This is a genomic window from Streptomyces sp. NPDC087300 (genome assembly GCF_044744425.1).
Taxonomy (GTDB): domain Bacteria; phylum Actinomycetota; class Actinomycetes; order Streptomycetales; family Streptomycetaceae; genus Streptomyces.
In genome coordinates, this window is record NZ_JBIUYI010000005.1 from 455,815 (window position 1) to 513,186 (window position 57,372).

The window sequence follows — 57,372 nt, forward strand, 5'->3', positions numbered from 1 at the left end:
CTCCTCGTCAAGACCAGGGACTCGTTCCGCACCGCGGCGGGCGCCTACACGACGTACGCGGACGTCCTGACCGACGCGCAGGACATGCTGGACCGGGCCATCGACCAGGGGCAGGAGGTCGCGGCGACCGCGAAGTCGGACGTTCCCGACCTCGCCGCGGACGCCACGCCCGAACAGACCGAGGCGCGCGACACGCGGCAGGGCGAGGTCGACGCGGCCAAGCAGCAGCTGTCGGCCGCCGAGGCGCTCGGCCGCGAGGCGCACGCCCTGCGGGAGGACGGCTCGCGCAGGGCGTCGGTGACGCTCGACGAGGCAGCCGAACAGGCCATCCCCGAAAGGGACTTCTTCAAGACGTTCGGTGACATCCTCGCCGACAACCCGTTCATCGAGATCGTCGCGGGCATCCTCATCGCCATCGTCGCCGTGTTCCTGCCCGTCGTGGGCGTCATCCTGGGCGCGGTCCTGTTCGCGGCTTCGGTGATCCGCATGGTGGCGCAGGGGAAGATCGACGTCGGCGACATCATCATCGGCCTGCTGACCCTGGTGCCCGGCGGCGTGCTCCTCGGAGGTCTGGGGAAGATCGCCGCGGCGGCGGGCAAGCTCGCCAAGTTCGCGCCGGCCCTCGCCAAGCTGGGCAAGGGCATCGGGACCACGGCCGCGGCGGTCACCGCGGCCCTGAAGAGCTCGACCTTCGTACGCAAGATCATCGATCCGCTCGGCAAGGGGCTCGCGGGGCTCAAGACGGCGCCGGGGCTCGCGCTCGCGGGCAAGGTCGGCATCGACGTGAGCACCGAGTTCTCCCTGGGGTTCCTCGCCGCGGGCCTCACGGCGCTGGCCGACGGCAAGAAGTTCGACGCGGTCGCCGCGGTCAAGAGCGCGGCGCTCGGCGCGGGCACGGCCGGTGTCCTCACGGTGTTCGGCGGCACCAAGTTCGCCAACAGCATCAAGGACGCGTTCACCACCAAGGGCAAGTTCAAGAGCAACATCGACAAGGCGTTCTCGCTGGACAGCCTCGGCGTGACCAACGGCCAGTTCAAGCCGGGCAACGTGCTGTTCGTCGACGCCAAGGGGCTCGGGCAGAAGACCGGGTTCCACGGCATCAACGGCAAGACCGGCACGGACGCGTCGACCGGCGAGCTCAAGACGACGATCACGACGCCGGACGGCACCACGACCGACACGAAGATCACGCCGCCGGGGCCGAAGGCGGACCAGGTCCAGGCCCCCGCGGACGGCGGCCCGCCGCCCGGCCCCGAGACGTCGACCACGACGACGACACCCGACGGATTCAGCTCGGAGACCATCGGCAACACGAACACGATCAAGAGCCCCGACGGGGACGTCATCACCTCGGACGGCAACACGACGAAGTTCGAGACCCCGGTCAAGGGCGACACGGTCAAGGAGAAGTTCGGCGGCACGTTCGGAGGCGAGTTCGCCTCCACGCCCTCGGCCAAGCCCGCGCTCACCACCGAGCTGGGGCCCGGCGGCTTCACGACATCGGGCTCCTTCGGCTCGGTCACCAAGGACGGCACGGGCGCGACGACGTTCAGCACGCCGGGCGACGGCGGCCCCGCGCCGCAGTTCACCGTGAACAACAACAGCGTCGCCACGCCGGGCGGCCTCACCGTGACCGACGGCGGCGGCTTCACGTCGGTGGCGGGCGGCGGCCTCACCGTCGACAACGCCAACGGTCTCACCTCGGTCTTCAACGGCCCGGCGGGCGGCGGCGCCCAGCCGGTGGCCACCCACAACCCCGCCGACGGCAGCATCGACGTCAACGTCGGCAACACCACGCTCAGCGGCAACGCGGGCAACTTCGGCGGCGGCGCCTCCCTGCCGGACGGCACGCAGATCTCCGTCGGCAACAACGGCGGCGTCAACGTCGCCAACGGGGACGGCGGCGGCCAGACCGTCGCCCTGCCCCCGGCCAACGCGGGAGGCCCGGTCACCGTCGCCGACGGCAACGTCACCACCAGCATCCCGCCGGGCGGCGGCGCCACCATCAGCTCGCCCGGCGGGCCCACCACCACGCTGGACGGCACCGGCTTCGCGGTGAACACGGGCGGCCCCAACGCGGAAACGGTGCAGTTCAACGGCCCGAACACGAGCCTGGACATCACCCCGCCCGGCGGCCAGCCGCAGGTGTCGGTCGGCCAGGACGGTGCCGTCACGACCGGCGGGATCAGCACGGACGGAGGCGGCGGCGGTACGGTCACGGGCGGCGCGGGCACCATCGAGTTCTCGCCGCTCGACATCACGCTCAACTCCCCGGAGGGGACCTCGCTGAGCGTCGACCCGCAGGGCCAGTTCGACCTGAGCCCCACGGGCGACCAGCCGCCGCTGACGGTCGCCCCAAACGGTGACATCGCCGTGGGCGCGCCGGGCGCGGCGGACGTCACCTTCACCACCCCCGACGGCTCATCCGTCATCGCCAAGCCGGGCGGCGGTGTCGACGTGGCGCCCACGGGCGGCCAGCCGCAGATCTCGATCGGCAAGGACGGGGCCGTCACGACCGGCGGGATCACGACCGACGGGAGCGGCGGCGGTACGGTCACCGGCGGCGGAGGGAAGATCGAGTTCTCGCCCCTGGACATCAAGTTCAGTGGCCCGGACGGCGGTTCGCTGACCCTCAACCCCAACGGCCGGTTCAACGTCGACGGGATCAGCAAGGGCGCGGACGGCGTCGTCATCGCGGGCTCGACCACGGTGCACAACGACGGCTCGGCGGACATCGCGTACGGCGGGCAGGACATCCACGTCGACGCCGACGGCACCATCACCGCCACCGACGGCCAGGGCAACACGGTCGCCCCCGCGGTGCCCCAGCCGACCCCCGGCGCGTCCGTCGACGTGGGCAACACCACCATCTCCGTGACCAACGGCGGCGGCCACACGGTCACCGTGCACGGCACGGGCGGCACCACCGTGACGGTCGGCGGCGGCACCACGACGGTCAACTCGGGCTCGATCCAGGCCAGTCAGGGACCGGGCGGGACCAAGGGAACGGTGGGAGGACCGAACCCGATCCAGGTCGACCAGACCCCGGACGGGACCACGACGGTCAGCCAGGGCGGCACGTCCGTCAGTACGGGCCCGAACGCGCCGACCACCGCCGGGCCGCAGGGGCAGCAGCCCGCGGTCACCGTCACCCCGCCCACCGGCGGGGACGGTGCCCAAGTCACCACCGCCGACGGCAGCACCACCACCGTGCACGGCGACGGCACCGTCACGAAGTCGGCGCCCGCTGGCCCCGGCGGCCAGACGGTCACGGTCGGCGGCGGAGGCGGTACCACGGTGACGGTCGGCAACGGCGGGACGACCGTCAACTCCGGCCCGCTCCAGGCCAGTCACGGCCCCGGCGGGACCAGCGGCACCCTGGCAGGCGCGAATCCGGCGCAGGTCGACCAGGCACCGGGCGGGGGTACGACGGTGAGCCAGGGCGGCACGTCCGTCAGCACCGGCGCCGACATGCCGACCACGGTGGGACCGCAGGGCCAGCCCGCGTCCGTCACCGTCAATCCGGCCGCCGACGGCGCACCGACGCAGGTCACCACGCCCGGCGGCACCACCTCCACGCTGACCGGGGGCGGCGCGCAGACCGACGTCAACGGCGCCAACGTCGCGGGCGGCACCGTGCACAACGACGGCACCGTCACCACCAACGCCCCTGCGGGAACCCACACCACGGTCACCCACGGGCCGAACGGCACCACGGCGGCCGACAACGGCGGCAACTTCGGCGTGGACAACACCGGCACCGTCTCCGACGGCCCGGTCACCGTCACGGCCGGCGTGGACGGTGCCAACAACCCGGTCGCCACCGTCACCGACACCGGCGGCGGAGCCCAGGCCACCATCGGCAACGGCGGCATCGACAGCCAGGGCGTCAGTACCTCGGCCGCCCCGGGCGGCGCCGTCACCTTCACCCACCAGCCCGTGCCCGGCGGCCCGCCCACGACCGTCACGTCGGGACCCGACGGCACGGTCACCAGCCAGGTGCCCGACGGCTCGTCCGCCCAGGTGCCGCCGCCCCAGGCCGCGGCCAACCCGCAGGGCGGCGGCCAGGCGGCGCCCGCGGCCACCGTCACCAACGGCAACGGCGCCACCCTCACCACGAACGGGCCGACCATCACGCACTCGTCCGAGGGCTTCACGACCACCGTCACCCACGACGGGACGGGAGCGACCACCACCACCGTCCACGACAAGTCGGGCGTGACCCACACCGTCGGCGCCGACGGGCAGGCCACCGTCACCAACTCGCCGAGCGGCGCGACCATCACCGGCACCAACACCCAGGTGACGGTGAACACCCCGCAGCAGGAGGGGTGGGGCCTGTTCGGCTCGCCCGACATGACGGGAGGCCAGAACACCCTGTCCAACGGCCCGGGGGGACCCACGATCATCACCCACGGCGCCGACCCGATCTCCGAGCCGGGCAGCACCGTCGTACACGGACCCAACCCCCTCGGTCCGCAGGGCGAGGTGTCCGTCACCTACGGGCCCGCGTCGGGCACCTTCGCCCCCGGCGGCGTCACCGGGCTCGGCCCTTCCGGCACCCACCTCGATCCGACGACCAACGCCCCCATCGACACGGCGGGCAACCCCATCGGCAACGGCGCGGGCCAGACGCCGATCAGCACCGTCACCGGCGACGGTCACAGCGGCATCACCGTGCCCACGCCGAACGGCGGCCCCACCGTGCACCACGAGGGCTTCTTCGGCGGCGCCACCTCCGTGGACACCCCCAACACCTCGCTCGGCAAGAGCCAGGGGAACGTGGAGAACGCGGGCACCGCGGGGCAGAAGGCGGGCGTGGTCGACGGGCCGCACAACCCGCTCGCCCCCGCCCCCGCGCCGGGCCCCGAGACCTTCAAGGCCGGCGGCAACGGCGGGATCAGCGTGGACGTGCCCGCCGGCGGCAAGGGCGGCGCCACCGTGCACGGCGGCCCGTTCGAGGTCAAGTCCACCGGCGGGGGCGGCTTCGACGTCTCCGTGACCGGCGGCGGCAACGGCCCCGGCGACAAGGTCAGCGTCGGCGCCGACGGCACGCTCAACGGTCCCGGCGTGACCGCGCCGGCGCCCGTCGGCGCCGGACAGCAGGGGCCCGCGGCCCTGCCGCAGGTCACCTTCAGCGACGGCACCACCGTCACCGGCGGCCCCGGCGCGCCGACCGTCGTCACCCCGCCGGGCGGTGGCGGCGCGACCACCACCATCAACAACGGCACCGCCACCACCACCGACGCGGGCAACGGCGTGACCATCACCCAGAACCCCGACGGGACCGCCACCTTCACGAGCAACGCCGGGGGCGAGACGACCACGGCCACCGTCACCAACGACGGCGTCGAGGGCACCGTCGTCACGACCGACCACAACGGCAACCAGAGCACGTTCCACGTCGACATCAAGAACAACGGCGCCGTGCAGGTCAAGGACGCCAACGGCAAGACCGTCGCCGAACTGAACGCGGCGGGCTCCTTCAACGAGCAGCACACGCCGATCCACGACTACCACGCCACCGCGGGCGGACCCACCTCGGTCACCGAGCTCCAGGAGTACGGGTACGCGGCCGTCACCAGCATCCTCAAGGGCGCCGTGGGCCAGGCCGTCGGACTCGGCTACGAGGTCGGTGCCAACGGCGCCGACCTCCAGACCACCCTGGAGAACGCGGGCATCAAACTCGGCAACGGCGTGGGCAGTTCCCTGGCCGGCAAGAAGGTCGAGGACGCCTACGGGTTGAAGACCAAGGGCCCGGAAGTCCCCCTCTCGTCGATTCCCACGAAAACCCTCGGCGGCCTCAACGCGAGCGCGGACACCGAGTTGGCCAATCCGGCGGAAGAAGCCCCCATCAAGGTGTGAACCGATCCGGCACCCGCCACGTGTGTAAGGCGCGCGGGTGCACGGCGGCGAATCCACGAGGCGCCCGCCCGAGCCATCCGCTCAGAGAAATCAGTTCCATGAATTCCACCTCCGCGACAACCCATTGCGAACGGGAGACTTTCCGATGGCCGACTACATCGTCAACGACGAGAAGACCACCGCCACCGCCGCGACGACCATGAACGAGTACGACATCGCCGTCGCGCAGCTCAACAAGATCAAGGCCGACCTGGACGCGCTCACCGCCGACGGCTACAACACCCCTTCCGCGCAGCGGGACTTCAAGCCCTTCGTCGACGAGTACACCGCCAACTACTCCAAGGTCACGGAGGGGCTGACGGGCATCTCCACCTACATCAAGAAGTACGGCGAGGGCATGAACCAGTTCGACACCGACATGGGCGCCAGCCTCAGGGGCTGACCCCGCCGTCGTACGGGCCGGGCCGGACCTGCCACCGGCCCGGCCCGACCGGCCCCCGTACGCCCCTCTCCGCCGCGCCCCTCTTGCCGCGCGCCACCGTGCCACAAGGAGCACCGAGATGCGTCTGACCGTCACCGCCGTCGACCCGGAGCAGGGGCAGACCGCGGACATCATGATCGAGGCCGACCCCGAATCGCCCGCGGGCGAGCTCGCCGACCAGCTGCACCGCAGGCTGCGCGGCGGCACACCGCAGGAGCCGCCGGTCCTCTACCACGGGGCCACCCCGCTCCCCGCCGACCAGCCGGTCGCCGCCGCGGCGCTGCGCTCGGGCAGCCTGCTGTCCCTGGACGCGCCCGCGCCGGAGGCCGGCCCCGAGCCGGACGGCGTCGTGGAGCTGCGGGGCGTCGGCGGCGCCGACGCCGGAGTCGTGTTCCGGCTGCCGCCAGGCGACTACGAGATCGGCTCCACGGCGTCCTGCCGCATCCGCCTTTCCGCCGAAGGTCTCGCGAAGACGGCCGCCCGGCTGAAGGTCCTCGCCGACGGCACCGCGACCGTGCGCCCGGTGGACCAGGACGACCTCACGCGGGACGGCACGGCGGTGCGGGACTGGACGTCCTGGCCGACCGGCGGCGTCCTCGCCATCGGCCCGAGCCTGCTCGAACTGGCCGCACCCTCCGTCCCCGACGCGGCCCTGCAGCCCTCCGACGACGGCGTCGGCCTGGACTACAACCGTCCGCCGCGACTCCTTCCGCCGCCCGTCAACAATCGCTTCCAACTGCCCCTCGCGCCGGGCAAGCCCGCCCGTCACAAGCTCCAACTGACGCTCATATTCGCCCCGTTGCTCATGGCGGTCGTCGCCGTACTGATCTTCAACAACCCCCGGTTCCTGGTCTTCGGCCTGCTGTCCCCGGTCATCGCCCTCGTCTCACAGATCTCCAACAAGCGCAGGGGCAAGGAGAGTCACGAGGAACAGGTCAAGGAGTACGAGCTGAAGAAGGCCGCGCTCGAACAGGACGTGGACGAGGCGGTCCTCGCCGAACAGCGCGTGCGCAGACTCGCCTGCCCCGACCCGGCGACGGCGCTCCTGATCGCCACAGGACCGCGCCAGCGACTGTGGGAACGCCGCTGGCGGGACGACGACTTCCTGCTGATGCGGCTCGGCGTGGCCGACCGGCCCGCGCTCCTCGAACTCCAGGACCCGGCCGAACCGGAACACCGCCGCAGGATCGACCGCACCACCCACGCCGTGCCGGTGACCGTGCCCCTGCGCACGTCGGGCGTCATGGGCGTGGCCGGAGGCGCCGCGGCCGAACCCCTCGTGCGCTGGCTCATCGCCCAGGCCGCCGTCCTGCACAGCCCCTCCGACCTGCGGATCTGCGTTCTGTCCGGCACGGGCGGCGCGGACCGCTGGTCCTGGGTGCACTGGCTCCCGCACTGCGCGCCGCTCGGCGAGGACACGGTCACCCTGGTCGGCGCAAGCGCCGAGTCGGTGGGCCGCCGCATCGCCGAACTGACGGCCGTCATCGCCGCCCGTCAGCAGGCGGGCGAACGGGCGCCGCGCGGCGGGGCCGCGGGCGAGCCCGACGTCCTGGCCGTCCTCGACGGCGCCCGCAGGCTCCGCTCGCTGCCCGGCGTCATCCAGATCCTGCGCGAAGGACCCGCCGTCGGCGTGTACGCGCTCTGCGTGGACGACGAGGCACGGCTGCTGCCCGAGGAGTGCCAGGCCGTCGCCGTGGCGGGAACGCGCTGGCTGCGGGCCGAGCAGGCGCACGCCGACCCGGTCGACGAGGTGCGCATGGACGCGCCGGGCCGGTCCTGGGCCATCGGCGTGGCCCGCGCGCTCGCGCCGATCCGCGACGTGGGCGACGAGGCCGACGAGAACCTGCTGCCCGCCGCCGCCCGCCTCCTCGACGTACTCGGCCTGGAGCCGCCCACCCCCGACGCCGTCGCGGCGCGCTGGGTCATCGGCGGCCGCAGCACCCGCGCCGTCGTCGGCGAGGGCGTGGACGGCCCCTTCGCCGTCGACCTGGCGACCGACGGACCGCACGGCCTGATCGCGGGCACCACCGGATCGGGCAAGTCCGAACTGCTCCAGTCCCTGGTGGCGAGCCTCGCGGTCGCCAACAGGCCCGACGAGCTCAACTTCGTCCTCGTCGACTACAAGGGCGGCAGCGCGTTCGCCGAGTGCGAGGAACTGCCGCACACCGTCGGCATGGTCACCGACCTGGACACCCACCTCGTGGAACGGGCCCTGGTGTCGCTCGGCGCCGAACTCCGCAGGCGCGAGCACATCCTCGCCGCCGCCGGGGCCAAGGACATCGACGACTACACCGACAAGCGCACCCGGCGCCCCGAACTCGCACCGATGGCCCGGCTCGTGCTCGTCATCGACGAGTTCGCCTCGATGGTGCGGGAGCTGCCCGACTTCGTCTCCGGCCTCGTCAACATCGCCCAGCGGGGCCGCTCCCTCGGCATCCATCTGATCCTGGCCACCCAGCGCCCCTCCGGCGCGGTCACCGCCGACATCCGGGCCAACACCAACCTGCGGATCGCGCTGCGCACCACCGACACCAGCGAGAGCAGGGACATCATCGACGCCCCCGACTCGGGACAGCTCTCGCCCCGCACCCCGGGACGGGCCCACGCCCGGCTCGGACACGCGGCGCTGCTCCCGTTCCAGACGGGCCGCATCGGCGGACGCCGCCTCGACCCCGCGGCCGCCGCCGCGGACCGTCCGGCGCCCGTGCTCACCGAACTGCACTGGGAGGACCTGGGCGATCCGCTGCCCCGCCCGCCGGCCCAGGAGGACGCCTTCCAGCCGGTGACGGACCTGTCGGTCCTCGTCGACGCGGTGCGTGGCGCGGCCGCGCAGCTCTCCGTGCCGCCCGCGCGCCGGCCGTGGCTGCCGCCGCTGCCCGCCACCCTGACCCTCGGCGACCTGCCGTCGCCCTGGACGTCCGGCGACCCGTCCTCGGCCAACGACGAGCAGTCGGACGCCCCGGAGGAGCAGTCCTCGGCCGCGCCGTGGGACACCGCGGAGAGCGGACGGCTCGCCCCCGTGGCGTACGGACTGGTGGACCTGCCCACCGAACAGCGGCAGCGCGCACTCACCTTCGACCTGGACGAGATGGGCCATCTGTACGTCATCGGCTCGCCGCGCAGCGGCCGTTCGCAGACGCTGCGCACGCTGGCCGCGGCCCTCGCGGGCGCGCACGGCTGCGCCGACGTCCACCTGTACGGCCTGGACTGCGGCAACGGCGCACTCCAGGCCCTCACCGCCCTGCCGCACTGCGGAGCGGTGGTCGACCGCGGCCAGATCGAGCGGGTCGCGCGGCTGCTCTCCCGCCTCGTCGCGGAGGTCGGGCGGCGGCGTGAACTCCTCGGCAGGCGTGGCGTCGCCGACCTCACCGAGCTGCGCCGCACCCTGCCCGAGGGCGAACGGCCCCCGCACATCGTGCTGTTCGTCGACCGCTTCGAGGCCTTCGAGCGGGACTTCGCGGGCTACGACCAGGGCAGCGTCATGGACGCGATGGCGCTCCTGATGCGCGAGGGCGCGGGCGTCGGCGTCCATCTGGTGCCCGCGGGCGACCGGGTGCTCAGCCAGAACAGGTTCGCCTCCAGCACGGAGGACAAGCTGGTCCTGCGCCTCAACGACCGCACCGACTACGCCATGGTGGGCCTGAACGCCCGCGCCGTCCCCGAGGAACTCCCCGCGGGACGCGGCGTGCTCCTCAAGGACACCAGCAGTGCGCAGATCGCCCTCCTCGCCACGGCCGACGCCGGGGGCGCGGGCCAGGCCAGGGCGCTGGGCGAGCTCGCCGAGCGGGTCCTGGAGCGCGATGCCCTGGTGCCCGCCGCGCGCAGACCGTTCCGCGTGGACGTGCTGCCCGAGAAGCTGGACTTCGCGGAGGCCCTGGAACGCAGGCCCGCGGGGACCTCCCCGCTGTGGGCGATGGTGGGGGTCGGCGGCGACGAACTGGCCGCCATCGGCACGGACTTGTCGGTGGTGCCGTCCTTCGTGATCGCGGGTCCGCCGAGGTCGGGCAGGAGCACGGTGCTGCTCACCATGGCGAGGTCGCTCACCGAACTGGGCACGAAGATCGTCGTGATCGCGCCGCGGCACTCGCCGCTGCGGCGACTGGCGGGGGATCCGGGGGTCGTCGCGGTCTTCACCGACGCTGACGTCGCGGTGGCCGACTTCCGGGCGGCGCTCGGCGCGGTGGACACCCCTGCGGGGGCCATCCTGGTCGACGACGCGGAGATGATGATCAACTCGGAGCTGGACAACGACTTCGTAGCCCTCGCCCGCGGCAGCGCGGGAGACGGCTGGGGTCTCGTGGTGGCCGGCAACAACGAGGCGCTGCTCGGCGGCGTGGCGGGCTGGCAGACCGTGGTCCGGCGCAACCGGTGCGGCGCGCTGCTCGCCCCGCGCCTGCTGAGCGACGGCGAGGTGGTCGGCGCCCGGCTGCCACGGGGCCTGATGGGCCAGGACAGCGAGCCGGGCCGGGCCCATCTCCAGGTCGGGGACGGGCGGTTCGTCACGGTCAGGGTCCCGGAGACGACCGTCGGCTGACCCGGGCGGCACGACCGAGAGGGCCCCGCCGTCCCCAGGGACGGCGGGGCCCTCTCGGTGGGCCGAGGTCCGCTCAGCGCGCGGCGCCGACGGCCACGGGCTCGTCCGCGCCGAAGGCGAACGTCGACGTGATGGCGTCGAACAGGTCGTGCAGCGGCTCGGCGAGCGGGATGTTCGGGCTGAAGCAGGTGATGACGAGGATCCGCTCGCCGCCGGGGACCGGCACGAACGTGTGGGTGACCACCAGGCGGTACGAGACGCCGTCGGCGATCCCGGCCTCCTCGATGCCCGCGATCCGGCCCACCGGGCCCACATGGGGCAGCGTCTCCGTCGTCATGGTGCGCGTGGTGCCCTCCGTGCGGCGCTCGCCGGTCGCGGAGAAGTGCTTGGCCAGACCCCGAGTGGAGAAGTCCTCACCGGGCGGCGGCTGCACGCTGAACACCATGAGACCGGCCATCAGCAGCCCGTCCTCGTACATCGTGGTGGTGCCCGCGGCGTAGACGGCGCCGCGCCTGCGGGCGCCGTCCATGATGCGCCGCGCGTTGCGGAAGGCCTGGTTGACGGCCTTGCGGGTGTCCGGCTCCGGGGCCTGCCTGAGCATCTCGGCCCGGCGCGCGGCGAGCGAGTCGCCGCTGAGGTCGTACTCCGTCCAGTTCTCCGGGATGCCGATCCCGAAGGTGTGCGCACTGCTGGTCATGGGACCGCGCTCCTTGATTCGTCGGAGGTTCGTCGAGAAATGCGTCGAGAAATGCGGCGAGGGATTCGCCGCGGTTCGCCGGGCGAAACGGGGCCGGTCAGGCGAGCCCGATCGGCGGCAGGATCACGTCGTCCTTCTTCTGCACGGGTGGACCGCCCGCCGGCTGCTGCTGGCCTTCGCCCCCGCCGCCACCCTCCTTGAGCGAGGCGCCCATCTGGTCGTCGAAGTCGGCGAAGGCCTTCACGATGGATTCGCAGGCGTCCCTGAGTTCCTTGCTGTTCCGCTTGACCTGCACCCGCCCGTCCTTCCACTCGTCGTCGAAGTTGGTGCCCGAGCTCTCCAGCGGCGGGCCGACGTCGGCCGCGCTGAAGCCCGTCGGCTTGGTGTCGATGAGGTCCATCACCTGCCGCAGGAGCGCACCGAGGCGTTCCACCTCGTCCCCCGGCATCTCGATCTCGGCCATGGCCCCTCCCTGGGTACGTCGTGCCGTGGCGGGCATGCCCCGCCCCGCTCCAGGCACGACCGGGGGAGCGGGACGGTTCAACGGCGGGCGCCCCGGCGTCAGGCGTCCCGGTGTCAGGCGGACTTGCGGACGAGCTTGCCGTCGGCCGCGACGGCGAACCATTCGCCGTCCAGGCCCTGGCCGTTGACGTCGCCGGGCGCCGCGTCACCGACGTAGTAGTAGAGCGGCCAGTCCCCGTACGTGACGTGCACGGCGCCCCCGGACCGCTTCGCCTCGCGCAGCAGGGAGGCCTTGGCACCCCGGCCCGCCGCGGCGGGGGAGGGGCTGGTCAGCGCGGGCCACACGGCGATGCACTCCGCGTCGCAGTTGCTCGCCGCGTCCTTGTCCTTGGTGAAGGCGTAGAGCGTGCGGCCCTTGCCGTCGACGAGGATGTCGCCGAGGCCGGAGTCCGCCACGGACACGGTGGTACCGGTGGCGCTCCGGCCGCCGCCCCCGGCCTTCCCGGCGCCCGCGCCGTCGTCGGCGTCGCCCTTGCCTCCGCCGCCGCAGGCGGCCAGCGCCAGGGCCAGCGGTATCGCGAGCAGAGCCTTGTGTGCGCGCATGGTGGTGACCTCTCTCGTCCTCGTACGTCGTGAATGCGGCGGGGTGCGTCCCCCGCGGCCCACACGTGCCGACCGCCGCCCGGGTTCAGTCCCGCCCCCGTCCCGTACGCGAGGAGCGCGAACACGGCCGATCCGGGCGGGCGTTGAACCGGCCGGGGCTCCCGTCCGTGCGTCGACCGGAAGGGTCCGACTCCCGGAAGGACGAAAGACATGCGCAGGTTCACCGTCGCGGTCGCCGCCGCCCTGCTCACCGCCTCTCTCGCAGGGGCACCTCCGGTGCTCGCCGGCGAAAAGCCCGGACCGGCCGTCTCGCTGATCGCCCGGCTCTCCGGTGACCAGGGGCTGCCGGGGAAGGGCGGGACGGCCCCCGGTGACAAGGACGGCAAGGCCGTCGCCCTGATCAAGGTCAAGGGCGACCGCGTCACCTTCGCGCTGAGCTGGAACGGCATCGAACGCCCCGTCAAGGCCCACCTCCACCAGGGTCAGGTCGGGGCCAGCGGTCCGGTCAGGGCACGCCTCTTCGGCACGCGGATGCCGGCCACGGTGCGGTCCGCCGCGGGCCAGACCTCGGTCACCGGCGGCGAGGTGGCCGAAAAGTTGCGCACCGACCCCGGCGGCTTCTACGTCGATCTGCACTCGGCGGAGTTCCCCGGCGGCGCCGTACGCGGCCAACTGCGCGTCCTGGCCAAGCCCGTGAACCCGTTGAGCATCATCCGGGGCGGCAAGCTGCGCGCGCTCGCCGACGGCGGGCAGGAGGTACCGGGCGGCGACCCCGCGAAGTCCGGTGACCCCGACGGCCACAGCACCACGTTCCTCTACCCGGAGGGGAGCCGTGTCGGCTACTCCCTGGCCTGGGTGAACACCGGGGCGCCACTGGCCGCGCACCTCTACGAAGGCGTGCTGGGGCAGAACGGCGACGTACGACTGCCGCTGTTCGTCTCGCCCGTGCCGAAGAACATCTTCGCGGTCTCCGGCAGCGTCGACGCACCGGACGCCGCGCTGCTCGCGCGGCTCAAGAAGAACCCGACGGGCTTCTACGCGAACCTGCACACCGCGAAGTTCCCGGACGGCGCCGTCCGCGGACAGCTGTTCCGCTGAAATCCCCGGTGCTCAGCCGATATTGGCTTCGGCATTTCATGGTGTTCCGGGGACGCTCACACCCCCATGCATTGACTGTGGCCCCATTTGTGGCCGAAGGGCAATCTTGCCTGGTCGTGCCACTGGTGGAACTCTGCATCCGTGCGGATCACATTCCCCTTCCCGAAGTCCCGTCTGTTGTGGGGCTTCGTGCCCATCGGTGTCGGTCTGACCCTGTTCCTGGGGGCGGCGACCTTCGGGGCGGACGGCGGCACCCCCGCGCACAATGCGCCCGCGGCCGACCAGTATGTGGACGTCGGCTCCGTCCCGCGGACCACGGTCCCCGCCGCCGGTCCCGACGCGGCCACCGGATCGATGACCGTCGACTGCGGCCGCAACGAGGAGGGGCACTACAACGCGGACAACCTCGTCGTCTCGCCGGGTGTGGTGAACGGCGCCCACCATGTGCACGACTACGTGGGCAACCTGTCGACCAACGCCCTCTCCACCAACAGGAGTCTGGCCGGCGCGGAGACGACCTGCGCGGGCGGCGACCGGTCCACCTATTACTGGCCGGTCCTGCGCCGCCTGGACCGCACCGGTTCCGACGCGGACGAGGCGGGCGGCGGCATCCACGGCAACACCGGCGAGATCGTGAAGGCCGAGTCGGTACGCGTGGAGTTCCGCGGCAACCGGGCGAGCGCCGTCGTCGGCATGCCCCGCTTCCTGCGCCTGGTGACCGGCAACCCGGTGGCGGCCACCGCGGGCGGCGCCGACGTCCGCGCGCAGTGGGGCTGCTCCGGCTACCCGGACCGGTTCACCACGAAGTACGCGCGATGCCCGGACGGCAGCGGCCCCACCCGCACGCTGGACTTCCCCAGCTGCTGGAACGGCCTGGCCACGGACAGCCCGAACCACCGGGCGCACGTGCGGTTCCCGGCCGCCGACGGCACCTGCCCACGCGCCACGTTCCCCGTGCCACAACTGCGGGTCACCCTCGCCTACGACGTTCCCGACGGCACCCCGTTCGCCGTGGACTCCTTCCCGGAACAGGAACGGGACCCCATGACGGACCACGCGATGTTCGTGAACGTGATGACCAAGGAGCGGATGGCGGAGCTGGTGCGCTGCGTCAACACCGGCCGCCGTTGCACGGCCGGATGACCGCCACCGCGCTCTCGGTGTGAAGTGATTCAGGTCACATCGGGCTTTCGTTGAACCGACCCGGCGCACCGTCCGTGTTCAGCGCGTCGGCCCAGGAGAGGACGGAGTGGATGGATGGCGGCGTTGTGGTCCCGCAATCGGCAGAGACAGGGCAGTGGTGACGAGGCACTGATCAGGTCCCTCTACGAAGAACACGGCAGGGCCCTGCTCGCGTACGCGCAGCGGCTGACCGGAGATCGGAGCGCCGCGGAGGACGTGGTCCAGGAGACCTTGATACGGGCCTGGAAACACCCCGACTCGCTGGTGAACGGCAAGGGCTCGGTGCGTGGGTGGCTGCTCACCGTGGCCCGCAACATCATCACCGACCGGTACCGTGCCAAGGCCGCGCGTCCCACCGAGGTCGCCGAGTCGACGACCACTCAGCCCGTCGAGCAGGACCACGCGGACGCCGTGGTGAACTCGATGGTCGTCATGGAGGCACTCGACCAGCTCTCACCGGACCACCGGGACGTGCTGATGGAGATCTACTTCCAGGGCAGGAGCGTCGCCGAGGCGGCGAAGAACCTCGGGATACCGCCCGGGACCGTCAAGTCCCGGTCACACTATGCGTTGAAGGCGCTGCGGGACATGTACACGGACAGACCGAAGGCAGTGAAGCTCGTCGCGCTGAAGGAGGTGGCGGTGTGAGCATCAAGGAACACGACAGCGAACTGCTCGGCGCCTACGTCCTCGGCGTGCTCGATGAGCGGGAGGTGCGGGCCGTCGACGAACACATGGTGACGTGCCAGAGGTGCCGTGACGAACTGGACGGACTGCGGGAGATGGAGACCGCACTCGGCGAAGTCCCCCCGGAAGCCTTCATCGAAGGCCCGCCGGAAGGCGGTGACCTGCTGCTCCAGCGCACGCTGCGGCAGGCACGAGATGAACGCGCCGGTCAGCTCGTGCGGCGCCGCGTGGGCCTGGCCGCGGTCGCGGCGGTCGCCGCGGCTGCGGTGCTGGGCGGCGGCGTACTGATCGGCAGGTCCACCGACGACGGCGGCACGGCGCAGGCGCACCCCCCGGTGCCCACGGCCACCGCCACCGCACCGGCCTCACCACCGGGCGACGTGAAGGTCGCCGAGGCCACCAGCGCGAGCACCGGCAGCGAGATGCGGCTGCGCATGACCCCGGCCGTCGACTGGGTGCGCCTCAACGCCTCGGTCGCCGGCATCCCCGCGGGCGAGCGCTGCCGCCTGGTGGTGGTGTCCAAGGACGGCCACCGCGAGATCGCGGGCAGCTGGCTCGTCGCCGACGAGGAGAAGGGCGCCAACCTCGACGGCTCGGCGGCCGTCCCGGCCGACGACGTCGCCAAGGTCGTGATCGAGAACGACAAGGGCAAGGAGTACGTGTCCGTCAAGATCTGACCGTACGGAGCGCTGGCGGCGCCCCGCCGGACCGATGAGGTTCGGCGGGGCGCACACGTGTGGGACACAGGTGTGGGACACACGTGCGGGATCGGTACGGGATAAATCGGTCGCCCGCGCCCGGACTTTCCGGTGAACTGAACGGTGCGACGAGTCATGGACCTGGAACCCGGGACCTAGAATCCGGGACCCGGGACCGATCGATGGCCTTCTTCCCACAGGGAGCCGTGATGCCCGGTACCGCTCCGCAGCAGCAGCCATCCCCTTCTCCGACCGGTCCAGTGGTCCGCGCCGCGGCCGGCGCGCTGCGCGGCAGCCGAGAGGGCGGCGTGGCTGTCTTCAGGGGGATCCCGTACGCCGAACCGCCGGTCGGCGCGCTGAGGTTCGCCGCGCCGAGGGCCGTGCGCGGCTGGGAAGGGACGCGCGACGCGGTCGCCTACGGGCCGCCTCCGCCGCAGGCCGGGGTGTTCGGGATGGACGCGTTGGCGGAGGCGTCGGCGGGCCACGGCTGGCTGACGGTCAACGTCTGGACGCCCGATCCTGCGCCGGGCGCGGGGCTGCCCGTGATGGTGTGGATCCAGGGCGGCGCGTATGTGATCGGCATGTCCGGGCTGCCGGAGTACGACGGCGCCCGGCTCGCGCGCGAGGGCTGCGTCGTCCTGGTGACGTTCAACTACCGCGTCGGCATAGAGGGGTTCGCTCGTGTCGAGGGAGCGCCGGACAACCGCGGTCTGCTCGATCAGGTCACCGCGCTGGAGTGGGTCCGCGACAACATCAGGGCGTTCGGGGGAGATCCGGACCGGGTGACAGTCTTCGGGCAGTCGGCGGGCGGCGGTTCGATCGCCGCGCTGCTCGCGATCGGGCACGGAGGTGGGCTCTTCCACGGGGCCGTCGCCCAGAGCGTGCCCGGCACGTTCTTCACGCCGGAGCTCGCCGCCGAGGTGGCCACCGCCTGCGCGTCCGAGCTGGGCCTGCGGCCCACGACCGGTGATCTGGCGGCGGTGGATCCGGTGCTGCTCGCCGCCGCGGGCGATGCGCTCACGGCCAAGCTCGGCCATTGGGTGGGGCGTTGGGGCCGTCCGGCGTACCGGACGATCCCCTTCGCACCCGTCGTCGACGGCGCTGTCCTGCCCGCCACGCCGTGGCAGGCGCTGTCCGCGGGCGCCGCCAGGGACGTCCCCCTCGTCGTCGGCCACACGCGCGCCGAGCAGCGGCTGTTCACCGTGGTGGAGGGACTGCTCGGCGAGGTGACGCAGGAGCAGGCGTCGACGGCTCTCGACGTCCTGGCCCCGGGGCCGGACGGTGCGCGCCGCTACCGCGACGCGTTCCCGGCCGCGAGCCCGGAGGAGCTGTACGAACTGGTCAACTCCGACTGGCTGTTCCGCATGCCCTCCCTCCACCTGGCCCGCGCCCAGACCGAGGGCGGCGGCCGCGCCCACCTCTACGAACTGACCTGGCCCGCACCGGGCATGAACGGCATCTTCGACGCCTGCCACGGCCTCGACGTCCCCCTGGTCTTCGGCAACCTCTCCCACGGCCAGCCCGCCGCCCTGCTCGGCGAGACCCCCTCCCCGGCGGCGGAACACCTCTCGGCACACCTGCGAGAAGCGTGGACGGCCTTCGCCGCACACGGCGACCCGGGCTGGCCCGCGTACGACACGACACGGCAGCTGACCCGGATCTTCGACGAACGACCGACCGTCGGTCCCTATCCGGAGGAGGCGGCGCGGCTGCTGTGGCAGGACCACGACTTCGCGGCGCTGGCCCCGACGGATCGCTGACCGGCGACCGCCGACCGTTGGCCGTTGGCCGTTGGGCGTTGGGCGTTGGGCGTTGGGCGCAGGAGTCCCATCCTCCTCACGCACCACACCTATCCCTCCCGCATCCCCGCCCAGTAGCGTGCTCTTCCGCCGCGAACCGTCGTGCTTGGGAGGCTGAGGGCCAGTGATCGTGCTCGGTTACAACGGGTTCACCAGGGGTGCCGAGCTCTTCGGGCGGCTCTACGGGGCGACCGGGGTCGCGCGGAACCTGCTGGTGGGGCATGACGCGGCGGCGGCCCTCGTGATCGACGGGGAGGTGGTCGCCGCGGTCGAGGAGGAGCGGCTCAGCCGGGTCAAGAAGACCTCGGACTTTCCGGCGCAGGCGATCCGGTGGTGCCTGGACTCCGCCGGTGTCGAGCTCGACCAGGTGGACGTCTTCGCCTTCCCGTGGCGCTTCTCGCCGGCCGTCGCCGAGGAGATGATCGCGAAGATATGCGACGCCGAACTGCCGGTCGCGGCGAAGTTCGACTCGCTGCGGCGCACGGGCGAGCTGTACACCGGCATGCTCAGCCGCGAGGCGGTGTACAGCGACTTCGTCGCACGCACCGGCCATGCGCTGGACCCCAACAAGCTCACCCTGGTGCCCCATCACCTGGCCCATCTGATGTGCGGCGCCTATCTGGCGGGCGGGGGCGACGCCGCGTTCCTGGTGAGCGACGGTCGGGCGGAGACCCTCTCCGCCGTCATGGGCGAGCTGCGCGACGGCGTGGTCCGGCGCTTCGACGAGGGCACCGTCGACATGGCGAGCTCGCTCGGCGTGGTCTACGGCCGGATCACCCGCTACCTGGGTTTCGTGCCCAACAACGACGAGTACAAGGTGATGGGCCTCGCCGCGTACGGCCCGTCTCCCCAGCACAACCCCCTGCTCGAACGCGTCGTGCGGCTCCACGAGGACGGCTCGTACACGCTCTCCGTGCCCGCGGACGTCCAGGAGTACTGCGCGCTGTTCGACGACATCTTCGGCGGCGACAGCGAGAAGCGCGAGGAGTTCGACTTCCGGGTCAAGGTGGCGGGCCTCGCCCAGCACATGGTGGAGGCCGTCACCGCCCACCAGCTGCGGGCGCTGACCGCCGCGTCCGGTTTGGACACCCTGCTCTTCGAAGGCGGACTCGCGCTCAACTGCGTCGCCAACACGAAGATGCTGGAGCGGTCGTCGTTCACCGGCATGGAGGTCAGCTTCGGGGCCAGCGACCCGGGCGTCGCCATCGGCGCGGCCGTGTACACCGCGGGCCTCAGGAACCGCCCCGCCGACGCGGTCACCACGCCCTACCTGGGGCCCTCGTACGACGAAGGCCGCATCCGCGACGCCCTGGAGGCGTACGCCGACCGTGTCGAGTGGCACCAGGAGCCCGACGCCGCGTCCGTCGCCGAGCGGACGGCGGGGCTGCTCGCGGAGAAGAACGTCGTCGGCTGGTTCCAGGGCCGCGCCGAGTTCGGCCCGCGCGCCCTGGGCAGCCGCAGCATCCTCGCCAACCCCGCCTTCCCCGACATCAAGGACATCATCAACATCCGGGTCAAGCACCGGGAGCCGTTCCGCCCCTTCGCCCCCGTCGTCCTGGAGTCCGAGGCCCCGCGCGTCTTCGAGATGGGCAAGAAGACCTCGTCCCCGTACATGACGTTCGTCTTCCCGGTGCGCAAGGAGTTCCAGGAGCGCATCCCCGGCGCCTGCCACGTCGACGGCACGGCACGGGTCCAGACCGTCGACGAGCGCCAGAACCCCGAACTCGCCGCCCTGCTGGGGGCCTTCACGGCGCTGACGGACGTGCCCTGTCTCCTCAACACCTCCTTCAACGTGGCGGGCGAGCCCATCGTCTGCTCCCCGCGCGACGCGCTGGAGTGCTTCCTCGCGACCGAGATCGACTACTTGGTCATCGACCGGTTCGTGGTCACCAAACGGGGCGGCGGCGCCTGAGCGATCAGGGCGGTGCCCCGGGCGCCCGGGGCGCCACCGTAGGATTAGTTGATCATGAAGACGAGCGCGCAGAACGAGATGACCGCCGTGCCCGCCGGACAGGTCACGCTGTCCGACCGGCGCACCGAGCGCCGGTGGCAGGTCGACCTGACCGCCTACGAGATCGGTACGTTTCCGGTCACCCGGGCGCTGTACGCCCAGGCCGGTGACGCCCAGGCCGCTTACGCGCCGCCCGGCGTCGCGACGGAGGCCGAGCGGCCGGTCGACGGCGTCTCCTGATGGGACGCGGTCCGCTTCTGCAACGCCCTCTCCCTGCGCGACGGGCTCCGGCCCGCCTACGACTTCGGCGGCGAGGACGCCGACATCGTGTGGGACGTTGTCGCCGACGGCTACCGCCTGCCGACCGAGGCCGAGTGGGAGCACGCCTGCCGCGCGGGGACGAGCGGGCCGCGCTACGGCCCGCTCGACGACATCGCCTGGTACCGCGGCAACTCGGGGGAGCGGTCCCACGCCGTGGGCGGCAGAAGGCCCAACCCGTGGGGCCTGCACGACATGCTCGGCAACGTCTGGGAGTGGTGCTGGGACGTCTACGACGCCGAGGTCTACGGCTCCTACCGGGTGCTGCGCGGCGGCGGCTGGTTCGACGAGCAGTGGAGCTGCCGCGCCTCCGTGCGCCGCCGCAGCCACCCCACCTTCCAGGTCGACGACGTGGGATTCCGGCTCGCCCGCTCCACCGGCTGACCCGAGCGCTCAGTCCGCGGGCACGCCCGCCCCTCTCCGCCGGCCCGCGAGATGCCCCTTGAGCGTGAAGCCGGGCTCCGACGCCTCGCCCGGCCCCAACGGCACGCGCCGTTCCAGGAGTCGGCGCGCCGCGAGGTGATCACCGGGACGGTTCACCGACTCGACCGCGCACAGTTCATCGCCGTTGAAGAGAAGCACAGAGAACGCGCCGGACTCCTCACTCAGCACCACCTCACCGTCGTGCCCCTCGTCAAGTCCCGCTATCTGCAGGGTCGTCGAGAACTGATCGCTCCAGAACCAGGGCAGTTCGTCGTACGTCAAGGACGGCGGCCCACCGGTCAGCCGCTCGGCGACGAGCCGGGCATGGCCGACGGCGTTCTGCACCGATTCGAGCCGCAGCCGACTCCCGGAGCGCACCTGGGGGAACGTCGCGCAGTCGCCGACGGCAGAGATGTGCGGATCGCCGGTCAGCAGACGGGAGTTGACGGTGATGCCACCATCTACCGCGAGCCCCGCCGCCGCTGCGAGTTCCGTGCGCGGGGCGGCACCGATGCCGGTCAGGACCAGATCGGCGGGGAGCGCGCTGCCGTCGGTGAGCTCCACCTCCGCCACGCCGCCGCGACCGTTGCCGCGCAGCGCCGCGACCTCGTGACCACAGAGCAGCCGGGTGCCCGCCGCGCGGTGCAGCCGGGCGAAGTGCTCGGAGGTGTGCGCGCAGACGACGCGCGCGAGCGGCCGCTCGGCCGCCTCCACGAGCGTCACCTCGCATCCCGACTCCCTTGCCACGGCGGCGAATTCGAGCCCGATGAACCCGGCGCCCACCACCACCGCGCGCCGTGCGGCGGCGAGTGACTGCCGCAGCGCGGTGGCGTCCTGCGCGGTACGCAGCGTGTGCACGCCGCGCAGCCGAGCCCCCGGTACGTCGAGGGTGCGCGCGCCGGCGCCGGTGGCCAGCACGAGGTGGCCGTAGTCGTACGCGGAGCCGTCGGCCAGGCGGACCGTGCGCGCGGCCCGGTCGATGTCCGTCACGGTGCCCGCGACCAGGTCGATGTCCTGGCGCACGTAGTAGGTCGCGGGCCGCAGCCACAGTTGGGCGCCGCCCTCCAGATAGGCGTCGTCCTTGAGGAACGCCTTGGACAGGGGCGGGCGTTCGTACGGCAGCGCGTCCTCGGCGCTGATGAGGGTGATACGCCCCGTGTAGCCGCGATCGCGGAGTGACGCCGCCGTCTGGAAGCCGCCCTGCCCCGCGCCCACGACGACGACGGACGCGGGCGGTGTGCCGGGCGCCATCAGTTCTGCCGTTCCGGGAGGTGGACGATCAGGCCGTCCAGGTCATCGGTCACCAGGAGCTGACAGCTCAGGCGGCTGGTGTCGTGGCGCGGCGCCGCGGTGAAGTCGAGCAGGTCGTCCTCGTCGGGCCCGGCGACCGCCAGCCGGTCGACGGTCGTGGCGTCCACGTAGACGTGGCAGGTGGCGCACTGCGCGTTGCCGCCGCACTGGGCGACGATGCCGTCCACGTCGTTGAAGACGGCACCGCGCATGACGCTCGTACCGACGGGGACTTCGATCGTCCGCGCGGTCTCGTCCGCGGAGACGTAGGTGATTTTGGGCATGACGGAACTCCTCGATGGCGTCCGGGGTGTCCTGGGGCGCGCGGGAACGCGGGGATGCGGGTGCGCGGGCAGGGACACGTGTGCCGGGCGGTGGAAGGGAACGGGGGAGCCGGTGCCGGGCGGCTGTGGAGAGCGCCGCCGGAGGCCGTCGGGGGACGCGACACCCCTGCCGACTCGCGGCCGCACACCGGCCGTCGGGACACGCGACGTCCTGGCCGGGGATGGGGCAGCGCGATGGAACGTACCAGAAGAGGTTCCCGCGGGCCAGGGCGGCCCCAGCGTGCAGCGGCGGATTCCGCGCGCTACGGCGAGCCCGCCGTCAGGACGGGCCGACCGTCAGGACGGGTCCTGGACGCTCTCGTGGCGCGGTGGGGGCAGACGATGCGTCATCAGCGGCCTGCTGGTGATGAACTCCCGCAGGTGCAGGGCCGCTTCGGACAGATACGTGTCGCGGTTCCACACCAGGGTGAGGACCCGGTAGCAGTCGGGCGCGTCGAGGTGCACCCAGGCGACCGGCACGCGCGTCTCGGAACCGGCCTTGCGGGAGATCGCCGGGATCAGGCCGATGCCGAGGCCCGCGCTGATCATGTCCTGGCTCGCGGCCGGTTCGTCGCCCTCGCAGGACAGTCGGGGTGTGAGCCCCTCGGCCTCGAAAAGCCGGTCGAGGAGGGCGCGTTGCCAGTGGCCTCGGCGCGTGGTCACGAAGGGCTCGTCGGCGATCTCGCGGACCGTCACGCTCTCCCGCCCGTCCAGCCAGTGCCCGTACGGCACCGCGAGCAGCACCTCCTCGCGGGCGAGCTCGACCGAGTCCAGGTTCGTGCCGGTCAGGGGCTGTGACGCCACGCAGAAGTCGACCTCGCCCGCGCGCAGCTGACGGTCCATCTCCGTGGCGTCCGACTGGTAGAGACGCACGTCGGCCCGGGGGAAGGAGGACCGGAAACTGCCGAGCAGGGGGCTGATGGTCAGGAGGGTCTCGGAGGCGACGCTGACCCGGCCGAGTCCCGTGTCCCGCGCGTCGGCCAGGGCCCTGCGCCCGTCGTCGAGTTCGCTCAGGGCGCGCTCGACGTGGCGCAGGAAGATCGTGCCGTACTGGTTCAGCCGGATGCGGCGGCCCCGCCGGTCGAAGAGCGGGGTGCCGAGGTCGGCCTCGAGACGGGCGATGGTGCGGCTCAACGAGGGCTGGGCGACGCGCAGTTCCTCGGCGGCACGGCTGATGTGCTCGTAACGGGCCACTGCCTGGAAGTAGCGCAACTGCAGAAGATCCACGGTCCACCTTCACTTATGCCTTCCAGAGCATATTCACATGGCCAAACCGGTCTTGGAAATGCATAAGCGATTTTCCCTACGGTCGTCATCGAGGCCACCGCACAGGTGACGGGCGACGGCCGCGCCCAGCACCTGCACACGCGATGCGGCGGCCTCGCTCTTTGCCCCCCTGACTTCCCCACCGACCCCTCTGATCCCTCTGATTCCTGTGATTCCTCCGACCTCGCCCTTGCCCCCGACCTCGCCCTTGCCCCCGACCTCGACGCCGCCCCCGACCTCGACGCCGCCCCCGACCCCCAGGAAGGCCGCACCATGAGCGCTGCGGATCTGGCCCGACTCCAGTTCGCGGCCACGACCGGCATCCACTGGCTGTTCGTGATCCTCACGATGGGGCTCGTGCCCCTCGTGGCGATCATGCACACCAGGGCCGCGGTCACCCGTGATCCCGCCAAGAGAGCGGTCCGGGAGCGCATGACCCGCTTCTGGGGCCAGCTCTACGTCATCAACTACGCGGTCGGCATCGTCACCGGCCTGGTCATGGAGTTCCAGTTCGGGCTCAGCTGGAGTGGGCTGAGCAAGTTCGCGGGCAACGTCTTCGGCGCGCCGCTGGCCCTCGAAACGCTCATCGCCTTCTTCGCCGAGTCCACCTTCCTCGGCATGTGGATCTTCGGCTGGGGCCGGCTGCGCAGCGGCGTGCACGTCACGCTCATCTGGCTGGTCGCCCTGACCGCGTACGCGTCCGGGTACTGGATCATGATCGCCAACGGCTTCATGCAGCACCCTGTTGGCTACGAAGTGCGCGACGGAGCCGCCTACTTGACGGACTTCGGTGCTCTCCTCACCAACTCCAGCGCCCTGGTCGCGCTCGGCCACGTCGCCCTCGCCGCACTGACGACCGGCGGCGTCTTCGTGGCGGGCATCAGCGCCTGGCACTTCCTGAAGGGCACCGAGGAGACCGAGCTGTTCCGGGGGTCCCTGCGCCTCGGGCTCTGGATGTCCACGGTCGCCTCCTTCTTCGTCGTCATCGTCGGCGAGATGCAGCGCCCGGTCATCGAGCGGACCCAGCCGATGAAGCACGCGGTCCTGGAGGACAGCGGTGTCGCCGAGCTCCAGGCGCGGCTCGTCGCGGAACACGGGCCCGGCGACTACGTGCCCTGGCAGGAGACCGTCCGGTTCGCCATGGACTCCATGACGCTCATCGGCAACACCGTCTCCACCATCACGTTCCTCGCCCTCGTCCTGCTGTGGAAGGACCGCCTCATGCGCTGGCGCTGGGCCTCCTGGATCCTGGTGGCGACGATCCCGTTCCCCTTCATCGCCTCCGCGGGCGGCTGGGTCGTGCGTGAGGTCGGGCGGCAACCCTGGCTCGTGTACGGCGAGTTGACCGTGCGGGACGCGCTCTCCCAGGTCGGCACGGCGGCCCTCGCCGTCTCCTGTGCCGTGTTCATCGCCGTCTTCCTCGCGCTGGCCGTGACGAACTGGACCCTGATCGCGCGCTTCGCCCGGCGTGGCCCCGACGCGACACAGCTCGGCGCCACGGAACCGCTGCCGCCCGACGCCGAGAAGCAGCCGCTCCCGGCCTTCTGAACCGTCGCGGGCCCGGCCCGTGCGGATGAACTCCCCCCCTGTCACGCGTCACGGAAAGTTGAACGAGATGAGTCTGGAGACCCTCTGGCTGGCCCTCCTCGGCCTGCTCCTCGCCGGGTACTTCGTGCTCGGCGGATACGACTACGGCGTACAGATGCTGCACCCCTACCTGGGCGACGACCGCCCCGATGGCGACATCGGCGACGGCGGGAGCGGCGGCCGGGGCGGCGGCAGGAACGCCGCCCTCGACGCCATCGCGCCCTTCTTCCTGGGCAACGAGGTCTGGCTCGTCGCCTTCGCCGGCGTCCTGTTCGGGGCCTTCCCTCACCTGGAAGGCGCGCTCCTGTCGGGCCTGTACCCGCTGATCGTGGCGATCCTCGTCGGCCTGGTCCTCGGCAACGCCGCTATCCAACTGCGCGGCCGCGCACGCGGCCCACGCGGCCGCCGGTACTGGGACGCGCTGATCGTGTTCGGCGGCGCGCTGCCCGCACTGTGCTGGGGCCTCGTCATCGGGCTGCTCCTGCACGGTGTGCCGCGGCGCCCCGACGGGAGCTTCCACATCGGCTTCGACGAGGTGTCCTCGCCGTTCGTGCTGGCCTGCGGAGTGACCACCGCACTGCTCTTCGCGGCGCACGGGGCGGGGTTCGTCGCGTTGCGCTCGATGCCAGAACTCGCCGCGAGAGCCCGCCACTTGGCGCGGAGCCTGCTGGCCGGTGTCGCCGCCGTGGGATCCCTCGCGCTGCTCCTCACCCTGTTCGGCGCGGGCGCCTCGATGACGAACCGCGCCACATCGGCGGCCGTCGCCGCGCTGCTCGTGACGGCGCTCGCCACCGCCTGGCGGGCCTTCGCGCACGGGCACCGGATCAGGGCGTTCGCGTCCACCTGCTGCGCGACCGCGCTGCCGGTCCTGCTCGTGGGCGCGGGCCACCACCCGTACCTCCTGATCAGCTCGGCGGGCTCCGGTCTGACCGTCGACCACGCCGTAACGGACGAAGCCACGTTGAAGATCCTGAGCGTCTTCGGGGTCCTGGTCGTCCCGATGATCCTCGTGTACCAGTCGTGGAGCTGGTGGGCCTTCCGGGGGCGGACCGGCCGACGTCACCCCAGCTACTTCTGAGCCCGCGAAGCGACGAGAAGGGACCCGGCGTGAAACCCGTCGAACGCCGCCTGCTGCATGAACTCCCGCTGCTGCGCCGCCACATGACGTACTCCACGCTGCTCGCCCTGACCGGCGCGGGACTCGTCGTCGCCCAGGCGGTCCCCCTCGCGACGGTGCTCGCGGACGGCTTCGTGGGGCGCCCGCCCCGGCTCGCGCCGCTCGCCGCACTGGGGGCGGTCCTGGCTCTGCGCGCGCTCGTCGCCTGGGCCCGTGGCGGGCTCGCGCAGCGCGCCGCGGCCGACGCCAAGCGCGGACTCCGCGACAAGGTCACCGGCCGCCTCCAGGACACGGGCCCCCTGCGCCTCGCGGCCCGCCGCCACGGCGAGACGGCGACGCTGCTCACCCGTGGCATCGACGCCGTCGACCCGTACGTCACCGGCTATCTGCCCACGAAGGCGGCCGTGGGCGTGGTGCCCCTGACCGTCGTCGGCTGGCTGCTGTGGACCGACTGGACCTCGGCGCTGATCGTCGTCGTGACGCTGCCGCTGATCCCCGTGTTCGGCGCGCTCGTCGGCCTGCACACCGCGCGGCGCACCGCCCGGCAGTGGCAGTTGCTCGCCCGGCTCGGCGGCCACTTCCTCGACGTGGTGGCCGGACTGCCGACCCTGCGCGCGTTCGGCCGCGAGCGGCACCAGAGCCGGGTGGTGGGCGAGATGGCGGACGCCCACCGGCGGGCCACCATGCGGACGCTGCGCGTGGCGTTCCTCTCCTCCTTCGTCCTGGAGACGGTCGCCACGCTGTCGGTCGCCCTGGTCGCCGTCCCCGTCGGGCTGCGGCTGCTGCACGGCGACATGGATCTGCGGACGGCGCTCGTCGCCCTGTTCCTCGCGCCCGAGGCGTATCTGCCGCTGCGCGCGGCGGGCGCGGCCTTCCACGACAGCGCGGAGGGCATCGCGGTCGCCGAACGGGTCTTCGCGATCCTCGACGATGGGCGCGACGCGGACGGCAACTCCGAGACACGTGCCCACGCCCCGGTCCCCGCCCCCGGAACGTCCGCCCTGTGCCTGGACGACGTGACGGTCCACCACCCCGGCCGCACCGACCCCGCCCTGCACCGCGTCACCCTCTCGGTGGGTCCCGGCGAACACGTGGCCCTGGTCGGGCCGAGCGGCGCGGGCAAGTCCACGCTGCTCGCCCTGCTCCTCGGCTTCACGCGCCCCGACCGCGGCCGGGTCACCGTCGGCGGCGCGGACCTCGGAGACCTCGACCCCGACGCATGGCGCGCCCAGGTGGCGTGGGTGCCGCAGCGCCCGCACCTGTTCGCGGCCTCCGTCGCCGACAACATTCGCCTCGGGCGCCCCGACGCGAGCGACGCCGAGGTGCGGCGGGCGGCCCGCGCCGCCTGCGCCGACCGGTTCGTGGCGGAGCTGCCCCACGCGTACGACACGGTCCTCGGCGAACACGGCGCGGGACTCTCGGCGGGCCAGCGCCAACGGATCGCCCTGGCCCGCGCGTTCCTCAAGGACGCGCCCGTGCTCCTCCTCGACGAACCGACCGCCCACCTCGACCCCGAGAGCGAGGCCGCCGTCACACGCGCCACCGTCGCCCTGTTGCGCGGACGCACCGCGGTCGTGGTCGCCCACCGCACGAATCTGCTGCCCCACGCGGACCGGATCGTCACCGTACGCGGAGGCCGCCTCGTAGCCATGGACCCCACGGAACTCACGGCCCTCGCGGACGACCCGGCACCCGCACCCGAACCGCCGCCCACGGAAAGCCTGGTGACCTCATGACCTCCTCCGCGCAGGCCGCCCCCACGGCCCCGTCGGCCCGGCCGCACACGCCCCGGACACCCCACCCCACCCTCCGCCTCCTGCTCCACCTCCTCCCGTACCGGCGCGGGCTGCTGCCCGCCGCCCTCGCCGCCGCGGGCAGTGACCTCGCGGGCGCCGCGCTGATGGCCACCGCGTCCTGGCTGATCACGCGCGCCGCCGAGCAGCCCCCGCTCGCCTCGGTGAGCCTCGCGATCGTCGCCGTACGCGCCCTGGCGCTCGGGCGCGGGGCGCTCCGCTACACCGACCGGCTGCTCGGCCACGACGGCGTGCTGCGGGCCGTCGCCGGGTTCCGCACCCGCGTCTACGAGGGGCTCGTGCCGCTCGCCCCGGCCGGTATCCCCGCCTTCCGCGGCGGCGATCTGCTGACCCGGCTCGTCGACGACGTCGACGCGGCCCAGGACCTGCTCCTGCGGGTCCTGATCCCGGCGGTCGCCGCCTGCGCGGTCGCCGCGGCCGCCACCGGCACGGCCATGGCGCTGCTGCCCTCGGCGGGCCTGCTGCTCGGACTGCTCCTCGCCGTGGCCGGACTCCTGGTGCCCGCGCTGGTGCTCGCGCTCTCCCGTCGTACGGGCCGTACGGAGAAGGAGGCGCGGGCCGAACTGGCCGCGCTCGCCGTCGACTTGACGCGCGGCGCGGCGGACCTCGCCGCGTACGGCGCCCGGGGCCGCACCCACGGCCGGGCGCGCCGCGTCACCCGCCGCATCGCCGCGCTGGAACGCCGCGGCGCCCTGACCACCTCGCTCGCGTCCGCCGTGATCCTGCTCCTCCAGGGCGCGGCGACGGCCGGTGTCACCTGGCTGGCGCTGCGCGCGCACGCGGACGGCGCGCTGCCCGCCGTGCGCCTCACCGTCCTCGCCGTGCTCGCCCTCGTCTCCTTCGAGGCCCTCACGCCGCTGCCCGCCGCCGCCCGCCGACTGGCCGAAGTGCGCGCGTCCGCACGCCGGTTGGCCGACGTCCTCGACACCCCGCCGCCGGTCACCGAACCCGCGGCCCCCGCGCCGCTGCCCACCGAGGGTCCGATCGGCGTGGAGGTCACGGGCCTGCGAGTGCGCCACCACCCCGACGCGCCCCCCGCCCTCGACGGGGTGGACCTGCGGGTCCCGCCGGGGCACCGGGTCGTGCTGCTCGGCGCCAGCGGCTCAGGGAAGTCGACGCTGATCGCGGCGCTGATGCGCTTCGTCCCGTACGAGGCGGGCAGCATCCGGGTCGGCGGGCGCGAACTGCGCGACTGCGCGGGCGCCGACGTCCGGCGCCTGATCACCGGCATGACGCAGGACGCGCACGTCTTCCACACCACGATCCGCGCCAACCTGCTCCTCGCCCGCCCCGACGCCACGGAGGCCGAGCTGCGTGAAGCGGCGCGCGCGGCCAGGCTCCTGGCCTGGATCGAGGCGCTGCCCGACCGCTGGGACACCGTCGTCGGCGGGGACGGCGCCACGATGTCGGGCGGCCAGCGCCAACGGCTGCTCCTGGCAAGGGCGTTGCTCGCCGACCCACCCGTCCTGGTCCTCGACGAACCCACCGAGGGACTCGACCCCGACACGGCGGCCGACGTCCTCGCCGACATCCTCGACGCCACCCGCGGCCGTACCACGCTCCTGATCGCCCACGACCGCGCGGGCCTCGCGGCCGCCGACGCGATCGCGACGCTCGACCGCGCCGGTCACTGACCGGTGACTCCGGCAGCGGCCCGGACCAGGTACCGGAAACCGTCTTCCTCGTCGAGGCAGTACTCCCGCACCATGGCGGAGAGATTGGTGAGGACGACGGGGTGCTCGCACTCACGGGCGACGGCGGCGAAACGCTCGTACGGCAGCCGCTGGTAGGCGTACCCGAACCGGTTGAGGGTGGCGAGCAGCACCAGATGGACCGCTATCAGCCGGTCGAAGCGGTAGCGGGCCGACTCCTGGCGGCACGCCCCGTCCAGGAAGGTGAAGACGGTCAGGTACTCCTCGTCGTCCGCCGCGAGCCGCTGCCCGAACTCCTTGAGGGAGAGCAGCCGGCCGTCCTCGTAGAGCGTGTCTGCCATGTCGGCTAGATGGTCGCGGAAGAAGTGGTCGTCGTTGGCGCCGCCGTCGTAGGGAAGGCCCTCGAACAGGTCCGCTCTGGTCCATACGGCGATGTTGAGTTTCATGGCCTCCAGGAACCTGCGGTCCGAGCGGGCCGCGACGACGCTGTCCACATAGAGCGCCTGGCGTTCGATGAGGCGGCAGGTGGCCACCAGGCACAGGATGCGGTAGGCGAAGGAGCGCAGGTAGTAGCCGGACTCGCCGCAGGTGCCCCGGCCGCGCAGCCAGCCGTCCGCCTCGTGCGTGAGGAAGTTGGCGAGCCGGTTGCGCAGCGCGCCGCCGGTCTCCAGGAGCAGGCCCTTGTAGAGGGCGATGCGGTTGCGCAGTTCCTTCTGCTGCTCGTAGGTGTACTCGATGTCGAGCTTGCGCCGGTGGAACCGTTTGTCCAGGCCGTACTTGAGCGACGGCGTGACGAAGGCGACGACGAGGGCGACGGCCGCGGAGATCACGGCGGTGGCGAGGGGCGTGGTCAGCGAGGGCCAGGCGGCTTCCATGCGTCGAGGAAATGACCCCGGGCCGTTTCTGTAAAGAGGTCGTCCGTGCGCGGTGCTCAGGGTCCGTCTTCGTAGTGGGCGGCGAGCGTGCGGGCGCGGTCGCGCAGGGCGGAGCGCAGCGACCGCGGGGCCAGGGCCTCGGCGTCCGTGCCGAGCTGCCACAGCGCCCATTCGGCGTGCCGCGCGTCCTGGAAGGTCACGTCGAGGCGCAGCCGCCCGTCCGCTTCCGGCTCGTGCGCGCGCACGGCCAGCGCGGTGTCGAACAGTTCCTCGCGCCGCGCCGGGTTCACCCGGACCAGCACGGTGAGGTGGTCGCCGCCGGAGAGGAAGCGGGCGGAGCGCTCCCGCCAGATCCGGTCCAGGTCGACCCGGCTCGGGCGCTGCGCCGGTTCGGGGAGTTCCTCGGCGGCGAGCAGCCGCGACAGCCGGTAGGTGCGGTCGTCGCCGGACCTCGTGGCCAGCAGATAGCCCTTGTCCCGCACGGTCACCAGGCCCACCGGATCGACCGTGCGCCACTGCGCGGACTGGCCCGAAGCCGCGTAGTGGATGCGGAGCTTGTGCCCCGTCAGCACCGCGCGCCGGACCTCGGACATGACCCTTTCCGGCACCTCCTCGGTGCCGGTGCGGCGGGAGAGGAGGTCGGTCTCCGGGTCGACGAGGAAGCGCCGGGCCGCGTCGCTCGCGGTGGCCCGGTGGTCGTCGGGCAGCGCATCGGCCACCTTGCGCACGGCCGAGGCGAGCGCGGAACCGAGGCCGAACGCCTGCTCGCCCCGGCCCGCTCCCGCGGTCAGTACGGCGAGCGCCTCGTCGTGGTTGAGGCCGGTCAGCTCGGTGCGGAAACCGGGCAACAGCGCGAAGCCGCCGTGCCTGCCGCGCTCGGAGTGGACAGGGACCCCGGCCGAGGAGAGCGCCTCGATGTCGCGCAGCACGGTGCGAGTGGACACCTCTAGCTCGCGGGCCAGCGTGTCCGCGGTCAGCCGACCTCGCTGGCGCAACAGCAACACGAGCGAAACCAGCCGGTCGGCGCGCATGCCGGAAGTCTAGGCAGATACATGACGAAGGGTGTCGTGATTTGTTGGCAGGCTCTGCCGCACGACGTCGAAGCAGGTGGCCACCGAGTCGATGGACGTACGAACTCCGCATGGAACGAAGGGAATTGATGTGGCGATGGAGCGAACGGCGGTCAACCCGGTGACGTGGTCGACGGAGCTGGGGTTCAACCAGGGCGAGGTCGTCTCCGGGCACACCCGGACCCTGTACTGCTCGGGGCAGACCGCGATGAACGACGAGGGGAAGCCGCAGCACGACGGGGACATGGCGGCGCAGCTGGCGCTCAGCATCGACAACGTGGAGGCCGTGCTCGAAGAGGCGGGCATGACGCTCGCCAACCTCGTCAGACTCAACGTCTACACCACCGACGTCGACCAGCTCTTCCCGCACTACGGCGTGCTCGCGGCGCGGCTGGGCGCCGCCGGGGTGGCGCCGACCACCACGATGCTCGGCGTGACACGGCTCGCGGTCCCCGGGCAGCTGGTCGAACTGGAGGCGACCGCCGTGGCGTGAGCCCCACCGCGACCCCACCGCGATCCCACCGGATGTCCGCCGCCTCCGCGCGGGAGGCGGCGGGCCTCATCCCCGGTCCGGCCCGCCGAGCAGGAACCGGTCGATCCCGGCCGGGGTGTCGGAGGTGAGGTGGGCCGGAGCGAGGGCGAGGATGTCACGCCGGTGGTTGCGGATCTCCAGGGTGCTGTCGGCGGTCGCCGCCGACAGCAGCCGCAGCGCGCGTTCCAGCATCGGACGTGAATAGACCTTGAACGTCTTCTCGCGGACGGACGACCGGCCGCCGAGCTCCGCGAAGCCGCCGCTCCCGCTCCGCAGGTCGAACTTGAGGTCGAGCACGGGGCAGGGGACGCGGTCCCAGGTCGTCGAGGGCAGCGCGTCGCGCCCCTTGATGCGGGCCTCCACCAGCGTCTCGGTGTCCTCGTCGGCGATCTCGCAGCCGTGGATCGGGAACGCGCCCGCGAGCCGCCCGCCGTAGCGCGCCCCGTGCAGCGAGGGCGCGCAGAACAGCACGTGGTCGAGGCGGCCGACGGGGGAGGGCAGCGCCACCTTGTGGTGCGAGCGGCCGTCGAAGGCGAGGGCGACGCGGGGCCTGACGAAGTCGAGGAAGGCCGACACCGTCCCGGCGCTGTGCCCCGGCTCCTTCACGACGAAGGACAGGCCGCGCATCCCGTCATCGGCCAGGACCAGATAGTCGTGGAAGGGTCCGGGGCCCGCCCGGAAGTCGTGGAACTTCACGAACGTGCCCGGGTGCCCCGCCACCTCCTCGTACCCCTTCCAGAAGAACTCCCAGGCGCCCGCGTACCGCTTCGATTCGGCGGCCCGCATCACGTCGAGGAGCGGTGCTTCCGCGAGCGGTTCTGGCGCGGTGCCGTCCGCGTCGACGGACGGGTCGGGGACCGCCTCGACGTACCCCTGACGCAGCTTCTCGGCGACCTTCTTCTCGAAGTGACGTACGGCGTGCGCCTCGTCGTCGAGCGTCATGCTCGACCCCAGGGTGCGTCCGCCGACCCGCCCCCAGGCCATGTGACAGCGGATGCCCGACCGGCTGATCCGCCAGTGCCGCGCCACCGCGCCCTCGCGCTTCTCGAAATACCGCGTCTCGGACATTCCCCCGCCACTCTCCTGTCACATGGGCGCTCCGTACCGCCTCGACGACTGACGATAAGCTGTCGCTCTTTCGCTTCTGGAGGTGCAGGTTCGTGGAGTTCCGGCTGCTCGGATCGGTGTCCGTGGCCACCGAGGCCGGTGATCTCGCGCTCGGCCCCGTCAAGCGGCGCAGCCTGCTCGCCGCGCTGCTGCTGCGGCCCAACTTCCCGGTCCCCGTCGACCAGCTCACCGCCGCCCTGTGGGACGACGAGCCGCCGCCGCGCGCCAGGAGCGTCATCCAGGGCCATGTCTCGCGCCTACGGACGCTCCTGGAGTCGACCGACGCCCGGATGTACGGCGTGGAGCTCGCCACCCAGGGCGCGGCCTACGCGCTGCGGATGCCCGAGAGCCTCCTCGACGCCCACCGCTTCGAGGAGCTCGTCGCGCTCGCGCGCGGGCAGCGCTCGGCGGGCGACGCCGTCGTCATGTACCAGGAGGCCCTCGCGCTGTGGCAGGGGCCCGCGCTGAGCGGCGTCTTCCCGAGCGCGCCGTTGCAGGCCGCCGCGCACGCCCTGGAGGAGCTCAGGCTCTCCGCCGTCGAACAACTCGCCCTGGGATACGGCAAGTTGGGCGAGCACGCCAGGGCCGCCGCGGTGCTGCACGCCGAGGCGGGCGCCCATCCGCTGCGCGAGTCGCTCTCCGCCGCGCTGGTCACCGCCCTGCGGCGGGCGGGCCGACGCTCCGAGGCGCTCGACTGTTTCCACCGCACCCGGCGCCTGCTCGCCGACGAACTGGGCGTCGACCCGGGGCGCGAACTCGCCGAGGCCTACGCGCTGGCCCTGCGCGGACAGTACGACGACGAGGACGCGCGAGCGGCCGGGGCCCCGGTGGACGAGCGGGGCGGGCCCGCGGCGCGCCCCGTGCCCGCCGACGCGACGGCGCCCCTCGTCTCCGGCGCCCCCGTCGACCTGCTGCCGCGCGCGCCGCGCGGCTTCCACGGGCGCGCCGCCGAACTCGCCGCGCTGTCCAGGGCAGCCTCCGGCGAGGCGCCCGTCTGCCTGGTCACCGGGCCCGCCGGAGTCGGCAAGAGCGCCCTGGTGGTGCACTGGGCCCACCGCGAACGCGAGCGTTTCCCCGACGGCAGGCTCCACGTCGACCTGCGCGGCTTCAGCGAGACGGGCGAGCCCGAACTCCTCGACGTCCTGCGGGAGTTCCTGCTCGCCCTCGGTGTCGCGCCGCGCCGGATACCCGAGTCGCTGAACAGCGCCGCCGCCCTGTTCCGCTCGCTGACCGCCGAGCGCAGGATCCTCGTCGTACTCGACAACGTGCGCTCCTCCGAGCAGGCCAGGCCCCTGCTCCCCGGCGGGGCCGACTGCGTCACCGTCGTCACCAGCAGGCACCGGCTGAGCGGCCTCGTCGCCTCCGACGCCGCCCGGCCCGTGCCGCTCGACGTGCTGGGGGACGACGACAGCGCGGCGCTGCTCGCCGCGGTGCTCGGCCCCGAGCGGGTGCACGCCGAACCGATCGCCGCGCGCCGGCTCGCCAGGCTCTGCGACGGACTGCCGCTCGCCCTGCGGGTCGCCGCGGCCCGCCTCGCCGACCAGCCGCACTGGACGCTCGCCGCCATGGCCGAAGAGCTGTCGGACGCGACGCGCAGGCTCAGCCTCCTGGACGCGGAGGACACCGGGGTGCGCGCGGCCCTCCAGCTCTCCGTGCGCCGCCTCCCGCCCGGCGCGGCCCACCACTTGGCCCACCTGGGCCGTCACCCCGGCACCCGTTTCGGCCGCCGCACGGCCGCGGCCCTCGCGGGCAGCACACCGGCGGCCGCCGAGACGGCGCTCGACCAGCTGGCCGCGGCGCACCTCCTCACGCACGGCGCCCCGGGTCGCTGGACGATGCACGACCTCGTCCGTCTCTACGCGCGCGCCATGGACGCCGAACCCGATGCCCTGCCCCGCGTGCTCGATCACTACATCGCCACCGGGCTCGCCGCCGCACAGGCCGCCGAGCAGGACGGCGAACCCTGCTTCGAACTGCCCGCCGCGTTCCATCCGCCCGTGGAGGTGAGGGAGTTCGACGACCGGGACGCCGCGATGGCCTGGTACGCGGCCGAACGCGAGGACGTCGTCCTCGCGGCGGGCGCGGCGGACGCCGCCGGGCTGCACGACAGGACGTGGCGGCTCGTCCTCGCCCTGTGGCCGCTCATGGTGTGGCGCGTCCACGACGGCTGGTCCCCGCTCCTCTACACGGCGCTGGCCGCGGCGCGGGCCGACGCCGACGCGTACGCCCAGTCGAGGGTCCTCTCGCTGCTCGGCTGGGTCCTCACCGAGGAGGGCCGCACCGCCGAGGCGCTGCCCCACCTGGAGCAGGCGCCCCGGCTGGCCGCGCGGGCGGGCGACGCGGGCGGCGAGGCCACCGCGCTGATCAACCTCTCGCTGGCGCAGGCCGCGCTCGGCGACCTGGAGGAGGCTGCCGACGGCTGTCTGCGCGCCGTGGACATCGCCCGTGCGACGGGGGAGCGGAACACCGAACGTCTCGCCCTCTACCACCTGACGAGGCATCAACTCGACGCTGGGCAATGGAAGTCGGCACTCGGCACCGCGACCGCGGCCAGCTCCCTGCAGGCTCCGGACGCCCCCGCGCCGTCCCGTGTACTGCTGCTCGCGGCGGCCGGTGAGGCGCTGGTCGGCCTCGGCGACGAGATCGAGGGGGTCCGCTGCCTCGACGAGGCGGCGCGGGAGGCGGAGGCGGCCGGGTACGACGACGGCGCGGTGCGGGCGCTCGGCGCGCTGCTCCGGGTGACGGACGACGAGGCGTACCGCGTGCGGCGGGACGCGGCACGGGCGCGGCTGGCCGTCGGGGCGTGAGGGGCGGGGTGCGCGCTGCGGGTGTGCGTTCAGGGGTGCGCGCTTCGGGTGTGCGTTGAGGGGTGCGCGCTGCGGGGCGTGCGCATGAGGCTCGCGTGTAGGGCGTACGGCGTGTGGCGGCGGCCCGCGCGACCCGTTCGTGGACGTCAGCGGAACGTCAGCGGTGCGTGATCATGACGGCAGCAGATCCTGCCAAGGTGGTCACACCGCGACAAACCGTCGCGTCGACCGCACGACCACACAATCGGGGAGTACCACCATGCGCACGCACCGGATCCGCACCGCGGTCCTGGCCGCCACCACCGCCACCCTCGCCCTGACCGTCTACGGCGGTTCGGCCGGCGCCTCCGCCGCCGACCTCGCCACGGCCGGCAAGGCGGACACGATGCGGAGCGCGGCGACGACCACCGCCACCCGTGCGTGCCACGGCGATGAGCTGTCGTACTCCGTGGTGCACCGCTTCGCGAAGCAGCAGGGCGAGCACCTGCTCATCACCGCGACGAACGCCGACTCCAAGCCGTGCTGGGTGACCTCCTACCCCTCGGTGATGCTCGGTGACACGACCAAGGTGCTGCCCCACTCCGCCAAGGACGCCCCGGGCGGCGGCACCCGCGTGACGCTGCGGCCCGGAGCCAAGGTGTACTCGGCGGTGAACCTCTTCACCGACTCCGGGAGGCCCCACACCTCCGGCGACCTGAGCATCGCGCTGCGCGACCGTACGGGCGACACGGGCCCCGCCACCGAGCAGGCGGCCTTCGACGGCAGGGGCGTCCCCTCGAAGTTCAGCTGGACCAGCGCGGACGTCACCCACTGGAACAAGAAGAAGCCGTACGACTTCTAGTCCTCGGGTGCCTGCGCCCGCGGCTGCCCCGGTGGCAGGTGCCGTTGGCGCGGGCGGGCGCGGAGGCCGTCGAGGACGATCGTCAGATAGCGGCGCCAGGGCTCGGCGCCGGGTTCGCCGGGCAGCGGCATGACGGCGTCGATCATCGCGGCGATGGGGGTGATGTCGGCCGCCGTCACCCCGGCGCGCAGCGCGCCCTGGCGGCGCGCCCGCTCCACGAGCGCCGCGCAGTGCGCGGTGATCTCCGCCCGGGTCCTGGCGAGGTCGGTGTCCTCGGCGGTGCCCTGGCGCATCAGCTCCCGCAGGCCGCGGTTGACCGAGGCCTTGGCCAGGGCCCTTTCCAGGAAGTCGGCGAGGGCGGCGAAGGCGTCGGCGTCGTCCTGTGCCTGCCGTGCCAGCGCCGCGATCTCGTCGAGTTCCTCGCCGAAGACGGCCGCCGCGAGCGCCTGCTTGTCGGCGAACTTCCGGTAGACGGTGCCGACGCCGAGCCCGGCGTGATGGGCGACGTCGTTGAGCGTGGCTTGCAGCCCCCGCGCGGCGAAGACCTCCCGGCCCGCCTGGAGGACACGTCGGCGATTTTCCTCGGCGTCCCTCCTCAGCGGGCGTTTTCCCGCGACGGCCGGCCGCCCGGCCGCCCTCGCGCCTTCGTCACCCATGCGGGTCCCTTCGCGTGCCGTGATCGGTTCGGTGCCGTGATCGGTTCGGCCAAACAAACGGATAGAGCATATCCGCTTCGTGCTACGGTCCTGACGTAAGCGGATAAGGCCTATCCGCATGTGGGTTCCGGGCCGTCCTGCCGCGCCGCGGCCGCACCGCCCGGAGGGGAGGAGGCAGTCGTGCGGACCGTGGTCATCACCGGAGGAACGGACGGAATCGGCAAGGGACTTGCCCTGCACTACCTACGGGAGGGCGCCCGGGTGCTCGCCGTCGGCAGCACACCGGCCAAGGGCGATGCGTGGCTTGCGGAGGCGGCGGCCCTCTCGGCGGGAGATCGCGCACGCTTCGTGCGCGCCGACCTCACCTCCGTCGAGGCGGCGGGCGCGCTGGTCTCGGCAGTCCGGAGCGAGTGCTCCACGGTGGACCAACTCGTCCTATGCGCCCAGCGCTACCGGCTTTTCGGTCCGCGCACCGTCACGCCCGAAGGGTTCGAGCACAGTTTCGCGCTCGCCTACCTGAGCCGGTACGTGCTCGGCCACGGCCTGCGCGAGACGCTGGAGGCGGCGCCGCGCCCCGTCATCATGAACGTCGGAACGCCCGGCGTCCCGCTGGGCCGCGTGCACTGGGACGACCTCCAACTGACGCGCCGCCACAGCGGGATCAAGGCCACCCTGCAATCCTTCCGCGCCAACGACCTGCTCGGCGTGGCCTTCCCCCTCGTGCACGCCGGCACGCGGATCCGCTACGTCGGCTACCACCCCGGCGTCGTGGCGACCGGCATGCCCGACCATCTGCCCCAGCCGCCGCGCGCCCTCACCAAGGCGTGTTTCGCGCTCCTCGCCACCCCGGTCCCCAAGGCCGTCGCCCCGATGACACGCCTCCTCGACGAACCGCCGGGGCCACCCTTCACCGCCTACCGCGGCAGCCGTCAACTCGCCCTGAGGGGCGAGGCGTTCGACCCGGAGGCGGCACTTCGGCTGCATCACCTCACCGAAGATCTGGTGCCCTGCCTGTAGCGGCAGCGGCCGGAGTGGCGGTGTCGCCATCGTCCGCGGGCGGAGCGAGTTCCGTGAGGACGGTCAGGGCCTCGCTCAGCAGCAGAGGACGGCGCGTTCCCTTCACCGCCTGGCCCGGCCAGCCGGGACCCGCGAGGAGCACCGCCGGTCGGCCGCGCGCACCCTGCACGCCCCAGCGGGCACCCACCACGTGCTGGGCGAGCGGAACGCTCGCGGTGGAGCGGGCCTGCGACCAGAGCACCACGGCGCTCGGACCGATCCGGCGCACGGCCGCGGTCAGCGCGGGCACCGGCACGGCCGGGCCGAACATGCGCAGGGGGCGGCCGCATTCGTACAGCGCCGCGGCGAGCGATTCGAGCGCCAGGGAGTGCTGCTCGCCGGGCACGCAGGCCAGGAGTACGGGAGGGGCGGGGACCGGCGCGGCCGTCCTCGGCGCGACCCGGCGCAGAGCCGTCGATATGTGCCACGAAAGGAGGTGCTCCACCTCGACGTAACGGTCGCCTGACGACTCCCACCTGCGGCCCACCGCGTGCAGCGCGGGCACCATCAGCTCCTCCCACGCGACGACGAGCCCGTGCCGGGCGATCGTCGCGGACAACTGCTGCTCCACGGTGGGGGAGTCGAGGCGGATCGCGGCCCTGATCAGGCCGCGCCTGGCCCGCCGGATGTCCGCGGGCGCCGGGTCCGCCGACGTGGGGCGCGCGGCTGCCTGGCCCGCCGCGTTCGGCCGCGTGGCGTGCGGACGTGCCGTGGCGGGTGGTCGCGCGCCCGGCGGCAGGGTCGCGGCGGCCTTGGCGGAGCGGGCCGCCTCGGCGGGTGCGACGCCCGACGAGGTGAGGCGGCACATCTCCTCCAGGACGGCGATGTCCTCCGGTGCCCACCTGCGGTGCGTGCCGTCCGCCCGCGTCGCGGGACCCACCCCGTAGCGGCGGTCCCACGAGCGGAGCGTGGTGGGCGAGACGCCGAGGCGCCTCGCCAGCGCCCCCGTCGTCACACCCGCCACGGCCGTCGGCGGCGCCCCGCCCGCGGTGCGGTCGCTCTTCATCCGCACACCATACGATGCGAGAACGATGCAACTTGCCGCCTTTGCAAGGGAGTTCGGAGCATAGACGGATCCGCGGTGTCCGGCCCGACGGGTGTTCGCACCCGGGCCGCCTCAGAGGAGTCGGCGCCCCTGAGGCGTGGCTGCGTTCGCTCCCCCCCACGCAGCCACGGACGCGGCGGTGCACCCGGGCCGCGGGCCCCTCGACGGGCCCGCCGGTGCCGGATGCCAGACTGCCCGTATGTTCGCGCAGATCATGACGGCGGCCGGAGTGCTCGCCCTGCTCACGGTGGTACCGGGCCCCGACATGGCCGTCGTCACGAAACGGGCCGTCGGCGCGGGCTGGCGCGACGGCCTCCGCACGGTCGGCGGGATCACGACGGGCCTGCTCGTCTGGGGCGTCCTCACCGTGGCGGGACTCGCCGCCGTCCTCGCCGCGTCGGCCGCGGCGTACACGGCCGTGAAGCTGCTCGGCGCGGCGTACCTAGTCGTACTCGGCGTCCAGGCCTTGGTGCGGAGCCGTCGCGCCGGACGCGCGACAACGTGTCCGCCGAGCCTTGCCGCGCCCGCCGGGAACGCGTGGCGGACCGGCCTCGTCAGCAACGTGCTCAACCCGAAGATCGCCGTCTTCTACACGGGCCTGCTCCCCACCCTCGCGCCCCCGTCTTTCCCCTCGCACCTCGGCATGGCGCTGCTAGTCCTCCTCCACGCGACGCTGACGCTGCTCTGGCTCGGCGGCTACGTCATGGTCCTCGCCAAGGCCCGCGGCTTCTTCGAACGGCCCACCGTGCGCCGGGCCCTCGACCGGGTCACGGGGGTCGTACTGATCGGCTTCGGGCTGAAGGTCGCGACGGCCGACAGCCACTAAGGCCGGGGGCGGCGGGGCCGGGTTCGCCGGTCCCTCCTCGGCCATCCAGGTCCAGCTGCCGCCGTCCCGGGCTCCAGGTCGTGGAGAACTGGAACAGCGCGAACACCGTGCTCCGCTACGGCAAGGAGGGCGCCCTGACCGGCCCGGACAGGGAGCACGCCGAGACGTCGATGCTCGCGCTGCACCTGCTCCAGTCCGCGCTCGTGCACGTCAACACCCTGCTGGTGCAGCAGATCCTGGCCCAACCGGCGTGGGTGAAGAAGCTCAGCGACGAGGACCGGCGCGGCCTGACCGTGCTGTTCTGGTCGAACGTCAACCCGTACGGCACCTTCCGCCTGGATATGGACGCCCGGCTCGACCTAGGACCGGTTGCCGCCGTGCCCCGCCCCCGCGCATCTGCCGGCGCCGCCGACCGGTCACGCACGCAGCCACGATGAGGGACTTCCGGGGGGCATCGACCGGGCCGCCCGCCCCTCGAGCCCGCCTCGAATCCGAGCGGACTCATCTCGACCGGGTAGGTGGTCAAAAGCCAGCACCTGAGCAGCTCACTGCGTGGGCTCGCGGTTGTAGAGCTTCTTGGCCCACATATAGCCACCCAGGGCGATGAGAGCGCACCAGCCGAGGGCGAGATTCGCGTTGTTGCCGATCGGAGTGCCCATCAGCAGGCCGCGCAGGGTCTCGATGAACGGGGTGAACGGCTGGTAGTCGGCGAACCATTGGAGCCCGGCAGGCATTGAGTCGGTGGGGACGAATCCGCTGCCCATCATGGGGAGGATCATCAGTGGCGTCAGCATGTTGCTTGCGGCGGCGACGCTCTTGGCCTTGAGGGCCAGCGCGACGGCCAGCCAGGTGAGCGCGAAGATAATCAGAACGAGCAGGCCGATCACGCCGAGCCATTCCGCGAAGCCTGCGGTGGGCTCGAAGCCCACCAGCAGGGCGACGCCGGTGACGATGGTGATGCTCAGCAGGGTCTGGGTCAGGCTGCCGAGCACGTGGCCGGTGAGCACCGAGACCCGGGCGATGGCCATGGTGCGGAACCGGGCGACGATCCCTTCGGTCATGTCCATCGCCACCGAGATCGCGGTGCCCTGGGCCGCGGTGGCCGCGGTCATCAGGATGACTCCGGGGACGACGTAGTTCACGTAGGTGTCGCGCCCGCCCGACGGCCCGCCGAGGCCACTGCCGAGAATGCCGCCGAGGACGTAGACGAACAGCAGCAGAAAAACCACCGGTACCCCGGCGGCGGTGAGAGTGAGCGTCGGGTAGCGCAGCATGTGCCGCAGCTGGCGGCGCAGCATGGTCGCCGAGTCGGTGAAGGCGTGGGTGGCGGCGCTCATCGGGCGGGCGCCTGTTCGTCGACGGGGGCGCCCGTCAGGGCGAAGAAGACATCGTCGAGATCGGGGGTGTGGACCTGGAGTTCGTCCACGGTCAGCGAGGCGTGGTCGAGCCGGTCGAGGAGTGCGCGCAGCGACTGGACGTCGCCGCGGCCGGCCACCTGCAGCGTGAGTGCCTCATCGTCGCGGGACAGCACGTCCAGGGCACGGGCCGCACTGTCGTGGTCGTGCGCGTCGGCGAATCGCAGGGTGATGTGGCCGCCGCCGACCTGCCGCTTGAGCTCGTCCGGTGTGCCCTGGGCGACGAGCCTTGCGTGGTGCAACACCGCGATCCGGTCGGCGAGTCGGTCGGCCTCCTCCAGATACTGGGTGGTGAGGAAGACCGTGATCCCTTCGTTGGCCACCAGACGGCGGATGATCTCCCACATGGTCCGCCTGCTGCGCGGGTCGAGCCCGGTGGTCGGCTCGTCCAGGAAGATCACCCGGGGCCGGCCGACCAGCGTCATCGCGAGATCCAGGCGGCGCCGCATCCCGCCGGAGTACGTCATCGCGGGCTTGCGGGCTGCGTCCGCCAGGTCGAACCGCGCCAGAAGGTCGGTGGCGCACCGTCGCCGTTCCCGGCGGGGCAGGTGGTGCAGGTCGGCCATCAGAAGCAGGTTCTCCTCGCCGGTGAGAAATCCGTCAACCGCGGAGAACTGGCCGGTGACGCCGATCGCCGCACGGACCCCGTCCGGATCACGGACCACGTCGTGGCCGGCGACCCGCATCTCCCCGGCGTCGGCGCGGATGAGCGTGGACAGGATCTGCACCATCGTGGTCTTGCCCGCGCCGTTCGGGCCGAGTAGGGCGAAGACCGATCCTGCGGGGATGTCGAGGTCGATGCCGTTCAGCACCACGTGGTCGCCGTACGCCTTGCGGACAGCAGTCGCCGAGAGGGCGGGGGGACCGAGGTCGGTGTTCATGGGGTTCGCTTCCGTCGATGAGCATTCAGCCAGCCTTCATGGTTCAGTAATAGTTGCGTTGCATACATTGGTTCGTCAATCATGTTCAAGTGAAGCAACGACATACATGCAGGTAAATAAGGTAAATCGTTGCACGATGAGTTCCAGATAATGCAACGGAAAGAGCGTTGCATTAAGCTTGTCCTGACGTCGAACAGTGGAGGACGCCCGATGCCCGGCGACCGACTCACACTCCAGGACCGGCAGCAGATCGCCGCGGGGCTGCGCGAGGAGCTGACCTACGCCGCCATCGGCCGCCGTATCGGGCGGCCGACTTCGACTGTCACCCGCGAGGTGATGCGCAATGGCGGGCCGCGCGGCTACCGCGCCGAGGCGGCGCACCGAGTGGGCGCAGGGCACATGCGTCAGCGCAGGACCCCCGCGCCGCCGACCTCACCAGGAGAGGGCGACCTCGGCGGGCGCAATCCGCGGATCGTGGACGAGGTGGGCGCACAGAGCGAGGAGCTGATGATTCAGGCCGGGCTCCCGCAGATGATGGCCAAGGTGCTCGCCGCGCTGTTCATCACCGACAGCGGCGGCCTCACCTCTGCGGACCTCGTGCGACGCCTGCGGGTCAGTCCGGCCTCCGTCTCCAAGGCCATCGGCTACCTGGAGAACCAGGCACTCGTCAAGCGCGAGCGCGACCCCCGCAGCCGCGCCGAGCGCTACGTCATCGAAGAGGACGCGGTGTTCACATCCATCATGGCCGGCGCGCGCAACCAGACCCGGATCGCCGAAGCCTGCGCGGCCGGAGCTCGGAAGCTTGGCATCACCACCCCTGCCGGTGCCCGGCTGGAGAACACAAGCCAGTTCCTCCGCCACGTCATCGACGACCTGGTCCGCTCGGCCGAGCACTGGCACCAGGTCTACTCCACCCACTCTCGACAGACATCCGAAACCGCCTGAGCGGGGCACAACGGCCGCAGGTGTTGCCGCATCGCTTCCGTCACGATGTCCACCGTCACGCCTGACGGCACTGCTCCCTTATTGCTCTGGCCAGGTGGCGCGTAGCGCTGCATGATTCCCAGGGCCGCGATCCTCCGAGGGGTCGACATCTTGACAGTTCCCCAACGGCATTCGATCGTGCAAGCCGGGCTCGGCATGGACCGAACTGTCCCGGCCCGTGCGCGCCGGCGCCGAACCGGTCGGACACGTCCGCCTCGGCTACGCCCGCGCATCGACCACCCGACAGTCCCTCGACGCACAGCGCGACTCACTCGGCGGGGCCGGGGTCACCCGGGTCTTCTCGGAGAAGATCTCCACCCGCGCCACCAAGCGCCCCGAGTTGGAGGCCGCCGTGAAGCTCGCCGGGGAGATCCGCTCCTCCGGCGTCGCCGTCACCCTCGTGGTGCACGAGCACAAGCGGCTCGGTCGCGGCATCGAACTCGCCATGCTCGCCGAGGAGCTGAAGGCGAGCGACGTCGGCCTGGAGTTCCTCACCGGAGAACTGAAGGGCTCGCACGACCCGTCAGGCATCGTGTTCACCGTGCTCGCCGCCATGTCCGGGATGGAGCGCGAGTACATCCGCGACCGCACCCTCGAAGGCCACGAGAGCGCGCGGAATCGTGGCAAGACCATCGGCGGCGCCGGGGTCACCGACAACGACATGCTGTCCATGGCTCTCCACCTGCGGGACCAGGAGATGAGTCTGCGCGACATCGCCAAGCGCCTCGTCCTCACCACCGGAGCGAAGAGGGGCCAGCACCCCTCACCCGCCACCGTCATGTGGATGCTGCGGGAGCACGACGAACAGGCCTCCACGGCGGCAGGCGCGTGATCATCCGGCTAGTTTGCGGCTGGTGTCTGAGCTAGGACTCCAGGGCCTCATCGCCACGATGACCGATCCATGGCCCGTCGCGTACGGTTCGGCGGAGTTCCTCCGGGCTTGGGCTCGACAGCCCGGCTTCCGGCTGTCGAAGTAGGCGGCCGGGCCCGCCGCGATCGGCTCCGGAACGTGGAGGCGATCGCGGGAACGCCGAGCTGAACCCGTCCGGAGGCACCGGAGTGTCCTGGTGGGGCGTTCGGGCGTTGTGCGGGCGTGAACAAACTCGTGGTTCGATCTCTTGGCGCCCTCACACCCGTCCTCGCCTTCGGCCTCGCGTCACCGGCGGTGGCTGCCGCCGATTCGGCGCCGCCCCTCTCCGAGTTGTGCGACACCGCCGTGCCTGATGGCGCGGGCACGGTCCGCTGTGGAGACGTGAAGCTCAACGTGCCCGATGACGCCCCTTGCGCGCTTTCGGTATGGACGGACACGCTCGCGGGGCGGGCCTACCGCGGCACGTGTTTGTCGGAGGAGTCCTAGGTAACTGGGCGGTGCTCCGGCATTCGTCGAAGAAATTCCTCCGCCACCGGTCACACTCTTCCGCCGGGATCCGTCAGGGCAGTGAAAGCGATACCGAAAGCCTTGAAGGACCCTGAAGGAGATGACCATGGGAACGCATACGATCACGGCAGAAATCCCGATGGCCCCGCGGATGACCGAGGACCCGGCCAAGCTGGTCCCCGAGCTCGCCGATGTGTCGGCGGCACTGTTCAAGGTCACGGGCAACGGCTCCGTGCCGCGCGCCACGATCAGCCTGGTGCAACTGCGGGCGGGGCAGATCGCGGGCAGCACCTATCTGACCGTTCTGCACGCCGGCTTCCTGCGCGCGGCGGGGGAGTCGGAGGAGCGCATCGCCTCGGTGTCCTCCTGGCAGGATTCGCCGTACTTCACCTCCGCCGAGCGCGCCGCGCTCGCTCTCGTGGAAGCGGTGCTCCAGCCCTCCGTGGACGGCGAGCGGGTCTCCGACGCGCTGTACGCGGAGGTGGCCGAGCTCTTCGAGCCCAGGGCGCTCGCCACCCTGATGTTCGCCATCGGGCAGGTCAATTTCTTCACGGCCGTGGCACTCATCGCCAAGCCGGTCCCCGGCCGGTCGTTCTCCGAGCCGTGGAACTGATTTCTCCCACAAGGACGGCCCCTTCTCGATTTCTCGAGCTGATGCGCTGATGGCGACACCGGCATGAGAAGGGGCTGTTCCCCAATTCGCGGTCAGCGCCGCTCCGGACCCCAGGTGACGGGCAGCCGGTGCACCCCGAAGATGTTCATGCCGGTGCGCAGCGGCACCTCGTCGGCGGGTACGGCGAGCCGCAGCGTCGGGAACCGGGAGACCAGGGCGGGGAATGCGGCCCGCATCTCGACGCGGGCCAGCTGCTGGCCCAGGCACTGGTGGATGCCGTGCCCGAAGCCGAGGTGGCCGGTCGCCTTGCGGCGCAGGTCGAGTACGTCGGGGTCGGGATACCTCTCCGGATCGCGGTTCGCGGCTTCCGTCGAGACGATGACCGTCTCCCCGGCCCGGACTACCTGACCCGCGAGTTCCACGTCCTCCAGGGCGGACCGCGCGCCGAGCTGGGCGATCGTCAGATAGCGCATGAGTTCCTCGACGGCCTGGTCGGCGATGCCCGGATCGGCGCGCAGGGCGGCGAACTGGGACGGGTTGCTCAGCAGCGCGAAGGTGCCGAACGAGATCATGTTGGCCGTGGTGTCGAGACCGGCGCCGAGCAGGAAGACGGCGAGGCCGGTGAGTTCCTCGTCGGTGAGGTCGCTGCGCGTCAGGTCGCTGAGCAGATCGTCGGTCGGCGCGGCACGCTTGGCGAGGACCAGCTGACGCAGATACTCGTGCATCGCCGTCAGCGCCACGGCCAGCTCCTCCTGGGTGGAGCCGTGGGACATGACCGTCGCGGTGCTCTCCTGGAAGAAGTCGTGCTCGTCGTAGGGCACCCCGAGGAGTTCGCAGATGGTGAGGGCGGGGATCGGCTGGGCGAACGCCTTCACCAGGTCCACGGTCGGCCCCTGCCGTTCCATGCCGTCGAGGTGCTCCGCGGTGATCCGCTCGATGCGTTCGCCCAGGAAGGCCATCCTGCGGACGGTGAACTTCCCGGCCAGCAGCCGCCGGTAGCGCGTGTGCTCGGGCGCGTCCATCCCGGTCATGTCGCCGACCGGCGCCACCGGCAGCTCCCCGCTGTAGCCGGTCTCGAACGGCAGGTGCAGGTACTCGTACCGGGAGCTGAAGCGTGCGTCGGAGAAGACCGCGCGCGCCAGCGAGTGACTGGTTGCCAGCCAGCCGACGTGGCCGTCGGGGAAACTCAGCCGGGCGAGCGGCTGTTCGGCGCGCAGCCGCGCCATCTCGGCGGGCGGATCGAAGGGGCATCCGGAGGACCGCTCGACGGGAAGCCGGATCGGTTCGGCGCCGGCGACGGGGGTGTCGTCCTGAAATCCCGTGGTGGATAAGGGAGTTGCTGATTCGTGCGGCATGTGTCCTCCGGTGGGGGGTGACGTGCCCTGAGTGACGCGGCGGCGGATGGGGTGGCAGGTGGGCGGCGAGGGCAGCGCAAACTGCCCGCGCGTCGATGAGTCGTGCGCTGCGCACCTCGCGGCATCAGCATGACACATGAATGACGCCATGGGGAGCCAACTTGGCTCCTCATGGCGTCACTTGGGTCCTCCTGAGGTCACCGCCGCGACGGCCAGGCCGGTCAGGCCGCCGCGCGCCCCACGAGCAGATCGGCGAGCCTGCTGAGACGCTTCACGGTGCGGTCCTCGGTGGCGGCGGGCGCGGGGGCGACGCGTTCGGCACGGTCGTAGTAGGCGCCGTTGACGATCTCGAAGGCCGGATCGCACAGCCGCACCACATGGGCGGCGCCCTCGGCGGGCGTGACGCCTTCGTCGGCGTACAGCGGGAGCAGCGCCGTGCCGCACACGCCGGGGTGCACGGAGACCGCGGTGACGCGCGGATCCGCGGCGAACACCGTGAGGGCGAGCTGGGACTGCGCGTACGCGGCGAGCCGCGAGTAGCGGCGGGTGCGCTGCGGATCGCTCCACCGGATGGACGCGCTGCGGTGCAGCGACGAGGAGACGTTGACGACGCGGCCGCCCGGACCGGCGGTGAGGGCGGGCTCCAGGAGGCAGGTCAGCAGGTAGTGCGCGAGGAAGTTCACCTGGAAGGCGATCTCGTTCCCGTCGGCGGTGACGGTGTGCCGCTCGGGGGCCGCCATACCGGCGTTGTTGACCAGGGCGTCCAGGCGCGGATGTGCGCGGACTACCGTTTCCGCCAGTCGCTCGACCTCGTCGAGGTGTGCGAAGTCGGCGCCGTAGGAGTGCAGTTGTGCCGCGTCGATACCAGCCGTGGCGATCAGCCGGTCGGCGGCGGCGCGGGCCTCGTCGTCGGTGCGTCCGTGCAGCAGCACGGTGGCACCGCGCTCGGCGAGCTGTCGCGCCGTCTCGTGGCCGATGCCGGAGGTGGCGCCGGTGACGAGGACCGTACGGGTGGACAGGGTGGAACCAGACGTATACATGGGACATCCATGGGTGCGGGGTACGCCGCGTCGCCGACCGCGCAGCGCACGGCTGGGCAGGCAGGTGAAAGGGCGTACGGAACAGGTGTGTCGAGGCGAGTAAAGAGGGGTGTGAAGAAGGGGCGCCGTGTCAGGTCACGGCGCCCCACGGCTCTTCGGGAGGACGCGTCAGCGGCGGGCGGACGCCTCCGTCAGAGGGCAGCGGGGCATGCGACGGGACGCCCGATGAGGGGGCCGGTCGAGGAGGAGCCACGCGCTGTTCACATCACTCATCGAAGCCGGGCGGCCGCCGCCGGACAAGCGCCGCCGCCGCTTCCATACGCCGCTCTGACGATCCGCGAGGAGAACCGCCAGGAGGCTGACGAAGGGCACGCCACGTGAGCTCCGCGACCCGCGACGAACGAAACCTCCCCGTCACGCCCGAGGAACCCCGCGCAACCCCCGCCTCCCACGCAGCAGCCCCACGTAGACGGCCGACGCGACGACCATGCCGGCCGGCAGCGCCAGGTCCGCGCCGCCCAGGGCGTGTGACACCGGGCCGGTGTAGAGCGTGTTGACGCAGAGCGCGGCCGCGACGACGCCCGATACGAGGGCCAGGGCGCCGGCCCGGTGGATGCCGCCCGTGTACCAGAACGGGCTGCTCGGCGACTCGTCGCTGAGCGCGAGCCCGTCGTAGCGGTTGCGGCGCAGCACGATGTCGGTGGCGTAGAGGGCCATCGCGGGACCGAGCAGTACGACGGTGAGCTGGAGGACGTCGCTGACGGTGTCGAGGAAGTTGGACACGAGCAGTGCGTACAGGGTCAGGGCGACCGCCGCCGTGCCGTCGAAGAGGACGCTGACCGAGCGCCGGATGCGCAGGCCCACGGCTTGGAGCGCGAGCCCGGCGCTGTAGGCGGTCATCGCGTTGATGGCGATCGTGCCGAGCACCAGGGCCAGCAGGAAGACGGGGGTGAACCAGCCGGGAAGGAGTCCCTGTAGCGCGTTCTGAGGATCCGTCATGTCGACCGAGGTCGCGGCGAAGGCGCCCAGGGAGCAGACCGAGACGCTCGGCAGGAAGCCGCCGAGCGCGGTCCAGCCCGCGACCGCCTTCCGGGACGTGGTGCGCGGCAGATAGCGGGAGAAGTCCGCGCTCGTGGTGTACGACAGCGGGCCCGCGGCGATGAGCGTGACACCGGAGACCAGGGTCACCCAGAGCTGGGTGCCGCTCAGCGGCTCGGCGGGTGCGTACGAGAGGTCGGCGTGCCCGAGCACCGCGACGGCGACGAAGGCGAAGACCGCGATGAGCACGAGGGTGATGGGGAGGTAGAGCCGCACGATCGTGGCGTGGCCGTAGACGCTGATGGTCAGGGTGAGCGCCGCGATGACCACCACGACGGTGACCTGGACGCCGGTGGTCGCCGGTATGCCCGCCTTCTCCACCAGGGCGAACGCGGCTGTCGCGGCCGCCGACAGGTTGAGGGCGAAGTAGCAGACCGAGATCATCCAGCCGGTGACCGCGTTGTTCACGCGGTTCCCCATGACGCCGTACAGCGCCCGGGTGATCACTTCGCTCGGTGTGCCCGAGGCCGGGCCCGAGATCGCGAGCACACCGGTGAACACCCAGAAGAGGTTGCCGACCACGATCACGCCGACGGCCTGCCACAGGCTCAGGCCCATCAGGACGAGCGCGCCGCCGATCACCAGGCTCAGATAGTTCACGTTCGCCGCGGCCCAGACGGAGAACAACTCCCGCGGGTGCCCGTGGCGTTCGCCGTCGGGAATGTGGTCGATGCCGTGGGCCTCGATGCGTCCCGCGTGGTCCGCGCCGGTCGCGGCGGCCCCTGCGGACGACGGCGCGTCGAGTGCGCCGTGCCCGCCCGGGAGTGGGTCGGGAATCGTGGACGCCATGAGGCCCTCCGGGTGCTGGTCCATCCACCTGCTTGCTTATTGGTCGCACACTCAATAGCGTTGCGGGCATGTCGTCAAGCGTTCAGCGCAAGCGAATTCGGAAATCTCCGGCCGCCCGACGTGCGGAAATCGTCGTGGCGGCGGCCTCGGTCGCCCTGGCCGACGGCCTTGAGTGCGTCACCCTGCGGCGGATAGCCGAGGAGCTCGACGTGCGGCCGGGGCTGATCAGTCACTACTTCCCCTCGGTGGAGGATCTGGTGGCGGAGGCGTTCGGAAGCGCGGCGAGCGGCGAACTGGACACGCTCCTTCCGGCCGACCGGGCCGAAGGCACCTCGACGTCACACCTGGCCAGGTTCTTCGCACAGGCGACGGGGGAGTCGTACGACGACATCAGCCGCCTCTGGATCAACGCGCGGCATCTCAGCCGTTACCGGTCGGTCCTGCGCGAGCGCGTCGCCGAGCAGGAGGCCGCCTGGCGCGAGCGGCTCGCCGGGGCCATCAGGGACGGTGTGGAGCGCGACGAATTCCGTACCTCCGATCCCGATGTGACGGCCATTCAGATCCTCGTCGTACTGGACGGTCTCGGTGTCCACGCCAGTACGGACGTCGGCAACCGGCCGCCGGCGGTGGCCCGGATGGCCGTCGCCACGGCGGAGCGCGGACTCGGACTCGCGGAGGGCACGTTGGGCTGACCGCCCGTTCGGCACGTGCCGCCGAGCGGTCACGCGCGCCGCCGAGCGGGCACATGCGCCGCCGCTGACGCCGATATGCGCGCCGAGGCCGACGCCGAGACGTATGTCCCTCACGTACACCCGCCACGAACACTCCTCACGTACAGCCCTCACGAACCCCCCTCCCGAACACGTCGTCTCTCTGCAAGGAGCCCCCGTGCCACCCACCACCTCCCCCTCCCTCGTCCTGCTCTCCGCCCGCCTGCTCGACCCGGTCACCGGAGCGTTCCTGCCGGAGAGCGCGCTGGCCGTCTCCGGCGGGCGGATCCTCGCGCTGGGCGACGACCGGGAGATGCGGGCACTCGCCGCTTCCTCGACGACCGTGCTCGACCTCAAGGGGGCCGTCGTGACGCCCGGTCTTGTCGACGGGCACCTCCACCCCGTCTCCGGAGCCGAGTTGACCCAGGGGCTCGACCTCTCGGGCTGCGCCGATCTCGACGCGGTGCGCGACGCGCTGGCCCGGGAGATCCGTGGCCTCGCGCCGGGGGCGTGGCTGCGCGGGTGGGGGCTCGACCCGAACGTCTTCGGTGACCGGCCCGTCGGGACCGCCGCCATCGGCTCCGTGCTCGACGGCATCCCCGCCGCGCTCCAGATGTTCGACGCCCACTCGATGCTGGCGAGCCCGCGCGCCCTCGAACTCGCCGGGGTCGACGGACCCCGCACGTTCGACCAGGCCGCCGAGGTCGTCTGCGACGCGTCGGGACGGCCCACCGGGCTGCTCCTGGAGGACGCCGCCTGTGAACTGGTGGAGCGCGCCGCGCCGCGGCCCACCCGTGCCGAGCGCCGCGACCAACTCGCCGCCGTCCTGCGGGGGATGGCCGCCATCGGGCTGACCGGCGGTCACGCCATGGACGCCAACGGCGAAAGCCTCGCGCTGTACGCCGAGTTGGACGCGGCGGGCGAACTCCCGGTGCGCCTGCGCGTCGCGCCCTGGTGTCAGCCGGGAACCGACGCAGACGGCCTGCGCGCGCTCATCGAGGGGCAGGGGGCCGGTGGTGCCCTGTGGCGGACCGCGGGCGTCAAGCTCTTCATGGACGGCACCATCGACAACGGCACCGCGTGGCTCGAACGCCCGGACTGTCACGGCGAGTCGACGCACGCGTTCTGGCCCGACCCCGCCGCGTACACGCACATCGTCGGTGAGCTCCACCGGGCCGGGGTGCCCACCGCCACGCACGCCATCGGCGACGCCGCCGTACGGCACGTGCTCGACTCGGTCGAGAAGGCCCTGGCCACCGGGGCCGGTGGCGGTGCCGGCGCCGGTGCGGCCGGGACCCTCCGGCACCGTGTCGAGCACATCGAGACCGTGCCCGACGACACCCTGCGCCGGTTCGCCGAACTCGACGTCATCGCCTCCATGCAGCCCACCCACTGCTGTGACTTCACGCGCGCCGACCACACCGACAACTGGTCGCGGCGCCTCGGCGACGAGCGTGCCGGGCGCGCCTGGCGCTGCCGCGACCTGTGGGACTCCGGCGCCACCGTCGTCCTCGGCTCGGACTGGCCCATCGCCCCCTACCCGCCGCTCGCCGTCATGGCGGGCGCCCGCCACCGCCGCCCGAGCCGCGACCTGAGCCAGGCTCCGCACGGCCCAGAGCAGGCGCTCTCCGCGCTGGAGGCGCTCCAGGGCATGACCGTCAACGCGGCCCGCGCGGCGGGTGACGAGCACGAGGCGGGGCGGATCAGGGTCGGACACCGCGCCGATCTCACGGTCTTCGCGGAGAGCCCGCTCGACACCGCGGCCACCGAGCTGCCGGAGCTGCCCGTCCTGCTCACGGTGCTCGACGGCGGGACGACGCACCGCGACGCGAGCCTCTGAGGGCGAGGCCGCAGGCCACCCCGGGCGGCCCGCGCTCCGACGATCCCCGCGCCCCGGCGGCCCCCGCACGGATCAGGCGTGCGGGGGCCGCCCGGTGAGCCGGTGGTGCGCGAGGCTCAGCGCCTCGTCCACGACCCGGCGCAGATGGCCGTCGCCGAGTGCGTAGACCACGCGGCGGCCCTCCTTGCGGGTGGTCACGAGCCCCGCGTGGCGCAGCCGTGCGAGGTGCTGGCTGACGGCGGGGCGCGCCGCGTCGCAGGCCTCGGTAAGCGTGCTCACATCGGCCTCGCCGTCGGCGAGGCGGCGCAGCAGGACCAGGCGCGTGCGGTCGCCGAGGAGCGACAACAGCTCGGCCGCGAGGGCGAATTGGTCCTCGCCCGGCGTGTGCGGATGCGCAGGATGCGCAGGTGATAGGTGCATGCGTGCGCTCATACGCACATAATGAGCGCTCGGACCGCCCGAGTCCACCGTCCCCCTCGGGGCCGCGGGGGACCGGGTCCGTCCACGACGCCATCCGCGTACGGGAAGGGGCACGACGTGAACGACGGCAGGCAGCACGAGCACCCTCAGGCGCACGACGTGAGCGACGGTCGGCAGCACGAGCACCCTCATGCGGACGGGGGCGGGCACACCCCTCACCAGCACCCTCATCCGGCTCCACCGCCCACCCGGACGGGCCGCCCGCGCCACCGCGTCCGTCACCGCCTCCACCACCTCCGCCACCTGTTCACCCCGCACTCCCACGACTCCGCCGACAAGGTCGACGCCGCGCTGGAGAGCTCCGCGCGCGGGATGCGGGCGCTGTGGGTGTCGCTCGTCGTGCTCGGAGCGACCGCCCTGGCGCAGGCCGTCGTCGTGGCCGTCTCCGGATCCGTCGCGCTGCTCGGCGACACCGTGCACAACGCGGCCGACGCGCTGACCGCCGTACCGCTCGGCATCGCGTTCGTCGTGGACCGCCGCGCCGCGAACCGCCGCTTCACCTACGGGTACGGCAGGGCCGAGGACCTGGCGGGCGTCGTGATCGTGCTGACCATCGCCGCCTCCGCCGCGTTCGCCGCCTGGTCGTCCGTCGAACGGCTCCTGCATCCACGGGACATGAGCCACATCCCGGTGGTCGCCGTGGCCGCCGTCATCGGATGCGTCGGCAACGAGTGGGTGGCCCGCTACCGCATCCGCGTCGGCCGCGAGATCGGCTCGGCCGCCCTGGTCGCCGACGGACTCCACGCGCGCACGGACGGATTCACCTCCCTCGCCGTACTGATCGGCGCGGGCGGTGCGGCCGTGGGTCTGCCGCTCGCCGACCCGGTGGTCGGGCTGCTGATCACCGCCGCCATCCTGCTCGTCCTGAAGGACGCGGCCCGGGAGGTCCTGCGCCGGGTGATGGACGCCGTCGACCCGGCGCTCGTCGACTCCGCCGAGCACGCGCTCCTCGCCGTGGACGGCGTGCACGCGGTCGGTGAGCTGCGGCTGCGCTGGATCGGGCACCGGCTGCGCGCCGAGGTCGCGGTCGTCGTCGACGGAACGCTGACGGTACGGGAGGCGCACCGCGTCGCCGTCGACGCCGAGCACGCGCTGCTGCACGCCGTGCCGAAACTGACCGGCGCCACGGTCCACGCCGACCCCGCACCCGTCGCGGGCGAGCGTGACCCGCACCTGGCCCTCGCCCACCACGCACCGGCCTGACCGGACCGCGTAGCCAACTCCTCGTACGGAGAGCCGAGTTGTACGGGTGTGGTCTACGTCACTCGAAGTGGCGGGAACTCGACCGGTGTTCGGCCCGACTCCTGGACCGGTCCGGCCGCAGAGCCGGGCCACGGCCCCGCCGACCCAGCCGACCCAGGAGAACGCCCCATGCCCGCCGAACCCACCGTCCTCGTCCCAGACGACGGGCAGCAGCCGGACGAACCCCCGAAGCCGCCGCAGGAGGAGACGGCGGACCCGCGTCCCGTCGCCGGCCCGCGCTCCGCCCTTGCCTCGCTGCGCCCCCTGGTCCTGCGCCTGCACTTCTACGCCGGGCTGCTCATAGCCCCCTTCCTGCTCGTCGCCGCCACGACGGGACTCCTGTACGCGGGGTCGTACCAGGTCGAGAAGTACGTGTACGCCGACGAACTCCGCGTCCCCGTGGGCGATGACGCGGCGGAACTGCCCCTCACCCGCCAAGTGGCCGCGGCCCGCAAGGCACACCCCGAGGGCACGATCAGCGCGGTCCGGCCCTCGCCCGAGGAGGGCGCGACCACCCGCGTCCTGCTCTCCGGGGTCCCCGGAGTGGACCCCGACCACACGCTCGCCGTCTTCGTGAACCCGTACACGGCCGAGGTGCGCGGCGCGCTGGAGCAGTACGGCGCCAGCGGGGCGCTGCCGCTGCGCACCTGGATCGACGGACTCCACCGCGATCTGCAACTCGGCGAGCCGGGCCGCCTCTACAGCGAACTCGCCGCGAGCTGGCTGTGGGTGATCGCGGGCGGCGGACTCGTCCTGTGGTTCGGGCGGCGCAGGGCGCGCAGGAAGTTGCGCGGCACGAAGGGTGGCCGTCGCACCCTGGCCCTGCACGGTTCGGTGGGCGCCTGGGCGGCCGCGGGCCTCGTCTTCCTTTCGGCGACGGGCCTGACCTGGTCGACGTACGCGGGCCAGAGCATCAGCGACCTGCGGGAGGCCATCGGCCAGACGACGCCGACGGTGACGGCGAGCGTGACGCCGGGCGGCGACCCGGGAGCGGGCGGGGCGGGGGAGCACGCCGGGCACGGAGCGTCCGGCGGCACGGGGACGGGCGCGCAGGCGGGGAAGGCCGGAGCCGATGTCGGGCTCGACGCGGTCCTCAAGTCCGCCCGCGGCCAAGGGCTTTCCAACCCCGTGGAGATCGTCCCGCCGGCCGACGCGTCATCGGCGTACGTCGTCAAGCAGGTGCAGCGCAGCTGGCCCGAGAAGCAGGACTCCGTCGCCGTGAACCCCGCCGACGGCCAGGTGACCGAGGTGCTGCGGTTCGACGACTATCCGGTGCTCGCCAAGCTGAGCCGCTGGGGCATCGACGCGCACTCCGGTTCCCTCTTCGGGCTCGTCAACCAGATCGCGCTCGCCGCGCTCGCCGTCGCGCTGATCCTGCTGATCGTCCTGGGCTACCGGATGTGGTGGCGGCGCGGGCGCGGGAACAGTTTCGGACAACCCATGGCGCGCGGCGCGTGGCAGGACGTCCCCGCGTACGTCCTTGTCCCACTGCTCGCGATGATCGCCGTGCTCGGCTACTTCGTACCGCTGCTCGGCATCTCGCTGGCGGCGTTCCTCGCGGTGGACGTCGTCCTCGGTGAGATCGCGTACCGGCGCGGCAGGCGCACGTACGCGTGAGCTGACGAGCGCGGGGGCGTGTGGTCAGGTCCGGGCGGCGGCGACGCAGAACTCGTTGCCCTCCGGGTCGGCCAGGACGACGTGGTGTCCTTCGAACTCGGCCAGCACGCTGCCGCCCGCCGCGACGAGCCGCGCGGCCTCCGCCCTGATCCGCGCCCAGCGCGCGTCGGCGTCGCCGTGTCCCGGCACCCGGACGTCGATGTGCAGCCGGTTCTTCGCGGTCTTGGGCTCGGCGACCTTGAGCAGGGAGAGCCGCGGACGGATGCCGTCCGGATCGCGGAGCCACGCGCAGTCGTGCACGGATTCGTCCTCCGCCGGATCGAAGCTCGCGAACCACTCCTCGCGGGTGGCGAAGGGCGCGGGCGGCGGCTCGTCGACATAGCCGAGCGCCGTCTTCCAGAACGCGGCGAGCAGCCGCGCGTCCGTGCAGTCGAGGGTGAGGTCGATTCCGTTGGCCATGGCGGGACCGTACTGCGAGCCACCGGCGACACACCGTCCGCATCGGCGTCGTCCGGAGTGGTTCCCGCCGTCCGGGTGCCCGGAGTGGCTGAAGTGCTGCTGAAGGATGGCTCAAGGCGGCCAGGAATTATCGTCCGTGTGTGTGACTCGCCCCTGGCTGGGCACCCAATTCTTTGGGTCCCGCCGTGTCTCCCCCGTCGCGGCGGGGCCTCACCCTTTCCCCGGGTCCGCTTCCGGCGCAGGCCGACGTTTCCTCGTGGACGTCTCGGGGTCGGCCTAGGGGTCGGCTCCGACTCGCGGGCGAGCCCCGACCCCGACGCGGTTTCCGGGTAAGGCGGCCTGCACGCAGGAGGACCGGCCCCGGACAGCCCGTGTCTGCTGGGAGACATGGGATTCGACCGTCGTACGACGATGAAGGCGGGACTCGGCGCCGTGGCGGCCGCAGCCGTGACGGGAGCCGGGCCGGAGCGGGCCGCGGCGCGTGGCAGGGAGAACGGTCCCGTGCCGACCGGGACGCGGGGCCGGGGGAGTGGCGCGGTGCTCACGGTGCAGGCCGAGGCGGCGGTGCGCACCAACCTCCCCGTCGTCGCCGACCGGCGTGCCGCCAAGGGCAAGTACGTATATCTCCTCTCCTCCCAACGGCCGCCGGCGGAGGGCTGGTTCGCGACCTACGTCGTCGACGCGCCCGAACCCGGCACGTATGAACTGACGGCGGTCGCCACCGCGCCGGTCGAGGTCCCGCACACCGAGACCGTCGCCTCGTACCTCCACATCGCCGTGAACGACGAGCCGCCGAGGGAGGTGTCCCG

The 57,372-nt window shown here is 72.4% G+C and carries 46 protein-coding genes and 1 pseudogene (2 of these 47 cut by a window edge); 29 read left to right on the plus strand and 18 right to left on the minus strand.

What is annotated here, in order from left to right:
• The 3 genes from ACIO9J_RS22315 to ACIO9J_RS22325 all read left to right on the plus strand — a co-directional run.
• A protein-coding gene (locus ACIO9J_RS22315) for a hypothetical protein (RefSeq protein WP_402002136.1) crosses the window boundary here: on the plus strand, window positions 1-5,865 show its 3' portion. Its footprint begins 222 nt before the window's first position; the window shows 5,865 of its 6,087 coding nt (coding positions 223-6,087); the start codon falls outside the window, past its left edge; its stop codon occupies window positions 5,863-5,865.
• 145 nt (window positions 5,866-6,010) lie between these two features.
• Window positions 6,011-6,307 (plus strand): hypothetical protein, encoded by a 297-nt coding sequence (locus tag ACIO9J_RS22320; RefSeq protein WP_402002139.1) that lies wholly within the window; start codon window positions 6,011-6,013, stop codon window positions 6,305-6,307.
• Window positions 6,308-6,425: 118 nt separating this feature from the next.
• The gene (locus tag ACIO9J_RS22325) at window positions 6,426-10,880 is read left to right on the plus strand and encodes an FtsK/SpoIIIE domain-containing protein (RefSeq protein WP_402002142.1); all 4,455 of its coding nucleotides are present in this window, start codon (window positions 6,426-6,428) and stop codon (window positions 10,878-10,880) included.
• Window positions 10,881-10,953: 73 nt separating this feature from the next.
• Here ACIO9J_RS22325 and ACIO9J_RS22330 read toward each other — a convergent pair whose 3' ends face one another.
• The 3 genes from ACIO9J_RS22330 to ACIO9J_RS22340 form a co-directional block, all read right to left on the minus strand.
• The gene (locus tag ACIO9J_RS22330; protein WP_402002145.1) at window positions 10,954-11,577 is read right to left on the minus strand and encodes a hypothetical protein; all 624 of its coding nucleotides are present in this window, start codon (window positions 11,575-11,577) and stop codon (window positions 10,954-10,956) included.
• Between the two features lie 97 nt (window positions 11,578-11,674).
• Window positions 11,675-12,040: a hypothetical protein gene (locus ACIO9J_RS22335; protein ID WP_402002148.1), complete on the minus strand. Its 366-nt coding sequence runs from the start codon at window positions 12,038-12,040 to the stop codon at window positions 11,675-11,677.
• A 113-nt stretch (window positions 12,041-12,153) separates the two neighbouring features.
• Window positions 12,154-12,642: a hypothetical protein gene (locus ACIO9J_RS22340; protein ID WP_402002151.1), complete on the minus strand. Its 489-nt coding sequence runs from the start codon at window positions 12,640-12,642 to the stop codon at window positions 12,154-12,156.
• A 210-nt stretch (window positions 12,643-12,852) separates the two neighbouring features.
• On the opposite strand from ACIO9J_RS22340, the gene ACIO9J_RS22345 reads away from it, so the two are divergent.
• The 7 genes and pseudogenes from ACIO9J_RS22345 (at window position 12,853) to ACIO9J_RS22375 (ending at window position 20,759) form a co-directional block, all read left to right on the plus strand.
• Window positions 12,853-13,740 carry a CHRD domain-containing protein gene (locus tag ACIO9J_RS22345; RefSeq protein WP_402002154.1) on the plus strand — a complete coding sequence of 296 codons (888 nt, stop codon included), beginning with the start codon at window positions 12,853-12,855 and terminating at the stop codon, window positions 13,738-13,740.
• A 141-nt stretch (window positions 13,741-13,881) separates the two neighbouring features.
• Complete coding sequence (locus ACIO9J_RS22350) at window positions 13,882-14,883, plus strand: DUF1996 domain-containing protein (protein WP_402002157.1); 1,002 nt, start codon at window positions 13,882-13,884, stop codon at window positions 14,881-14,883.
• Between the two features lie 114 nt (window positions 14,884-14,997).
• Window positions 14,998-15,570, plus strand: coding sequence for a sigma-70 family RNA polymerase sigma factor (locus ACIO9J_RS22355; RefSeq protein WP_402002160.1), 573 nt, complete (start codon window positions 14,998-15,000; stop codon window positions 15,568-15,570).
• The gene (locus ACIO9J_RS22360) at window positions 15,567-16,286 is read left to right on the plus strand and encodes a zf-HC2 domain-containing protein (protein WP_402002163.1); all 720 of its coding nucleotides are present in this window, start codon (window positions 15,567-15,569) and stop codon (window positions 16,284-16,286) included. Before ACIO9J_RS22355 ends, ACIO9J_RS22360 begins: the two co-directional genes overlap by 4 nt.
• Before the next feature lie 230 nt (window positions 16,287-16,516).
• The gene (locus tag ACIO9J_RS22365; RefSeq protein ID WP_402002166.1) at window positions 16,517-18,067 is read left to right on the plus strand and encodes a carboxylesterase/lipase family protein; all 1,551 of its coding nucleotides are present in this window, start codon (window positions 16,517-16,519) and stop codon (window positions 18,065-18,067) included.
• A gap of 163 nt (window positions 18,068-18,230) precedes the next feature.
• Window positions 18,231-20,018, plus strand: a complete 1,788-nt coding sequence (locus tag ACIO9J_RS22370) for a carbamoyltransferase (RefSeq protein WP_402002169.1) — start codon at window positions 18,231-18,233, stop codon at window positions 20,016-20,018.
• A 54-nt stretch (window positions 20,019-20,072) separates the two neighbouring features.
• Window positions 20,073-20,759 (plus strand): annotated as a pseudogene (locus tag ACIO9J_RS22375) (formylglycine-generating enzyme family protein).
• A 9-nt stretch (window positions 20,760-20,768) separates the two neighbouring features.
• Here ACIO9J_RS22375 and ACIO9J_RS22380 read toward each other — a convergent pair.
• The 3 genes from ACIO9J_RS22380 to ACIO9J_RS22390 form a co-directional block, all read right to left on the minus strand.
• Window positions 20,769-22,049, minus strand: coding sequence for an NAD(P)/FAD-dependent oxidoreductase (locus ACIO9J_RS22380; protein ID WP_402002172.1), 1,281 nt, complete (start codon window positions 22,047-22,049; stop codon window positions 20,769-20,771).
• Window positions 22,049-22,372, minus strand: coding sequence for a 2Fe-2S iron-sulfur cluster-binding protein (locus ACIO9J_RS22385; protein WP_402002175.1), 324 nt, complete (start codon window positions 22,370-22,372; stop codon window positions 22,049-22,051). The genes ACIO9J_RS22380 and ACIO9J_RS22385 overlap by 1 nt, the downstream gene beginning before the upstream one ends.
• A 336-nt stretch (window positions 22,373-22,708) precedes the next feature.
• Window positions 22,709-23,638 (minus strand): LysR family transcriptional regulator, encoded by a 930-nt coding sequence (locus ACIO9J_RS22390; RefSeq protein ID WP_402002178.1) that lies wholly within the window; start codon window positions 23,636-23,638, stop codon window positions 22,709-22,711.
• 312 nt (window positions 23,639-23,950) lie between these two features.
• On the opposite strand from ACIO9J_RS22390, the gene ACIO9J_RS22395 reads away from it, so the two are divergent.
• The 4 genes from ACIO9J_RS22395 to cydC all read left to right on the plus strand — a co-directional run bounded on the left by ACIO9J_RS22395 (window position 23,951) and on the right by cydC (window position 29,829).
• Window positions 23,951-25,225, plus strand: coding sequence for a cytochrome ubiquinol oxidase subunit I (locus ACIO9J_RS22395; protein ID WP_402002180.1), 1,275 nt, complete (start codon window positions 23,951-23,953; stop codon window positions 25,223-25,225).
• Between the two features lie 67 nt (window positions 25,226-25,292).
• Window positions 25,293-26,342, plus strand: coding sequence for a cytochrome d ubiquinol oxidase subunit II (gene cydB, locus ACIO9J_RS22400; RefSeq protein WP_402002182.1), 1,050 nt, complete (start codon window positions 25,293-25,295; stop codon window positions 26,340-26,342).
• Between the two features lie 29 nt (window positions 26,343-26,371).
• Entirely contained in the window at window positions 26,372-28,117 is a 1,746-nt protein-coding gene (gene cydD, locus ACIO9J_RS22405) for a thiol reductant ABC exporter subunit CydD (protein ID WP_402002184.1), read from the plus strand.
• On the plus strand, window positions 28,114-29,829 hold the full coding sequence (gene cydC / locus ACIO9J_RS22410) for a thiol reductant ABC exporter subunit CydC (protein ID WP_402002187.1): 1,716 nt from the start codon (window positions 28,114-28,116) through the stop codon (window positions 29,827-29,829). The genes cydD and cydC overlap by 4 nt, the downstream gene beginning before the upstream one ends.
• Here cydC and ACIO9J_RS22415 read toward each other — a convergent pair.
• Window positions 29,823-30,722 carry a hypothetical protein gene (locus ACIO9J_RS22415; RefSeq protein ID WP_402002190.1) on the minus strand — a complete coding sequence of 300 codons (900 nt, stop codon included), beginning with the start codon at window positions 30,720-30,722 and terminating at the stop codon, window positions 29,823-29,825. The two genes, cydC and ACIO9J_RS22415, sit on opposite strands and share 7 nt — an antisense overlap.
• A 56-nt stretch (window positions 30,723-30,778) precedes the next feature.
• Entirely contained in the window at window positions 30,779-31,753 is a 975-nt protein-coding gene (locus tag ACIO9J_RS22420) for a helix-turn-helix transcriptional regulator (protein ID WP_402002193.1), read from the minus strand.
• Between the two features lie 136 nt (window positions 31,754-31,889).
• Here ACIO9J_RS22420 and ACIO9J_RS22425 point away from each other — a divergent pair, with 136 nt between their 5' ends.
• Complete coding sequence (locus ACIO9J_RS22425) at window positions 31,890-32,285, plus strand: RidA family protein (RefSeq protein ID WP_402002196.1); 396 nt, start codon at window positions 31,890-31,892, stop codon at window positions 32,283-32,285.
• A gap of 66 nt (window positions 32,286-32,351) precedes the next feature.
• Here the strand turns inward: ACIO9J_RS22425 and ACIO9J_RS22430 are convergent, their stop codons facing one another.
• Window positions 32,352-33,392, minus strand: coding sequence for a WGR domain-containing protein (locus ACIO9J_RS22430; RefSeq protein WP_402002199.1), 1,041 nt, complete (start codon window positions 33,390-33,392; stop codon window positions 32,352-32,354).
• Between the two features lie 92 nt (window positions 33,393-33,484).
• Between ACIO9J_RS22430 and ACIO9J_RS22435 the strand changes: the two genes are divergently transcribed.
• Window positions 33,485-36,238, plus strand: coding sequence for a BTAD domain-containing putative transcriptional regulator (locus tag ACIO9J_RS22435; RefSeq protein WP_402002202.1), 2,754 nt, complete (start codon window positions 33,485-33,487; stop codon window positions 36,236-36,238).
• A gap of 259 nt (window positions 36,239-36,497) precedes the next feature.
• Window positions 36,498-37,079 (plus strand): DUF4232 domain-containing protein, encoded by a 582-nt coding sequence (locus ACIO9J_RS22440; RefSeq protein WP_402002204.1) that lies wholly within the window; start codon window positions 36,498-36,500, stop codon window positions 37,077-37,079.
• On the opposite strand, the gene ACIO9J_RS22445 is transcribed toward ACIO9J_RS22440, so the two are convergent.
• Window positions 37,076-37,735, minus strand: coding sequence for a TetR/AcrR family transcriptional regulator (locus ACIO9J_RS22445; protein WP_402002207.1), 660 nt, complete (start codon window positions 37,733-37,735; stop codon window positions 37,076-37,078). The genes ACIO9J_RS22440 and ACIO9J_RS22445 overlap by 4 nt on opposite strands.
• A 180-nt stretch (window positions 37,736-37,915) precedes the next feature.
• Between ACIO9J_RS22445 and ACIO9J_RS22450 the strand changes: the two genes are divergently transcribed.
• A complete protein-coding gene (locus ACIO9J_RS22450) occupies window positions 37,916-38,752 on the plus strand; it encodes an SDR family NAD(P)-dependent oxidoreductase (protein WP_402002210.1) in 837 nt (278 codons plus the stop codon).
• Here the strand turns inward: ACIO9J_RS22450 and ACIO9J_RS22455 are convergent.
• The gene (locus ACIO9J_RS22455; protein WP_402002213.1) at window positions 38,724-39,797 is read right to left on the minus strand and encodes a MerR family transcriptional regulator; all 1,074 of its coding nucleotides are present in this window, start codon (window positions 39,795-39,797) and stop codon (window positions 38,724-38,726) included. The genes ACIO9J_RS22450 and ACIO9J_RS22455 overlap by 29 nt on opposite strands.
• Window positions 39,798-40,035: 238 nt before the next feature.
• Between ACIO9J_RS22455 and ACIO9J_RS22460 the strand changes: the two genes are divergently transcribed.
• Window positions 40,036-40,662: a LysE family translocator gene (locus ACIO9J_RS22460; protein WP_402002216.1), complete on the plus strand. Its 627-nt coding sequence runs from the start codon at window positions 40,036-40,038 to the stop codon at window positions 40,660-40,662.
• Window positions 40,663-40,742: 80 nt separating this feature from the next.
• Window positions 40,743-41,099, plus strand: a complete 357-nt coding sequence (locus ACIO9J_RS22465) for a Tn3 family transposase (protein WP_402002218.1) — start codon at window positions 40,743-40,745, stop codon at window positions 41,097-41,099.
• Between the two features lie 108 nt (window positions 41,100-41,207).
• Here ACIO9J_RS22465 and ACIO9J_RS22470 read toward each other — a convergent pair whose 3' ends face one another.
• Window positions 41,208-41,999, minus strand: a complete 792-nt coding sequence (locus tag ACIO9J_RS22470; RefSeq protein ID WP_402002221.1) for an ABC transporter permease — start codon at window positions 41,997-41,999, stop codon at window positions 41,208-41,210.
• On the minus strand, window positions 41,996-42,958 hold the full coding sequence (locus ACIO9J_RS22475; protein ID WP_402002224.1) for an ATP-binding cassette domain-containing protein: 963 nt from the start codon (window positions 42,956-42,958) through the stop codon (window positions 41,996-41,998). Before ACIO9J_RS22475 ends, ACIO9J_RS22470 begins: the two co-directional genes overlap by 4 nt.
• Window positions 42,959-43,168: 210 nt before the next feature.
• On the opposite strand from ACIO9J_RS22475, the gene ACIO9J_RS22480 reads away from it, so the two are divergent.
• The 4 genes from ACIO9J_RS22480 (at window position 43,169) to ACIO9J_RS22495 (ending at window position 45,933) form a co-directional block, all read left to right on the plus strand.
• On the plus strand, window positions 43,169-43,903 hold the full coding sequence (locus ACIO9J_RS22480) for a helix-turn-helix domain-containing protein (RefSeq protein ID WP_402002227.1): 735 nt from the start codon (window positions 43,169-43,171) through the stop codon (window positions 43,901-43,903).
• 217 nt (window positions 43,904-44,120) lie between these two features.
• Window positions 44,121-44,774, plus strand: a complete 654-nt coding sequence (locus tag ACIO9J_RS22485) for a recombinase family protein (protein ID WP_402002230.1) — start codon at window positions 44,121-44,123, stop codon at window positions 44,772-44,774.
• A 13-nt stretch (window positions 44,775-44,787) separates the two neighbouring features.
• Complete coding sequence (locus tag ACIO9J_RS22490; protein ID WP_402002233.1) at window positions 44,788-44,919, plus strand: DUF6368 family protein; 132 nt, start codon at window positions 44,788-44,790, stop codon at window positions 44,917-44,919.
• 507 nt (window positions 44,920-45,426) lie between these two features.
• The gene (locus tag ACIO9J_RS22495; protein ID WP_402002236.1) at window positions 45,427-45,933 is read left to right on the plus strand and encodes a carboxymuconolactone decarboxylase family protein; all 507 of its coding nucleotides are present in this window, start codon (window positions 45,427-45,429) and stop codon (window positions 45,931-45,933) included.
• 92 nt (window positions 45,934-46,025) lie between these two features.
• Here the strand turns inward: ACIO9J_RS22495 and ACIO9J_RS22500 are convergent, their stop codons facing one another.
• From ACIO9J_RS22500 to ACIO9J_RS22510, 3 genes are all read right to left on the minus strand, one after another.
• A complete protein-coding gene (locus ACIO9J_RS22500) occupies window positions 46,026-47,288 on the minus strand; it encodes a cytochrome P450 (protein WP_402002239.1) in 1,263 nt (420 codons plus the stop codon).
• A gap of 221 nt (window positions 47,289-47,509) precedes the next feature.
• Window positions 47,510-48,328, minus strand: coding sequence for an SDR family NAD(P)-dependent oxidoreductase (locus ACIO9J_RS22505; protein ID WP_402002242.1), 819 nt, complete (start codon window positions 48,326-48,328; stop codon window positions 47,510-47,512).
• A 414-nt stretch (window positions 48,329-48,742) separates the two neighbouring features.
• Window positions 48,743-50,215, minus strand: coding sequence for a purine-cytosine permease family protein (locus tag ACIO9J_RS22510; RefSeq protein WP_402002245.1), 1,473 nt, complete (start codon window positions 50,213-50,215; stop codon window positions 48,743-48,745).
• 68 nt (window positions 50,216-50,283) lie between these two features.
• Between ACIO9J_RS22510 and ACIO9J_RS22515 the strand changes: the two genes are divergently transcribed.
• Window positions 50,284-50,907 carry a TetR/AcrR family transcriptional regulator gene (locus tag ACIO9J_RS22515; protein WP_402002248.1) on the plus strand — a complete coding sequence of 208 codons (624 nt, stop codon included), beginning with the start codon at window positions 50,284-50,286 and terminating at the stop codon, window positions 50,905-50,907.
• A gap of 196 nt (window positions 50,908-51,103) precedes the next feature.
• Window positions 51,104-52,765 (plus strand): amidohydrolase, encoded by a 1,662-nt coding sequence (locus ACIO9J_RS22520; RefSeq protein WP_402002251.1) that lies wholly within the window; start codon window positions 51,104-51,106, stop codon window positions 52,763-52,765.
• Between the two features lie 72 nt (window positions 52,766-52,837).
• On the opposite strand, the gene ACIO9J_RS22525 is transcribed toward ACIO9J_RS22520, so the two are convergent.
• On the minus strand, window positions 52,838-53,185 hold the full coding sequence (locus ACIO9J_RS22525; protein WP_402002254.1) for an ArsR/SmtB family transcription factor: 348 nt from the start codon (window positions 53,183-53,185) through the stop codon (window positions 52,838-52,840).
• Window positions 53,186-53,344: 159 nt separating this feature from the next.
• On the opposite strand from ACIO9J_RS22525, the gene ACIO9J_RS22530 reads away from it, so the two are divergent.
• The gene (locus ACIO9J_RS22530; protein ID WP_402003559.1) at window positions 53,345-54,448 is read left to right on the plus strand and encodes a cation diffusion facilitator family transporter; all 1,104 of its coding nucleotides are present in this window, start codon (window positions 53,345-53,347) and stop codon (window positions 54,446-54,448) included.
• A gap of 168 nt (window positions 54,449-54,616) precedes the next feature.
• Window positions 54,617-56,104, plus strand: a complete 1,488-nt coding sequence (locus ACIO9J_RS22535; protein WP_402002257.1) for a PepSY-associated TM helix domain-containing protein — start codon at window positions 54,617-54,619, stop codon at window positions 56,102-56,104.
• A 24-nt stretch (window positions 56,105-56,128) separates the two neighbouring features.
• Here ACIO9J_RS22535 and ACIO9J_RS22540 read toward each other — a convergent pair whose 3' ends face one another.
• Window positions 56,129-56,563 (minus strand): VOC family protein, encoded by a 435-nt coding sequence (locus ACIO9J_RS22540; RefSeq protein ID WP_402002260.1) that lies wholly within the window; start codon window positions 56,561-56,563, stop codon window positions 56,129-56,131.
• 387 nt (window positions 56,564-56,950) lie between these two features.
• On the opposite strand from ACIO9J_RS22540, the gene ACIO9J_RS22545 reads away from it, so the two are divergent.
• Window positions 56,951-57,372 carry the 5' portion of a hypothetical protein gene (locus ACIO9J_RS22545; RefSeq protein ID WP_402002263.1) on the plus strand. The gene runs 46 nt beyond the window's last position, so only the first 422 of its 468 coding nucleotides appear in the window; the start codon lies at window positions 56,951-56,953; its stop codon lies beyond the right edge, outside the window.

Excerpts from the sequence above, each read along its gene's own strand:
- ACIO9J_RS22320 (WP_402002139.1), top strand. The coding sequence starts at position 6,011 with ATGGCCGACTACATCGTCAACGACGAGAAGACCACCGCCACCGCCGCG.
- ACIO9J_RS22325 (WP_402002142.1), top strand. The coding sequence starts at position 6,426 with ATGCGTCTGACCGTCACCGCCGTCGACCCGGAGCAGGGGCAGACCGCG.
- ACIO9J_RS22330 (WP_402002145.1), bottom strand. The coding sequence starts at position 11,577 with ATGACCAGCAGTGCGCACACCTTCGGGATCGGCATCCCGGAGAACTGG.
- ACIO9J_RS22335 (WP_402002148.1), bottom strand. The coding sequence starts at position 12,040 with ATGGCCGAGATCGAGATGCCGGGGGACGAGGTGGAACGCCTCGGTGCG.
- ACIO9J_RS22340 (WP_402002151.1), bottom strand. The coding sequence starts at position 12,642 with ATGCGCGCACACAAGGCTCTGCTCGCGATACCGCTGGCCCTGGCGCTG.
- ACIO9J_RS22345 (WP_402002154.1), top strand. The coding sequence starts at position 12,853 with ATGCGCAGGTTCACCGTCGCGGTCGCCGCCGCCCTGCTCACCGCCTCT.
- ACIO9J_RS22355 (WP_402002160.1), top strand. The coding sequence starts at position 14,998 with ATGGCGGCGTTGTGGTCCCGCAATCGGCAGAGACAGGGCAGTGGTGAC.
- ACIO9J_RS22365 (WP_402002166.1), top strand. The coding sequence starts at position 16,517 with ATGCCCGGTACCGCTCCGCAGCAGCAGCCATCCCCTTCTCCGACCGGT.
- ACIO9J_RS22380 (WP_402002172.1), bottom strand. The coding sequence starts at position 22,049 with ATGGCGCCCGGCACACCGCCCGCGTCCGTCGTCGTCGTGGGCGCGGGG.
- ACIO9J_RS22385 (WP_402002175.1), bottom strand. The coding sequence starts at position 22,372 with ATGCCCAAAATCACCTACGTCTCCGCGGACGAGACCGCGCGGACGATC.
- ACIO9J_RS22395 (WP_402002180.1), top strand. The coding sequence starts at position 23,951 with ATGAGCGCTGCGGATCTGGCCCGACTCCAGTTCGCGGCCACGACCGGC.
- cydB (WP_402002182.1), top strand. The coding sequence starts at position 25,293 with ATGAGTCTGGAGACCCTCTGGCTGGCCCTCCTCGGCCTGCTCCTCGCC.
- cydC (WP_402002187.1), top strand. The coding sequence starts at position 28,114 with ATGACCTCCTCCGCGCAGGCCGCCCCCACGGCCCCGTCGGCCCGGCCG.
- ACIO9J_RS22415 (WP_402002190.1), bottom strand. The coding sequence starts at position 30,722 with ATGGAAGCCGCCTGGCCCTCGCTGACCACGCCCCTCGCCACCGCCGTG.
- ACIO9J_RS22420 (WP_402002193.1), bottom strand. The coding sequence starts at position 31,753 with ATGCGCGCCGACCGGCTGGTTTCGCTCGTGTTGCTGTTGCGCCAGCGA.
- ACIO9J_RS22425 (WP_402002196.1), top strand. The coding sequence starts at position 31,890 with ATGGAGCGAACGGCGGTCAACCCGGTGACGTGGTCGACGGAGCTGGGG.
- ACIO9J_RS22430 (WP_402002199.1), bottom strand. The coding sequence starts at position 33,392 with ATGTCCGAGACGCGGTATTTCGAGAAGCGCGAGGGCGCGGTGGCGCGG.
- ACIO9J_RS22440 (WP_402002204.1), top strand. The coding sequence starts at position 36,498 with ATGCGCACGCACCGGATCCGCACCGCGGTCCTGGCCGCCACCACCGCC.
- ACIO9J_RS22445 (WP_402002207.1), bottom strand. The coding sequence starts at position 37,735 with ATGGGTGACGAAGGCGCGAGGGCGGCCGGGCGGCCGGCCGTCGCGGGA.
- ACIO9J_RS22455 (WP_402002213.1), bottom strand. The coding sequence starts at position 39,797 with ATGAAGAGCGACCGCACCGCGGGCGGGGCGCCGCCGACGGCCGTGGCG.
- ACIO9J_RS22460 (WP_402002216.1), top strand. The coding sequence starts at position 40,036 with ATGTTCGCGCAGATCATGACGGCGGCCGGAGTGCTCGCCCTGCTCACG.
- ACIO9J_RS22470 (WP_402002221.1), bottom strand. The coding sequence starts at position 41,999 with ATGAGCGCCGCCACCCACGCCTTCACCGACTCGGCGACCATGCTGCGC.
- ACIO9J_RS22475 (WP_402002224.1), bottom strand. The coding sequence starts at position 42,958 with ATGAACACCGACCTCGGTCCCCCCGCCCTCTCGGCGACTGCTGTCCGC.
- ACIO9J_RS22480 (WP_402002227.1), top strand. The coding sequence starts at position 43,169 with ATGCCCGGCGACCGACTCACACTCCAGGACCGGCAGCAGATCGCCGCG.
- ACIO9J_RS22495 (WP_402002236.1), top strand. The coding sequence starts at position 45,427 with ATGGGAACGCATACGATCACGGCAGAAATCCCGATGGCCCCGCGGATG.
- ACIO9J_RS22500 (WP_402002239.1), bottom strand. The coding sequence starts at position 47,288 with ATGCCGCACGAATCAGCAACTCCCTTATCCACCACGGGATTTCAGGAC.
- ACIO9J_RS22505 (WP_402002242.1), bottom strand. The coding sequence starts at position 48,328 with ATGTATACGTCTGGTTCCACCCTGTCCACCCGTACGGTCCTCGTCACC.
- ACIO9J_RS22510 (WP_402002245.1), bottom strand. The coding sequence starts at position 50,215 with ATGGCGTCCACGATTCCCGACCCACTCCCGGGCGGGCACGGCGCACTC.
- ACIO9J_RS22515 (WP_402002248.1), top strand. The coding sequence starts at position 50,284 with ATGTCGTCAAGCGTTCAGCGCAAGCGAATTCGGAAATCTCCGGCCGCC.
- ACIO9J_RS22525 (WP_402002254.1), bottom strand. The coding sequence starts at position 53,185 with ATGCACCTATCACCTGCGCATCCTGCGCATCCGCACACGCCGGGCGAG.
- ACIO9J_RS22535 (WP_402002257.1), top strand. The coding sequence starts at position 54,617 with ATGCCCGCCGAACCCACCGTCCTCGTCCCAGACGACGGGCAGCAGCCG.
- ACIO9J_RS22540 (WP_402002260.1), bottom strand. The coding sequence starts at position 56,563 with ATGGCCAACGGAATCGACCTCACCCTCGACTGCACGGACGCGCGGCTG.